This window comes from Lysinibacillus sp. NPDC097287 (assembly GCF_044761695.1).
Lineage (GTDB): Bacteria > Bacillota > Bacilli > Bacillales_A > Planococcaceae > Lysinibacillus.
Genome location: NZ_JBIWCX010000009.1, coordinates 57672 through 115342, shown reverse-complemented (window position 1 = coordinate 115342; position 57671 = coordinate 57672). Strand labels below are relative to the sequence as shown.

Genomic DNA, 57671 nt, shown 5'->3' with positions numbered 1-57671 from the left:
TTCATCGCATCCATTATTCGCCTGAAATGCAAACTATTTTCCATTCGCAATTGTTTTATGAGCACTATTTACCGTATATAAAGAAAACAAGTTTTACGTATATGACAGATCACCAGCTAGATGAGGTCTATCATGCGATTGGCCATGCGGAAAATCCAGTCCTTTTTTCGCTCAATTTAATGCAGTATTTATATTCAACTTTTGAGTATGATCCAGGTGCAACGGACATAACGACGACAGCAAGCCAGGCTTTCGCATTGAAACGTGGCGTCTGCCAGGATTTTTCACATGTTATGCTTGCTGTATTACGAGCTAAAGGCATCCCTGCTCGTTATGTAAGTGGCTATTTATATGTTGATGAAAACTCAGCATTGATTGGCGATATTGCAACACATGCTTGGGTAGAAGTGATGATCCCTGGTATCGGTTGGGTTGGCTTAGATCCAACGAATAATGTTGAAGTGTTAGAAAATCACATTATCCTATGCATTGGGCGCGATTACGCTGACGTAAGTCCCGTAGAGGGCGTCTATACAGGTGGTAAGCATGATCTAACAGTTAAAGTAAGTGTCAAAGCTTTGAATTATCTTTAAAAAAAGTGCAGGTGTTGGCGAAATGAAGCCATACCTGCACTTTTTTAATCAAACCGATCACCTCTCTCGGTAAGTACCCATTTACGTACATAACCCATTTGCTGCAAGGTGTTTTCGATTGAATTCTCGTTTTGTAATGCTTTTTGCATGACCGTGTAACGTATATCCGTCGCACGAACTGCCACTCCAATATCCTTAGAAATCGTTTGGAAAATACGTTCAATAGTCTTCGTCGTGATTGGTTTCATTTGACTTGCCTCGCTCACCCAGATCCACTCCCCTATTGGTTCTTGATGTATTACCTCCGTTGCTTCCTTATAATAATGCAACATTTCCAATAAAATAGTCGATATTTTCAACGCACGGCGACCATTATGATTGGAGAGATAAATATGGCTCTCCTGTTCTTTAATATCCGACCATTTCATGTGAACAAGCTCAGAGGGTTTACATCCAGTTTCCAATAGCATCTGTACGATACAGCCGTTACGTCTTGCAAGCCATGCATGTTCATTCGTTTTTGCATATTGAAAATATGTTGGCCACACAGCCGAAATTTTGACTAATTGCTCTTTTGTCAGGACTTTTAAAGACTCTTTCCCTCTTTTTTTAGGTTGCAAAATCACCTCATAATCAAACCGTTCCAACCACTCTCGTAAGAAAACGAAGTCCACAAAACTTCGAAGTGTAGCAATTTTATGATTATATGTATTTACATTTGCGTACGTCCCTTGCAAATATTTATTATAGGTAAATAACAATTCCTTAAATTGATCGTCTAACTGGTAGATGTTTCTCTCGCTAGCAAAAACCAAAAACTGTTGACCGACTAAATTGTATTGTTTTTTAGTAGCCGCACTTTTTTTCAAAGAAGTTAGCAACAACAAATAACTATCCCAAGCATTCTGTAGCGTTACCATTATGAATCCTCCTTGTTTACCGAGCGTGATATATTTTCATTTTATAATAGTTTTGATGCGTATGGAGTAAATATTTTTTTAATAAGTTTATTGTCGGATAATCTGTTATTTATTTACATCAACCGCTTCTAGCATCAAAAATGCCCTTTTTAAGTACAAAGAACAAATGTTCTGTATGTAGTTTCTCATACATTTTCCTTTATTACAATAGTATTTTACAGAGTAACTGTACTAATACAATTTCTTAAAACAACCATTTTTCTGTATACCAAGCCCAATTTACTTGAAGATTCGTATAATTTAGTGTTTATTTACGTTTGTGTTATATAATATAACTATCATTTTAATGTGGGAGGCATTTCAAATATGCAAGTAAGAACGACGAGACTTGAAGCAGAAGATGCAAAGATTATTTATCAAGAAACAGCAGGGCTAGCGATTATTACAATTCACCGTCCACAGGCAAAAAACGCTTTAACAGCGAATATGTGGGATCAATTAGCAAAAATAGCGCTGCAAGTCTTAGATAATCCGAAAAACAAAGTGCTAATTTTACGAGGTTCAGGAGAAAACTTTACAGCAGGATCAGACATTAAAGAGTTTAACTCGATTTCATTGGAAAAAGCTGAAGAAGCCTTTGTACATATGGAAAAAACGATTTCGACAATAGAACGCCTACCTATTCCTACAATTGGCGTCATTAATGGACCTGCGATGGGCGCTGGCTTAGAACTTGCGTTAGCTTGTGATATCCGTATAGGCTCTGAAAAAGCAAAATTAGGTATTCCAGTTGGTAAATTAGGCATTACGTTAAACAATAAATTTGCTCAGCGTTTAGTACAGCTTGTTGGCCCTTCTACAACAAAGGATTTAGTGTTTACTGGTCGTATGTTTAAAGCTGAAGAAGCTTTTAAATTAGGTATGTTAAATTATCTAGTCGCTGAAAAAGACTTAAATAAATACATGATTCGTATGGGCAAGCTTGTAGCTGGTATGTCTCCGGACTCTCTACTCGCAGTAAAACAATCTGTTCAAGAATGTGTAGATAGCGTGCCAAAGCTGTGGGAAGGCTCTTCACCATTTGTTGGTAGCGATTTTACAGAGGGTTGCCGTGCCTTCGTTGAAAAGCGCCAACCTACATTTACGCGTAAACCACAATAAAAAAACATGTACTCTCTTCGTTTCTTAGCGAATTGAGTACATGTTTTTTCTATTTTCGTTTCTTTGCAACTGCTTTTATGGAAATATTAATCGAATCTAACTCAAAACCAAAATGTAGATAAAACGATTGTTGTACCGCTTCTTGCATGCTTCTAATTTTATCTAGTAGTAGAAAATCTATAGGCGCTATTAGCTGCACGGTAATATTTGTCTGTACATGTTCCTCCATTAAAAACTGAACATGCTCTACCTTATTGACGATGGCATCTTGCGCACAGCAAAACGTAATTAGCTGTACATACACTTGTTTTTCAATATCAATATATTCTTGCTGAAAATCTGGTCTTACAATGGTTGTTTCCCCAATTTTCTCGCGTTTTGGTGAAAAGATTTCTTTCCCTCGTTGAACAAGTCGTTTAAAAAAGTTTTGCTCCACTTGTCGATATGGTACTGGCATGACATGCTTCCCTTGCGTCCCTCGTACAAATCGTGCCTTTTGAATTTCTTTCTGTGTCCGTATATCCTCTACATAGTAAAAAGTATCAATGGGTCCGAGGTCTAAACGCTGGGCAATCTTTTTAGTCATTTTATCTGACGTACCGATTAGTAAAATGGATTGGACCTTATATGTATCAAGTGCCTTTTTGACATCCTCACAATGTTTATCTTCTGAAAAAATAGCACGACGTACAGCCGTAATCGTGTTTTTCTCAAACTTTGCTGAAATACCAGCGACCTTTACGCCATTTACAATCAATAAACCATCGTCAATAATGGCTTCTAGCCCTACCTTATGTGCAAACATCAATGCACTCGTACTCTTCCCTGTACCACTTGGACCACTTAATGAACAAACCTTCATATACCCCTTCTCCCTTCTAATAGGTTTATGATAGCAGAATTTCTAGCGATTTTTACGATAATAAAAGAGTTTCGTCATTTTTTAGTATTTCATTTTATTCAAAAATTGCCCGTGCCTCTATGCACACACCTTCTCTATAATATAAATATATTATTTTTTCAGTATAACTTACCCTTTTTTCGCTTTAGTGTGATAAAATGTTTACTACGATTCTGTTATGTATTTATAAGGAGTGTACTATTTTGAATATCGTACCATCGAAAAAAATGTCTTTATTTGCACCAGCAATTTTTGGTGATTTAAAAAATTATGCGAAACAACAACAAGAAAAAGGCATGTCTATGATTGATTTAAGCTTAGGCAGCCCTGACCTTCCACCTCATGACAAAATTCGCGAGCATTTATCTCATAGAGCAAGTCTTGCTGAATCATATGGTTATACATTAACGGGCACACAACGTTTTTATGAAGCCGTTAGCCGCTACTATAAACGCCGAAGTAATGTCGATTTAGAACCCGCTTCTGAAATTATCCAAACAATGGGCTCACAAGAAGGCTTAGTACATTTACCAATGGCTTTTTGTGACCCAGGAGATATCGTCCTTTCGACAAACCCAGCATACGTTGCCTATGATGCTGGTATCCATCTAGCTGGTGCAACGCCTTACTATATGCCGCAAACAGCTGATAATAACTACTTACCAGATTTAGATGCTGTCCCAGAGGAGATTGCACATAAAGCAAAGCTACTGATTTTAAACTTACCTGGGAATCCAGTACCTGCGATGCCTTCATTAGACTATTTTGCAAAAGTAATCGACTTTGCGAAAAAATACAATGTAATCGTACTACATGATGCGGCATACTCAGAGTTTTACTTTACAGGTGATGGTCCAATTAGCTTCTTAGCCACTCCAGGTGCAAAAGAAGTCGGTATGGAGATTAACTCACTATCAAAAAGCTTTAGCTTAGCTGGCACACGAATCGCCTATATTGCCGGAAATGCTGAAATGATTGCTATTTTGAAGCAATTAAAATCAAATCTAGATTTCGGGATATTTGAACCGATTCAAGACGCAGCTGTCATGGCTTTAGATAACGCTGAAGAAATTACAGCAAGCTTACGTACAACATTCTCTGAGCGCCATAAAACCCTTATGAGCGGCTTAAGTAATATTGGATGGGAAGTAGCTCCATCTGATGGTGGAATGTTTGTATGGGCAAAATATCCGTATGATATGGACTGCACAGATTTTGCTTTTAAACTGATTGAACAAGTCGGTATCGTAACTGTTCCGGGAACGGCTTTTGGCACAGCAGGACAAGGCTACCTTCGATTAGCACTTGTACAACCTAAAGAAGCGTTACAAGAGGCTGTAGATCGCTTAAAAAACATTTCTCTCTAATATAAATATATATAAAGAAAACAGCTACCGCACGAAGCAGTAGCTGTTTTCTTTATATATCGTATTTTTGTACCTGCTCGTCCTCGTAGCGGTTATAACGCTGTTTAAAGAGCTTAAATAGATGTGTAACAAGAACTTTCAAAATTGCATAGCCTGGTATCCCTAGAATTACACCCGGTACACCAAATAGTGAACCCGAAGTTAAAAGTACAAAGATAATTGAAATCGGGTGAATGCTGAGTGATTTCCCCATAATTTGTGGAGAAATAAATTTCCCTTCAATAAGTTGCACAACAGTCCAGACAATCGCTAGTTTGACCAACATAAACGGCGATGTTACGAGTGCAATAACGGCAGCTGGTGTAATCGCAATTACCGGTCCTAAGTACGGTACTACGCTTGTAATCATCGCAAGAAAACCTAACAATAACGCATATTCCATACCAATAATTAAGAAACCAATTGTCACCATTGCACCAATACACATTGACACTAGAATTTGTCCTTGAATATATGAACTAATTTGTTTATCCATATCGTGCATTACTTCATGTAAGCCCCCACGCATACGTGGTGGACAAATCTTCAATACAAACTTCGGTAATTTTTCGCCATCTTTTAATAAATAGAATAAAATAAATGGCACAGTAACAAGTGATAACACAATACCTGTTAACGTTGAAACAAGGCCCGTAATGCCCGTAGCAACACCTTGGGCTAAACTCGCCACTGTATCCCTCACCGTGTCCACCATATCTTCGGTGAAATCTGTGACTACTTTATTGTAATCGAAGTCATATTTATCTAGATACTCCGTGATACGAGAACTATTAATAAAGTCGACCGTATTCTGTGATAATGCCTTAAAATAAACAGGGAATTCTTGTACTAAGTTCGTAAATTGATCCCGTAAAAATGGATAAACGAGTAACACTAATAATGTCACTAATCCAATAACGCCTATAAACAATATGAGAATGCCCCAAATTCTCGGGATTCGCCAGTTTTCAAATGCACCTAATATCGGACGTAGTAAGTAATACGCTATTACCGCCAGCACCCCTGGTAAAATCACAACCTCAAATAATACTTGAAGCGGGGTGAATATGAAGGACACCTTATCATACATGTAAATAACACATGCAAGTAATACTAAAACAATAAGTGTAAATAATAAATTTTTCCCGCCTAGAAAACGGATAAATTTAGTTGAGAAAAGTTTCGTCTCTTCTCTCGGTCTTTTTTCTTGCTCCATACTCTCACCCCAATACAATTGCTCGTAACAATACTACCTTTATATTACAGGATAATCATGCCTTTTGCGAAGCATCACTCTAAAGAAATACCTAAAAATTCACGTAAGAAGTCTTTGTTCATCTCTTTGTCAATAACTATAGATGAACCTGCATGGCTAAAGTTCTTGAAAGAATAGCTACCCTCTATTGGCACAGTCGCTTTCTCAATCGTTACTTTACCTTTCGACAACATCTTTAACACTTGCAGCATTTCGCCAGCAGATGAATAATCGGTCGTTACATAGCCTTGTGCAGCGCCGACAAACTTCGGTAAGTTAAGTATATTTCGCGGTGCTAATATTTCATCCTTTAACGCTTCAATTACTTTTTGCTGACGGGCTACTCGTCCGAAGTCACCTTCTGCATCTTGACGGAAACGCGCATAGCCAAGCAATTCCTGGCCGTTTAAATTATGCACACCTTGAGTCAAGGTCACGCCAATTTTCTCAGACATATCTTTCTCTACCTCAATTTCGACACCATTCGGCGCTAAAATATCAACGAGGGACTCAAAGTTTTTAAAGTCAATTAGTGCGTAATGATGAATTGGTAATCCGAACATATTAGTTAACGTATCCTTAAGTAATTGAACGCCACCTAAATAGTAAGCAGTATTTAGTTTATATGATTGGTAGCCTGGAATATCTGCATAAATATCACGCATAAATGATACAAGCTTTATATCATTCGTATCCTTATTCCAGGAAAGAAGCATCATCGTATCCGTTCGAGATTTATCTTCACCTCTTGTATCAATACCAAGTAATAAGTAGTTTTCAATATTGCCTACAACTTTATCACCGGTGAAGTCCTCTTGCGCTACTTTCGTGCCACTAGCAAGCTCTAAACCGCTTCGATACTGCATGACCGAATATACAGCCACCATGATGACACATAGTAGTAAAAATGTGAACAACGCTCGTCCTTTTCGAAATCGTCTTTTTCTTGGACCTTGTGAACGTTGTGAACGTCGAGTATATTCTTGCTGTTCCATAACTTTAACTCCTCTATATTTTTTATAGTTATATAACGATTGATAGCAAGTTAAGTTTCATTATTCTTAACAAAGTTAGACTTTTGACATTCTACTTCAACGTAATTATATATCTATCCGTTATTCTACACCTAAATTACTTAAATAGAGAAAATAATGATATAATTTTTTTCACGATAGAGAGGATGGTAGTTATGATTGAAAAAGCTGCATTTGCAGGTGGATGTTTTTGGTGTATGGTGAAGCCATTTGTTGAATGGGACGGAATACATAAGGTGACATCTGGCTATATGGGCGGACATGTAATAAACCCTACATATGAAGATGTAAAACAAGGTACTTCTGGACATTTAGAAGTTGTCGAAATTGAATTTGATTCTACAATTTTTAGTTATGAAAAATTAATTGATATTTACTGGATGCAAATAGATCCAACAGACGTGTTTGGACAGTTTCATGACCGCGGTGCTTCTTATACAACTGCAATTTTCACATACAATGAAGAGCAAAAACGTTTGGCAGAGGCATCGAAAGACAAACTTGCGACAAGCGGTCGTTTCGATAAGCCTATTGTAACCATAATTCGCGATGCTCAAAACTTTTACCCTGCAGAAAATTATCATCAAGACTACTATAAAAAAGAGTCAGAAGCTTATCAAGAAGATCGCGCCAAATCTGGTCGAGATGAATTCATAGTTAAGCACTGGAAAAAGTAGCATAAGAAAAAACCTTCGTAAAATGTAAGGCTAATTTTACGAAGGTTTGATTTTTATTGAATTAACTATTATTCAATTGACTATTGTAAACAATTTTACAATCATTTATTCCGAAAAAGCATGCATGGCATCAAAGAAACGTTTGCCGTACTTCTCGAATTTCACTTCCCCAATACCACTTACAAAACGCATACCCTCAAGCTCAGCTGGTTTTTTATCACATAATTCGCGTAATGTCTTATCCGAGAAAATAACAAATGGAGGCACTTTTTCTTCATCGGCAATTTCTTTACGTAGTTGTCTTAAATGCTCAAACAGTGGATCATTTTCTGCAAGTTTCCGCACAGTAACTGCTTGCTTACGCATTACTGACTGTTTGCCCATCAGCACTGCTTTCCCTTGCTCTGACACATAAATAGTTGGGAACGTACCATGTTTAACAGCTAGTAAGCCCTCAGCAATTAAAAATTCGATAAAATTCGATACATCCTTCACTGATTGGCCCTTCAGAATGCCGTATGTCGATAACCTTGTAAAGCCAAAATCGAGCACCTTTTGATTTTTCGAGCCGACTAACACCTGTGCAATCATCGTTTTACCGAATTTTTGACCCATACGAACGACGCACGCTAATACCTTTTGGGTATCAGTCGTTACATCCTTCACTTCACGACCATCATTACAATTACTACAACGACCACATGGCTCACCCGGAACTTCACCAAAATACGTTAAAATAGCATTTTGTAGACATCCTTCAGTATGGCAGTAATCAGTCATCGTTTGTAACTTCGCTAACTCTTGTGAAATCCGTGTTTCATCCTGTGTTTGCTCGATTAAAAATCGTTGTGTCTGCACATCTCCAGATGCATACAGCAATAGACAAGCACTTGGTAAGCCATCTCGACCAGCACGCCCCGCTTCCTGATAATAGCTCTCCATGTTACGCGGCATTTGATAATGAATAATAAAACGCACGTTGCTGGCATCAATACCCATTCCAAACGCATTTGTAGCAACCATAATACGTGCTTCGTTCTTTAAAAAGCGGTCTTGCTCAGACATTCGTAATTCCTCTGGTAACCCAGCATGATATTTAGCTACAGATACCCCAAAACGAGACAAGAGCTCATAAAGCCCGTCCACCGCTTTTCGAGTCGCTGCGTAAATAATCCCGACCTCATTTTTATTTTTTTCTACATAGTTTTTAATAAAACGCTCTTTATTTTCACCAATCAATACTGAAAAAGCTAAATTTTCACGTGCAAAGCCAGTTATAACTGCCGAATCTTCGTCAATACTTAGCAACTGGCGAATGTCATCACAGACAGCCGGCGTTGCTGTAGCTGTCAGGGCAAGGACAGTTGGCTTTTGTGGCCATAGCGTAAAAAGCTTTTGAATCGAACGATAGCTAGGTCGAAAATCATGACCCCACTGTGAAATACAATGTGCCTCGTCTACAGCTATAAGTGGTACATGTAAGTAAGAGAGTGCCTGTAAGAATTGTGTACTCTCTAATCTCTCTGGCGCAATATATAAAAGCTTAAGATAACCAGCACTCGCTAATTGCATCGTTTCGTTCACTTCTTGTACCGACAAAGTACTATTAATGTAAGCTGCTGGTATATTAGCCGCACGTAAAGACTCGACCTGATCCTGCATGAGTGAAATTAGCGGTGATATGACAATTGTTAAGCCATCTAGCATAAGTGCAGGAATTTGATAGCAAATAGATTTCCCTCCACCAGTTGGCATTACACAAAGGCTTGACTCACCGTTTAGCGTTTGCTCAATAATTTGCGCTTGTCCTGTACGAAAAGCATCATAACCGAAATGATGCTGTAACATTTGTCTTGCTTGTTCCATCATTTCTCTCACTCCTCAGCCATTAAACGAATCATTTTGTATTCGCCATCAGCATTTTTGAAGATTTCATAAACAATTGTTGTATTCGCTAGCGCTTCTTGACCAGCAGCATTTGTTAAAACATACTCGGTTTTTGCTCGCGCTACTATATTTTGACCCTTCATATCAATACTTTTCACCTTGGTGTTCGAAAAATGTATTTTTGCATTTTTCGATTTATAATAAGCCACCATACTATCAAGTGTGCCTTGTAAATCTTCTGCCCCTGTAATACTCTCCATAACGGAAGCATCATTTTCAATTACTGCAGCTTTTAAATGCTCTTGAAATAGGTCAATGAATATTTTCACTTCATCTGCATTATATGCAAATATATCTTTTCCGAATTTTTCTACCGACTGTTTAACTGCTTCCTTGTCTCCTTCTTCAATATATGGATACAAGTTTTTCGATTGTGCTAGACGATTTGTTGGACTCATCCCCTCAGCAATCCATTCATCAAGTGATGTCACAATATCCTGAAGTGGCAATATGTATGGTTCCGCTACACCTTGCTGTTTACGATTGAAATAAATTCCGACAACTTCTCCATTTGCTTCATTCATTACTGGACTACCAAGAGGTAACTCTTCCTCCGCCTCAACATAATATGCGGCTACTTTATCTTCATATTTTTCAATTGTATACGGTTGTCCATCCACATAAACCCCTAAATTGTGCAGCTCACCATTATATACATTTGGTACTTTGACTTCCGTTTTGTATTTCACCTGCAAAATCGCAATATTATGAGCTGTAGACATATAATGTACATCTGCTTGTACAAATTTATCATTACTTAATTGAACAAGAGCTGTCGGTTTTGATGCGACGAGCGCACCATTTGTCACAATATAAAGTGTTGAATCTTCTTTTTTTACAATAATCCCTGCACCTACACCGTTTTCTCCAATAATTTTTACTTCAGGTACAATTTTTTCTTCTTGTTTAGCTACCTGCTCTGTTGTTACGTCCTTTTTTTGATTCTTTAGCATTTCAGCAACTGTTTGATCGCCACAACCCGCTAAAATAATCGCTGTTGCACCAAGCACTAAAAATTTCTTTCGCATTCGTTCACCAAAACTTTCTTATAAACTTCTTTTCTTACTCTCTATAATATACAAGGAGTTCAACCGTTTCAAGTTTACATAATATTATTATATTGATACTAGAAATTACTTTTCTTTTCTTACGAATCTTTCCACCCATATTTTCGTTCTAATCTTGCTTTTTCACAGTACAAATTGCTCAAAAAGATGACTTGGAGCATAATTTTCCGTTTAAAAAAGACATGCTACTATTTTGTAGCATGTCTCTTACTTTTCTTTAGAACTAAGACTGAACCAATGACACCTAGCATTAAGATGATATAAATGGCATAAGTGATATTGTGACTTGCTGTTTTATCATAAAAATAGCCAACCACCAGTGGGAGCAATGCGCTCATCATAAAGCCACCTGACAATACCATCGAAGACCAACTATTCGCCTCCTCTGTATTTGTCGCTTCATCAAGTGGTAGTAATAAAGCAATCGGAAACAACCCACTTAGTACAACACCAATAATAAAAACAGCAATCCATAACATGAATCCTGTACCTACCCATAATAATGCAAAACCTATTACACCAAGTATACCTAAGCCGAGTGCCCATGCAATACGATTTGGCCATTTCTCCATCAGCAATGTGATACTAATATTACCTGCCATTTGCACAAGCGCCATGAATGTTAGAACCGAGCTTGCCAACATAAGTGAAAATCCTTTGTCTTGTAACATTGCTGGTAGCCATGACATCATGGCAAAAAACAAAGATGTTTGTAATCCTAAGAATAGTAGAATTATCCATGCACGACCGTTTTTCCATGGATTTCGAACCGTTCCATGCACCGTAGCTGATGCATTTGGCATCTCAACCTGTTCTTTAGGTATTGCCAATTGCCAAATAACTACCGCAGCAATTGCGAGCACTGTCCAACTACCAATTGCGATCGTCAAACTTTTATCAAAAGCATTATAAATGGGAACCGTCAACCCAGCACTTAGCATTGCTCCAGTACCAATCCCAAATGAATACACACCCACAACTGTCGTAAATCGACTTGGAAACTTTTCTTTAATATAAGCATTTATTATTGGACCAATTACCCCTATCGCAAAACCAGCTGCAAAACTTGTCACAACAAGTAATAAATAGCTTTCTGTTATAAAACGTAATCCATTTGCTATTACGATAATGATAAGAAGCAAAAGAATTGACGACTTTGGACTTAGCCTTTTTTGTAAAGGCACAGCTAACGGAGCAAATAACCCCATACAAAATACTGGAATGGATGTGAGTAGGCTCATTTGTGTATTGGACACTTGGAGTGCATCCATTAATACATTAAAAAGCGGCCCAATTGCTGTCACAGCCGGTCGTGTATTTAGAGCAACGAAGAATATACTCACCGCAACGAATATCGTCGACGCTGTCCATGGTTTATTATTCATAATATCTAAAACCTTTCCTTGTCTTAATTTCTTCTTAGTAAATAACATTTTAGATATGAAAACTATCGTTAGTCATTAAATTCTTTTAATTAGCTTCCACATTATTGTCTGCTCAAGCCTTAATTCCTATGCACCTCGAACAAAACTCCTGCTTAATTGTATTTCAAAGCTATTTCAAGTTTTCACGTCATATTTTCCAAGTTTACATTTAAGTAGTTGGCAGTTACAACTATTAAAATAATTATATCTGCGTGGTTGTACTAAACTTACTAACTAATTCTAAAAAAGGACTCACCTTTTTTGGCGATCATTAAAATATCATATATGTTATCGATTTTCAACACACATATTTTAGTAAAAAAATAATTAAGAAGCAGATTTTTACACTTTCTATAAATGGTTAATTTTCCCGAAACTATTTAAGCGTTCATCCGTATATAAGACAACCTGAAGAACAGAAAGGAGATGCAAAATGAATCAGCAAGAAATTTTGACGATTACAAATTTGACGAAGAGCTATGGTAGCAAGGAAATATTGAGAGGAATCGACTTGCACGTCTCAAGAGGAGAAATTATTGGCTATATTGGTCCGAACGGAGCAGGTAAAAGTACAACTGTTAAAATCATCTTGGGGATTGAAGGCGAATATGGTGGAGAAATTAAGCTTTTCGGTGAGAATATCGAACAAGATCGAATTGAATATAAACGAAGAATTGGCTATGTCCCAGAAATAGCTGATGTTTATGATAATTTAACTGGTTATGAGTATTTGACCTTCATCGGTCAGCTTTATGGTCTAGAATTAGAAATTGCTGCTGAAAAATCAAAATCCTTAATGGAATTGTTTGGCGTCGGAGAAGCCTATCATGCAAGAATTTCTTCCTATTCAAAAGGAATGCGACAAAAGTTATTAATAATCGCTAGCCTTTTACATAATCCAGATATATTGTTCTTGGATGAACCCATTAATGGATTGGATGCGAACAGTGTAATGATTTTCAAAGAGATTTTGATTCAATTGGCTGCCCAAGGTAAAACAATATTCTATTCCTCTCACATCATGGATGTTGTCGAAAAAATAAGTAGTCGAATCATCCTTCTCAACGATGGGAAAATCGCCGCTGACGGAACATTTGCCCAGCTGCAAGCAGATAATACTGAAGGGACTCTGGAAAAGATTTTCAACCAATTAACAGGCTTTCATAATCATAAGGAAATTGGTGAACAATTCGTTTCTATTGTACATGAGGTAATGTAATGAAAGATTTCATAACATTACAATTACTCGATAAAGTTAAGTTTATCTTTGTGAAAATGGGCATCAATTATGAGCTCATGAGAAAAATCCTCCATATAAAACTAACAATGGATGAACGTAGAGTTCCAACTTTCTTTAACCAGGCAACAAATAAAAAAAAGGAAGAACAAAAATACGGTTACATTAAGTCTTTGTGGATTTATGTTTTAATAGGTCTTGTGCTTATTCCATTAATCGGATTCGGTGATAACTTCCTTTTCCAGATGAGTATTACCTATGCGATTATTATCTTTATGGTTATGACATCGATGATTTCTGATTTTTCTTCAGTGCTATTGGATGTACGTGACAGAAGCATACTCTCAACTAAGCCGATTACTGCTAAAACGGTTAATGCAGCTAAAGTAATGCATATATTCATCTATTTGACGTATTTATCCATTGCAGTGACGATGATTCCGCTTTTGTTCGGCTTGTTTAAACAAGGTATTTTATTCTTTATTTTAACTGTGTTCGAGTTAGTTTTAATAAATATTTTTATCGTCGTACTTACCGCAATTTTATATATGTTTATATTGAGATTTTTTGATGGAGAAAAGCTGAAGGATATCATCAATTATGTACAAATCGGATTGTCATTGGTGCTGATGATTGGCTATCAAGTCCTTATTAGATCCTTTGAATTTGTTAATCTGGATATCGTCGTAGAGTTCCATTGGTGGAGCATTTTTCTAATTCCAATGTGGTTTGCCGCTCCTTATGAGCTACTGCTTAATGGTGACACCTCATTATTCACAGTTGTATGCAGTATTTTCTCTATCGTCATACCAATCATATCGTTATATCTTTATGTAAAGCTGATTCCGACCTTTGAAAGAAATCTGCAAAAACTATTAAACACCAGCAAATCAAAAAAGGAAAAGAAAAACCGTCTAAAAGAGTTTTTCTTAAAACTCATCTGTCGAACAAATGAAGAAAGAGCTTTCTACCGTTTTGCCTCCCTTATGATGAAACAAGAGCGAGAGTTTAAGTTGAAAGTATACCCCTCTTTAGGCTTTTCTTTTGTCATTCCATTTATTTTTATGTTTAATGTGATAAGAACAGATAATGTGGATTATTCCGTCAGCATGAGCTATTTAAATATTTATTTCAGCATGCTGATTATTCCGACTGCTGTGATCATGCTTGGACATTCAGGAAAGTATAAAGCAGCTTGGATTTATAAAATTTTCCCACTTAGAGACTATAAGTACTTGAAAAAAGGTAGCTTAAAAGCTTTTTTGATTAAGCTGTATATTCCTCTATATCTTATCCTAAGCGTGGTCTTCTGCTACATTTATGGTACGAGAATTATCCTGGATTTGTTGACGGTTTTAGTAGCAAGTTGTTTGTACACTGTGATTTGTTACATTGGTTCTGGAAGCAAGATTCCTTTCGCAAAACCTTTTGATGAAGTCGGCAATGCACAGGGCTGGCAATCTTTAATATTATTCATTCCATTAGGCATATTGGCGGGACTGCACTATTTCATGGCAACCCGTATTTCTAATGGTACAATAATTTACTTGGTTGTGATTGTAATCATTAATCTTGCTCTATGGAAACTCGTGTTTAAACGTGTAAAGTAATAATAATGCGGTTTTCGAACGGCTTGAGCCTTGTATCCTAATGGGCTTAAGCCGTTTAAATTTTTTGAGGGAATCACACCTGATAAAGTTGAAAAGCTCCATATCAGAAGTATATTTGACTATAAACGTTGGTTTAATAATGTTTATAGACTATACATCATAGTTCGTGCTATACTAGAAGCATTGTGAAAAAAAGGAGGAACTTACATGATCCAAGTAAGTAATGTAGGTCTTCGCTATGGCGACCGTAAATTATTTGATGACGTAAATATTAAATTCACACCAGGGAACTGTTACGGCCTTATCGGGGCAAACGGTGCTGGTAAATCAACATTTTTAAAAATTTTAGCTGGTGATATCGAGGCACAAGAAGGCCACGTATCAATGGGCAAAGACGAGCGCCTTTCTGTATTAAGACAAAATCACTTCGAATACGATGAATTCAACGTATTAGATACAGTAGTTATGGGTAACAAACGTCTTTGGGAAGTAAAAGCAGAAAAAGACGCTATCTACGCTAAAGAAGAATTTTCTGACGAAGACGGCATGCGTGCTGCTGAATTAGAAGGTGAATTCGCTGACCTAAATGGTTGGGAAGCTGAATCTGAAGCGGCAACATTATTAAACGGTTTAGGAATTGGCGACGAGCTTCACTACATGCTAATGGCTGACTTAGAAGGTTCTGACAAAGTCAAAGTCTTATTAGCACAAGCTCTATTTGGTAAGCCAGATGTTCTATTACTGGATGAGCCTACCAACCACCTTGACTTAAAAGCAATTCAATGGTTAGAAGAGTTCTTAATTAACTTTGAAAATACAGTCATCGTTGTATCGCATGACCGTCACTTCTTAAACAAAGTATGTACACATATCGCTGACCTTGATTTCGGTAAAATTCAACTATACGTTGGTAACTATGATTTCTGGTATGAGTCTAGCCAATTAGCACAAAAAATGATGGCAGACCAAAACAAGAAGAAAGAAGAGAAAATTAAAGAGCTACAAGCATTCGTTGCTCGTTTCTCTGCGAACGCTTCTAAATCAAGCCAAGCTACTTCTCGTAAAAAAATGCTGGATAAAATCGAACTTGATGACATTAAACCATCTAGCCGTAAATATCCATTCATCAACTTCCAAACAGGCCGTGAAATCGGTAATGACGTGTTAACGGTTGAAGGCCTTACAGCAAGTAACGAAGGCGAAACATTATTTAAAGATATTCGCTTCTCAATGAACAAAGAAGACAAAATCATTTTACTTGGTAGCCCACTAGCAAAAACTGCCCTTCTAGATATCCTTATGGAAAAAAGAACAGCAGATGCTGGTACATTCAAATGGGGTGTAACAACGTCTCAAAGCTACTTCGAGAATGATCATGATAAATACTTCGAAGGTTCAGAAAAATCATTAGTAGAATGGTTACGCCAATACTCACCTGATGATGAAACTGAAAGCTTCTTACGTGGTTTCTTAGGTCGTATGTTATTCTCTGGTGAAGAAGTGAAAAAATCTCCTTCTGTGTTATCAGGGGGCGAAAAAGTTCGTTGTATGCTTTCAAAAATGATGCTTGCAACTGCAAACGTTATTTTACTAGATGAGCCTACTAACCACCTTGACCTTGAGTCAATCCAAGCACTAAACGAAGGCTTAATCCGCTTCAAAGGTGCAATGATCTTTACATCTCATGACCACCAGTTCATCCAAACAATTGCAAACCGTGTCATCGAAATCCGTGAAGACGGTTCAATTTTAGATAAGCAATTAACTTACGATGAGTTCCTTGAGTGGAAAGATAAACAAGGTTTAAAATAAGTCGTTCTTTCAATGAAACGAAATGTAAACATTGATAAATCAACATTTAAAGAAGCTACTCATCTCGAGTAGCTTCTTATTTTAGTTTATTAAATTCTCGACTACTGAAATTTTTCGTTTTCCTAAACCTCACAATTATATACAGCCCTCCACTGAAGTAATCGATACATATAATGCCTTTCATCATTGAGTAACTTTTTGAAATTGTAAAGGCTGTTTTCTAAAAGTTTATATAGATATCTCGCAATTCGAATATATAACAAAAGCTATCCATTAGTTGAATAGAATCATACATTCTCATATAGAAAAAATTATTCTTTTGTAAAAAATTTCGGATCTATTTGATCAATAACTGAAGTAGCAGTAAAAAAGGATCCCATTTTTATTTTGTCTTCATATGTTAGTCCCGTTTGACTATTTTTAATAAAAACTACCCAATCATTTTCTATCTCACTAATATTTCCCCCGTATATTTCCTCAATTTTTTTTGCCAAGTCATCTTCGTTGTAAATCTGTTCAAACATTTCTAATCCATAAGTGTCTATTAAATAAGTAATTAAAGAAGCTGAATGAATATAGCTCATCCATTGAAGGGTGTACTCTTCTTGGTTTGTAAGGGCTGGGCGAAAATAGGCATCGTCTTGATTCAAATCAATCAACTTGCTAATTGGTATTAATTTGTTTGAATCGATAAAATACTTCATAAGCTTATGGGCATTTGATTTTGATTTTCCATACTTATCTTCCATATAAGTAGCAAAACCCTCTTGCGTTAAATAGCCCCTGCTTGAATCAAAATTGTTGCCATAACCAAGTAAAGAATGTGTCAGTTCATGAACAAGTGGATATTGATTTTCCTTAATGCCATATAGAATGATTTTTGATTTCAATCCCCATGATACTTGATTTCCCTCATTGAGAAATACATCTATTGTCTCAGATGGAACATATGCAGTATGAATTGAATTTTGAATTTCATCATAGGCATTTAGAAGTTCGTCTTTTATTGATTCTACTTTTTCTTGTGGAACCTTTATTGTATTAATAATCTTAAAGGCTATTTTCCCATCCGCTGTAACAACAATATTTTCATCAATTTTTTCTTTTTGTATTTTTTCTTTAGGAACAACTGTATCCGGAGTACAAGCTGATAATAAGAATATAAATATCAGGAAGAAGCCTCTAAACTTAAACATATTACCTCCTGAAAAATAAGTATGTTCCAATCAATACGAACTTTAAATGCAAAAGTTTCATTATTTATGTCTTTAAAGAAATAGAACTTAAATGAACTCCTGATAATTAGGAGTTCATTTATTTATTAGTGATACACCCATTATCTTTTAACATAACTTATTAAAAAGGATACTGTTTGTAGTTGAATTATCTTTATTCGATAATCAACATATCATTTTCATCAAAGTTCCAGTCCTCTGAGTATGCGACTTCCCAATAGTAGCCATCTGGATCCGAAAAATACCCACTGTACCCTCCCCAGAAAACTTTTTGAGGTGCTTTAACAATTGTGCCTCCAGCTTTTTCAGCCTTCTCCATGATTTCATCTACTTCTTCCGCGGACTTAGCATTGTACGCTATAGTAATACCTGAAAATCCTTGTTTGCTTGGTGATTCTTTTTCATTAATATCTTTTGTTAACGCCTCTAAAGGATACAAGGAGAGTTTTGTACCTGCATTATTAAAGAAAACAATTCCTGGACTTTCCTCAGTCATTGATGTTTGAAACCCTAAGCCATCTCTATAAAAAGTTAAAGATAAGCTAATATCCCTTACACCTAGCGTAATTAGATTTATTCTATTCAATTTTATACCACCTTTTCATTATTATTGCTGAAATTCTATATTTATTATATTATCAAAATCCTCTATTTTGTATATGTTTCGTCATTTAATTTCCAACTATTAACTGATACCATTTGAATATATGAGATAATAATTTATGAAATGCTGGTTGGGATATATCAGGAGGGTTAGGATGACCATAAAGCAAGTAAATCATTTGGTTTTGACTGTTAAAAATATTGATCAAACCTGTAAATTTTTCAAGGACGTATTAGGAATGGATCTCATTACGTTAGGAGAAGGTAGAAAAGCTTTAGGTTTTGGGCAACAAAAAATAAATTTATATGAGGTAGGAAAAGAGTTCGAACCGAATGCTGCAAATGTAACGTCAGGAAGTGCTGATTTGTGATTGAAAACAGAGGACTTATTATTAGATGTAGTAGAGCATTTTAATCAATTGGATGTTTCGATTGAAGAAAGTCCGATTCAAAGAACAGGGGCAATGGAGCCAATTATGTCGGTTTTCATTCGAGACCCCGATGGAAATTTTGATTGAGATTTCGAATTATTAATGTACTTTAATTTTAATATTACATGAAATCTCTTTCTTTGCTGATGATTGGAGATATGGCTAGAACATTATCGATAATAAAAGTACGTTTGGCACGCCTTGTAAAGCAGTACGCTTGAAATGAATCACTGCCAATCTTGATAATTTTCACACGCCTTTTTGATATTGCTCCCTGCTTAGACACATAAATCATGTTTATTGGCTGATTACGTTGTATTGCTTTTATTAACTGTTCTTTCAGCAACGATCCCCCTTTTTGTACAATTATAGAACAAACGTTCTCGTCCGAGCAATTGAAAAGTTTTACGAGGAAAACTCACGAACATTTCAGTGGAGCGGAAGGCGGGTACTCCAGCGGGATAAGCAAGTGAACCGAGACCCTGGACTGAGCGTAGCGAGGGTAGCGGCTCGGTGCTTGCCCGCGGAAAGCGTCCGCCTGTAGCGTAACGATGCGAACGATCGTATTTATTGATGAAAAGATGAATTATGAAATTGATTCATTTACTAAAGAATAAATATTCGTGTCATATGGTACACCATCTTGATACATAAATTTTTTTAAAACGCCCTCTTTTTCAAAGTCCAATTTTGTTAACAATTTAATAGATGATTCATTTTCAGTAAAAACCATTGCACCAATACGAGTTAAGTTAAGCTCTTGAAAACCATATGAGATCACTTTTTTGACCGCTTCAATTGCATATCCCTTCCCCCACTTTTCAGGGATAAGTGCATAGCTAATGTCAACCCTTTTATGCTCTTGAGACCACTCTTGAAAACCAATTGTTCCAATAATACCCGCTTCTCCTTTTACTGCAATTCCCCATTTAATGCCTCGCTTATCTTCATAGTTCATAGAAAAGTTTCTTATAACTTGTTTCACTTGATTTTGATTAGACAATGGACTTTGCCCGTAAAATCGCAGAACATCAGGATTAGAAAAACAAATTAAAATATCTAAAGCATCATCTTCAGTAAGTTCTCTTAACATCAAACGATCTGTATTTAAAGTTGGAAACATACTGCCTACACCCCTGTCTAAAAGTAATATTCACTTTCAAAATGTACGTTTAAATCTTTGGAGATGATGACTATTTATGGAACTTAGTAAAATACCGCACCTCTCCGGGCACTAAAATTTATTCATCCAAAATAGTTTTTAATGACATCTGCAGCAGTAGCAAAGACGATATTTGATTTATTTTCATATACAACATTAAGCGTTGAGTAACTATACAAAAGCCCTTTATAATTCTCAATTTCTTTTTCAAATTCATCTGGATTAATAGATACTTTCGGTCATTGACATCTTTCAGGGATAACCGTAGTATCAATTCGGTCAATTTTTTGAGAGTTTACGCTAATTTTTAATGAAAGCAATATTCCTATTAGACTAACTCTAATTGTTCCTTTTTTATAACTTGCGACAAAACTATTTCCGTTATCTAGTACTTCTAAACCGTTAGTTTCCAAATACTTCATCATTTCTTTGTGTAATAATTTTATAGCATATTCCATTGCTGGATGTACTTCTTCTTCTACGATAAGATTTGTCTGCATTATTAAAGACTCTTATCATTCTTTCGAGTCAGCTAACTGTATAAAACTCTGAATGCTATACATAATCTACACTCCTAGCATAATCATATGACAATAAGGTAGTGATATGTAACAAAAATCTGATACAAGAAGAATTTATTTACCTTGGACTGTTTTGTTACGATAAGACTTCACTCAGACATTCCTTCTATATACTTCAATTTCTTAATTAGCCCCTTCATTCTTACTCTTACCAACAATTTTAAAAGTCCTTGAAGTGCATGCTGTTTGTTTTCATCATATGTAGTAAAGGCTTTCACTCACTCTGGGCAATTATAGTAAAACAAGGTCAATTAAAAGGCAAAAGTCTACCATTTCACTTTTTTAAAATCCCCATCCGCCTAGCATATATTTCTTCATGGGTATAGATACAAGGTCAGTTTTTTTAAATAAAAATAGATTTTTAATCTTTTTGACGGACAAATTACCAAGCAGCTTTCTTTTTTCAAACATAGATTATTAGTGTAAGGCGCGCATTACATTACTAATTACGAAAGGGGGTCTAGAAGATGAATGATAAAAGATATGTGAAGCATATGAATTGGGATAATAAATGTTGCCAACATACAGACAAATACGAGAAAAAAGATGACAAAGTTTGCAAAATGGTTGAAGTATGTTGGGAAAAAGAAGACAAAGGATGTAATAAAGAGGAAAAATGTCACTGTAGAAAAGAAAACAAATGTGAGAAAAAACACAATAACGACTGTGATGGTTGCATTTGTAATCAATTAAGAAAATTAGAAGCTGGAACTTTAGTTGATATCTTCTTATCAAGCGGTGTTAGTTTCATTGGTTTAGTATTTATTAGCCTAGATGAATGCAATTGCTGTGCTCACTTCCTTGAAGTTGATGCAGCAGGTAATGTACCTCTTGTTGTAGATTGTAGAAAGATTGACGCAATCCGTAGAAGTGTTAGCTAACTAATTAAGAGCCTCGTTCCATATGAAAGAGACCTTTACATTTCTAATACTTTAAATTGACCTCTCTTAAAATTAGAAATGTCACAAAACCACAACCCAAATTAAAGCGGCAGATACGTTATGTATCCGCCGCTTTTTCATGATTATTGCATTTCTTTTGTAGGACCCATAATACCTGGTACTGTTAAGCCTGCCTGACGTAGTAATACAGTCATTTGACCACGGTGATGTGTCTGATGATCAATAAGTGTACGTAATAGTTCACCTCTGGCAATTGGTCCAGTAAAGCCTTTTACTTCTACTACAAGATCTTCATCTGAAAGCTTAGCCGCTTCCTCTTTCACACTTTTAACTACTTTCTCATATGCAGCAACAATTTCAGCAACATTTGAAGGGATTGGTGCATCCTGACTAATCATTGGTACTTGTAGGCCCGCTAAATAACTAAAATAGCCAGTAGACCCTACTAAATGCCAGCTTAACCAACCTAGTGAACTATGTCCCTCCACAATACTTTGGTCTAGCTTATCATCTGTCATTGCTTGCATTACTTGAGCTGTGCCCATTGCAGCCGCAGACCAATCTTTTAGAAAATCATTTACTTGACGATACATTAAATTGCCTCCTTGTTTGCTACTTCGTTTCTATCATATAAAATCCCAGTATATCAATCAAGTTATTAGCCTTAGTTTACATAATATAATTATTTAAAAACACCATCTTCTACTATAGTTCCGAGTTTCAGTCAATTTCTGCACCTCTTCGATGAACTCTGTATGTGGGCACATATCGCTACTTAATCATGTATAATGGCATAAGCTTACACAATTAGAAAGAAGGATTCTATGTTACCCCCATTAAAACAAGGCGATACAATCGGTATTTATTCACCGTCTAAACCCGCTTCCGTCACCGCTAGAGTACGTTATGAAAGAGGAAAAGCCCGCCTTCAAGCACTCGGCTTTATCATAAAAGAAGGTATTTTAACTGGAAAGGCCGATTTTTATCGTTCAGGGACGCCAAAAGAACGTGCTAAAGAGTTGAACTTACTACTGCGTGATCCGAAAGTAAAAATGATACTGCCTTCAATGGGCGGTACAAATGCCAACAGTATGTTACCCTATCTGGATTATGATGCATTAAAAGAAAATCCTAAAATACTCATGGGTCTATCCGATGTTACAGCCATTTTACTGGCTATGTATGCCAAAACGGGTATACCGGTCTTTTACGGTGCATCGGTAGCCTCGACATTTGGTGAATTCCCTCCGTTTGTTGATTTTACAGAGCAGTATTTCAAGCAACTTTTCATGCAACAGCTTGAAATCCCATATTACATGCCCATTCCTCCTATTTGGACAGATGACCGTATAAATTGGCTCGAAAAAACTACTGAAAAAACACAACACAAGAATGAATGGATTACAGCCCAAGAAGGCGTAGCTGAAGGTCGATTAGTCGGAGGAAATATCAATACTATGTACGGTTTTATCGGCACACCTTATTTTCCAACCATTAAAAAAGGTGATATTTTACTTTTAGAAGACACATCGAAAACAATTGATGTTGTTGAAAAAAATTTTGCTATGCTAAAGCTTCACGGTTTCTTTGATATTACTTCAGGTATTATTTTAGGCAAGCATGAGCAATACGACGATTTAGGGACAGGTCGCAAACCCTATGATGTTTTAATCGAGCAATTAGAAGGCCGTCAAATCCCTATATTGGCTGATGTAGATTGCAGCCATACACATCCATTACACGCAATGCCACTTGGCTTACGCGTAAAGATTGATGCCACGCTAAAACAAATACACTTTACTGAAACCTGGCTATCTTAATATTCGTGTAACCTGGAAAATTTCCGTATAATAAAACTACTATTACATTTAGATGTCGAACCACCATATTACATATGCGCCCATCAGCAATTTATCTTTGGGCGCCTTTACTAAGTTATAGTAAGGAGGCCATGATGACTGAAATACATAAGCCGTCAAACGAAGATGAGTTAACTGAAGAAGAGTTTATAGAACTTGTCCTTGCTGAGCAGCAAAAGGCATTGGCAGAAGATCGCGAACAGCGACTACAAGGCAAAAAGCCGAAGAAGCAAAAACCTATTGTAAAATGGATTGTTTGGAGTATGGCTCTCGTCTTGTTTTTCAACACTTTTGCCCTACTGTTCCAAATCTACTCGATTCCAGCGATTGAATTTTTAAAAGTATCTACTAGACTATCTGCACAAGAAGATATTCAGCTATATAAACAAGCAGTAGTTGAAGTGTCTACTGGCTCTAGTAAAGGGACAGGTTTTACGATTTCTGAAGATGGACTTGTTGTGACAAATGAACATGTCGTAGATAATGCACAAACTTTGTCCGTTGTGTTCCCTGATGATGGTATTTATGAAGCAGAGCTAATAGAAAGCTACCCCGATGTAGATTTAGCCATTCTTCAAGTACAAGGTGAAGACTTCCCAGCGCTTGAACTGGCTCAAAATCCTATCTTTACAAAGGATGAGGAAGTGAATTTTATTGGGAACCCACTTGCTTTTACTGGCATTGCGAATGAAGGAACGATACTTGAACCTATACTACTAGATGATTGGACAGAACCAGTGATAATGATACAAGCACCCGTTTATAAAGGAAACAGTGGTAGCCCTGTCCTTAATAAGGACGGACAAGTAATTGGTGTAATATTTGCCACAATGAAGCAAGAGCCATATGGTCGTGTTGGTTTAATTGTTCCAATACAAGTTCTTCATAGTTTACGCCAATAATGTTGTATTTGAGTACGAAACATAAAAACAAACGTGCTTAAGCCTAGTTGAAAACCATTCCCCTTTTATTCACAAAAACTATTATTTCCTTAACGAAAAAAGACGCCAACTTCAAATTGAATTGGCGTTCATCTCAACGGGTTTACATAATATGATTATTTAGTTTTACTTTCTCGCACCATTACATTTGCAATAGCTGATTTAATTGGAATTTTACTGATAACTTGGTCACTCGTTTCCGAAACTTTTTGTAGTACATTCAGAAGCTGGTCATCACCAGACCAATGCTTTTCGATTACTTCTGGTCCTAATTTATTAATAAGCGTGTTAATGATAATTGTAGCAATCACAATATCATCCATAAAGCCACCAAATCCAATTAATCCTTCTGGTAAAAAGTCCACTGGCAACATGAAATAGGCAATACCCCCTCCTATTAATGCTTTACTTTTTGTATCTACATTAGAATCCATCATCGTTTTAACCATCAAATGAAAAAGATCTGGCGCAAACAATAAATATTTTGTAAATTTATTGTTCTTCCCCTTTTTTGAGTCAAGAAATTGTACTAATTTTGCTCGTAGCTTGTCATAAAAATCGAGTTGCTCTTGTTCACTCGGTATTTCTTGGTATTCACTCATTGTACATTTCCTCCTTTAATATTTCTTCTCTATACCTATTATCATCATCGACAATCATTAATCCTCTTATTCATTCAGGTCGTTCATGATGATAAAGTATATACTGGAAACGATAATCTGTATTAGTCTAATCTGAAGTGATACCAAACTTTGAACATAGTAAAATGAACCATCATTATGCCTTAATACCCTTTTTAAATAGGTAGTGTGAATTCATAGTTCGAAAATGTATCTTTATATATAAAAAAGACATCCTATAAATAGGATGTCTTAAGTTAACGAATTTAATTTTAATTGCTTAGAATTAAAGTTTAGTTACGTTAGCAGCTTGTGGTCCACGGTTGCCATCAACAACGTCGAATTCCACTTTTTGACCTTCGTCAAGTGTTTTGAAACCTTCGCCTTGGATTGCAGAGAAGTGTACGAATACATCGTTTTCGCCTTCAACTTCGATAAATCCAAAACCTTTTTCTGAGTTAAACCATTTTACTGTACCTTGTTTCATTTAAGAAAACCTCCAAAAAAATAAAAGTGAACAATATGTAATTTCTTCAACGAATGAAAAATTCACATATTACAAAGAGTACCGAACGAACGCGATCACTTTTTGTAATATGTGAATCCATGTTGTTTCCGGTGAAGCAATTTAATTGTTAAGCTTAGTATAATCATTATCCATATAAATGTCAAATGATGAATACGATTTTTTAGTGATTTTGGAGAAAAATTTCTTATTTGGCTGCCTAGTTTTAAGGTCCTATACCTACAAAATTGCAAAAAAGTATCAAAAAATCCATAATTATCAATCGTTTTTATGAAAGATTATATAAGAACATTTTGTTATTTTTTACAAATTTCCATTTCCTTCGTTTCAATCGCAATAATTCCATGATATAGCTGAGCATCATCATCGCAAGCTTCACAGTAAAAGCTCTCTTCATCTGACCAAAAAGCCCAATACTTCCCTTCTTTACTTTCCTCATGTTCATAAGCATATCGAAATTCATTCAATTTCTTTTGGAGTGCTTGTTCAAATAGAATTTTCGTCTCAAATGACTCTTTTGTAATGATAAAATTTTGCCAGCCATCAAATTTCCACCAAGGTTCATAATCCGCTTTCATGTAAAGTATTGTATACATAATTCGCCACTTTCCTTGTTGTTATAGAGTACTTTCCATTTTAGCAAAGACACGTGAAATGTCTATTAAAACACTTTGTAATATGCTACTATGAAATTAATATGCAATAATTATTTTGGGAGGTTTTTCTATGTTTTCGAGCATTAGACCTAAGGCAGAGCTTGAAGAATTATTAAAGCGCGGAACTGATTTAGGTGCAACAGGTCGTTTCAAAAAAACACTAGCTTTTAATAATTTTAATGCAAAAGATGAACAAAATTTAAAAAAACTTTTTTATAAATTACAAGATACTACTCCTTCCATGGCTGGTATTTTTAAAAACTACTTGAGTGAAATCTCACCCTCCTCTCAACAAATAATCAGTGATGAAAATATAAATCGATACTTGTCTCAGTTTTTCCTTGCCACACGAGATGACAATTATGTCGATGAAACGGTGAAATTTTTCAACCTATTTAGAAAAAATCAATATGAACCAGGGAAACTAATTGTCGTATTCAATCAATTCGCCTTTTACATTACGACATATATTTTACATAACTTTGGGCTTAAGCCCTATAAAGCTTTTGAATACATGAAATCCTTCCAATCGGCTGTCAATGTTGACCAAGAAATGTTAGTAGAAGTACTAACAGAGCGAATTATTGAAAATGTGGTGTCTGAAGTTTCTTCGCTAATGGACGTCAATGCAAAAATTATGTATATGAAGGATTTAGTATTTAGCTTAGATCAGCAGAGTGAGGAAATTCAATCCTCTACAGCAGCAACTGAACAAATTGCAGCATCTATTAACGATGTGGCACGTATGTCTTCTCAAATCTCTGAAAAAACGACTGAATCTGTCGACCATGCTATAAACGGAAAAAATGCGATTGAACATGCATTAGCCGAAATCTTTAAAACTGAGGAGACATTTACGACAATTGTTCACTCATTTGCAGAATTACAAAAACGCGTTAATGATATCGAAAACGTAGTTACTCTTATTAACCAAATCGCCGATCAAACAAACTTACTTGCGTTAAATGCTTCCATTGAGGCTGCTCGTGCTGGTGAGCATGGTAAAGGCTTTGCAGTTGTAGCGCAAGAAGTACGGAAACTTGCTGAGGGAACAGTTTCAGCGTTAAGTGAAGTTTCTTCGAATGTCCATCATTTAAAAAGCTATTCAAACGATGTATCAAAATCAATAACAGAAACAACAGCTATTATCAAAGAAGCTACGATTGAAGCAAAGGATTCTTTACCATTACTAAATGCAATTGTAAGTGCTATTGAAGGCATTAACCTGGATGTAACAAATACTGCGGCAATTTCACAGGAACAAGCAGCTGCAATCGATGAAGTATCTGCTCGTATGATTCAAATTTCAAACCTACAAGATGATATTCGTGAATATAGCCATAATACATCTAGTGATATTCATTTGCTTGGGCAAGAAATCAATCGATTCCGAAATGATATCATTTCGAATAATAACGTACAGCTTTCTTCTATCGCTTTATTACAACTATCAAAGGCCGACCATATTTTATGGAAATGGCGCGTCTACAATATGTTCTTAGGACTGGAAAATGTTAAATCAAGTGATGTTTCATCTCATAAAGATTGTCGACTTGGGAAATGGTATACAAATAGTAGAACAATTGAACGTTTCGGACATTTACAAGATTACCGCGATTTAGATCAGTACCATGCTCGTGTTCATGAATCGGCTAAGTTGGCTGCTGAAGCTCATGCTGTTGGTGATATTCAACAAGCAGAAATTCACTTAAAAGAAGTCGATCAAGCGTCTGAGCGTGTACTTTACTTCATAAATAACTTAATTGGTTTGTTAGAAAAAGAACGTGTGATGGAGTAAATAAAGAGGGTAATCCCCTCTTCTTATAGTAGGAGGTTTTAGCGTGAATAAACGTGCATTGATTAGGTTCTTTGGAGATGTATATGGCACTGGCTACCGCTTTTTTATTAAACAGAAAGCGATTGAACTTGGCTTAAAGGGCTACTGTCTTTTAAATGATAAAGATCAAATTGAGGTAGAAGTAGAAGGCTCAAAAAAAGCTCTTGATGAATTTCTTCAATTTGTCCAAAAAGGCGTAAGCCCTCAAGCAGATTCAAATTCTTTCACTTTAGAAGTTTTCGATGATTTAAAAGGTTATGTACGTATGGAGTCGGATATTGTATAATCCGACTTCTTTTTTTATAAAGCGTTGTAATATCAATGTTTACAAGGCACTGGTAACGTTCTTCCCTCCTCTGACTACGGTTTACCTAAAATAACGTCGTCGGGGTAAATTTTTAATTTCAATTTCTCCATAATTATCGCCCTCTATTTATTCAGGAATATTTATATTCTAAACTTTATTAATTATTTCTAAATAACTCTAATTAACCTTTTGAACATTGTAAATACCTTTTTTCTGAAGCTCCTCCGATCTGTTCATCCACAATGAAAAAACACCTGCCGTAGCAAGTGCAATTTATTTCGGTTCATTCCCTTTTAGTATTAAATCTTCTTTACGTTTAGCTCCTACCTTCGCTAGTATTTTAGGTACACTAGTTTGCATAACCAGCTTTCATAGTGCTTAAATTTACTAGTGTTTTTCTTCTCCTGTCAATCATTCTGACTTTATATCGTAATGATGAAAATGATACCGGCTTTAGTAGTTATCATTTCTGTAAGTGGTGTCTCAATACACTTAAATCCTTTCGTACATTTAGCTCATTAAATAAACCATTTCAATTTATAATAAATTTCTTCAAAAGTTGTCGCCAACTCAACCAAAAGATAATTATCAAAACAGCCAATCCTACGGAGTCTGTCATTTTCCATAATATAGTTAAGATAATTAAGATTGCTAGCGGAAGAATCGTCAATTTTAATTCACCTAAATCTTTCATGCCAACACTCTTCTTTCCCAAAGGATATTTTGTTTCCTTAATGAAAATATATGCAAACGAGAAACAATATTCTACAGTTTTCAATAAAAAATTTTCCGTTTATTTATAAGAATTATGGGATATAAATCATTGATGTGTTATATCCATAAAAATACACCACTACCTTTCTAGATTTTTTGTAGCTTGCAGCTATTTATTATTCAGGCAATAATTCGATTGGGTGTGCTTTTTATTACTCTGCTAGTTTCATAAACTTGATAACAACTACCTTAAAGTCTTTAATTGTAGCCTTTAGTGTAGAATGACTCATGTGAATGGTAAGGATAAATATCAGAGTTTTTCTAAATCTGATATTTATCCTTACTTTCTAGTAAATTCCAAATTAATCACTACCAAGCATTAGTAGTGTTTGAGATGAATTTAAAGGAAAACTAATCAATTCTACCTTTATATCGAAAAACATATAATATACAAACTATCCCCTATTTTAATTTGAAATCCTTAACAATATCTGACAAACTAATAATAGTAAGAACTAGAAAGGAAGAATGTTAATGAAAAAATTAGTGAGCATTTTCTTGCTTACAGTATTAGTTGTGGCGGGTAGCCACAAGGTAGAGGCGGCTGGTTTTAAAGACGTGACAAAAGATCACTTTGCCTATGATGCGGTGATGTGGGCGGCAGAATACGAAATAATTGATGGCTATTCAAATGGTACCTTCAAGCCAAATGCAACGATTACTGAGCAACAATTTGCTAAGCTACTTGCCAATTATTATGAACTAGAGGAAACCTATGATGAGCTAAAAAAACAAACACCTGCTGCCAACTGGTCAGATGACTTTTACAATCGCCTCGCTAGCTATGGTGTACCACTTAACGGCTATTTTGATAACAACATTCGCGGAACTGCCGTGAAGCGTGGTGTTGTGGCACAAGCAATTGCACACTTAGCTGAGGGTAAACGCGGGTTGGATGAATCGATCCAGTTTTTACTCGACTACTACATTTCAACAGGTCAAAATCCTAAATACGAAAATCGTGACTTGCAGAAATTTTTCGGTATTTCGAATAATATGACTCGTGCGCAAGTTGTAACATTACTTCATCGAATGGATTCAAGTAATTTTTATGATATATCTGAAGATGCAGATGAGATTTTCCAAAATGCAAGTAATACATCTATAAATACACGTGCAATAAATGCGCAAAATCAGCTTGATAAAAAAATGCAACTAACTACTGTAGGAAAAAGTCCATGGGCTGGTTCGTATAGCTTTTACTATAAATGGGGCAAAGGTTCGACCGATTATAATCGCCGGGATGCCATTATTTCAAATGCTTCAAGCAAAAGTTTTGACATCTCTATGACAACAAATGACGGTCTTGAGTTTGGTAGTGTGGAAGGTACGGCTACGATTACGGCTAGTAAAAAGGCTGTTATGAACAAGTCATCCAACGGCAACCGCTGCGTAATGGAATTCGACCTTCTAAATAATGCACTTAAAGTAACAGAGGTAGATTGTAGTGCAGAGCGTGGTGAGGGCACGAATTTTTCAGGGACATTGAAAAAGCAATGACTATGGCAGATTATACACAAGAGCTCTTTCACATGTAATAGAACAATGATAAAGCCAAGCCTCCAAGTGATTTTGGGGCTTGGCTTTATTATTGAAGTAAAATATTTAGGTTTTAAATAATCCCATCTTGTTTCTTTACCTGTTGCCAATGAAACAAATGCTGTCCTTTAATATTCGATCTTAGCCTATAACTCTATAAAAGTACTTTTTAGATTTCCAGTGTACACCCCTAAGAAAACAGAAAAACCTAGAGAAAATAAAGTAAACGCCAACCCAAACCCATTGTTTTGCAAGCTCGGCACGAACAACTATATTGCAATAAAAATAAGAGCAGTGCGAACCCTAAGGAATTACGAATCGGTGCAATCTCCGTTACCCCTGTATACACACCATTTAAAATCAATCCCAAATGCCCACTAACGGTTAAATGGCAATCTAAATATCGAATTATATTTCTCAGAGCAGCTACCGTTAGAACGTTATCAATATCATGTGTGATTGGTAGAGTGAATGACATTCCTGACATACCGAAAATTCAAAAAAGGCAACCTCATAACAAACTGAGATTGCCTTTTAGGATTTCATTTTTTTAGTGATCTCTAGCTTATTCAGTGAGATTAAATCTCCCAGTAAATTAGCCTTTCAATCCATCAATAAATGCTTCGATTTCTTGCTGTGTTTTACGGTCCTTACTAACAAATCGGCCAACTTCATTCCCTTTATTAAAGGCAATAAAGCTTGGAATACCATATACATCTAATTCAATACATTGATCAATGAATTTATCACGATCAATCTTAACAAAATGATAATCGGCATAATTTTCTTCTATTGTAGGTAATATAGGGTCAATTACACGACAATCTACACACCAATCTGCTGAAAAAACAAATATAGTATGTTCAGCATTTTTTAGTTCTTCAAATTGCTCAATCGATTGTAAATTTTCCATAAAAAAACTCCTTAATAACTGTTATTTATTCTAATAGTACCATATTCAAACAATGTTGTTCTTTAATTCACGCTAGTATTTAATCCCGATACTGAGGAATTGTAATTTAGAATAGCAGATTTGACTCGTTAAATCTGCTAATACGATAGGATTTGTTAAATATTCTTCTATATAATCGATTACCCGTCGAGCTGATAGGTTGGAGATTTTGTATCTGGTAATTTAAAATCTGGGTTCGTATAGCGCATTAAGTATGTCCCTGACACTAGCACGCAAAATGAAACAACAAATAACATACTTGCATAAAAAGCTACATATGGATATAAGTGCCAAACTACCTAACGTAATATTAGGCGAATACAGAATGGCTGTATTCTTACTTAAAATTGATACTTGACCTTATAACTTTTTATAAGTCTCCCGAGCAATCTCAATAAAATCTTCGAGATATGGCTGAATATGCTTATCTTTGTGCCAAGCAATATCAGTAAAAATCGGAGGTAATTGCATGACTGTTGGAATCTCTTTTAAGCGATAGTTTTCCAGTTCCTGCGCCACCACCATTTTCGGTAAAAATGTGATACCTAACCCCGCCATAACACATTGCTTTATAGCTTCGATACTCGCAAATTCGATCATTTGTGTTGGGTAGACACCTTCATGTTGTAACTGAACTTCCAATTGATTGCGGTAAGAACAGCCATTTTCCGTTAACAGTATCGTTTCCTTTTCTAGATGTTGTGCAGATAATGCATTATTTTGCGTAATGACCGCAGATGGCGCACTGATAAATATTAATTGCTCTTGAGTGAGCCGTTCTCGGTGTAACATAGGAGTAACCTTGTGCGTATCAGTAATGAATGCGATATCTAAGCTACCCGTCTGCAATAAATTTCTCGCAATTTCCGTCGTGTGTACGGGCTTAAAAATAATTTTAATTTGTGGATAACGTTGCTGAAATTGTTGTAAAATGCTTGGAAGACGGTAAACACATTGGCTTTCCTGCGCACCAATCGTTAACACCACATGCCCTAGCTCATTTGACAACGTTTGTTTCACTTCTGCATCTAACTCCAGCATTTTTTTGGCGTACTGCTGTAGGTGTTTCCCCTCCTCTGTTAATGTAATTCTTTTACCCAGTCGCTCAAATAACTTTACATCTAACTCTTCCTCTAAAGACTTTATTTGTGCTGTAATACTCGACTGTGCATAGCCTAATAGCTGCGCAGTTTGCGTGAAGCTTAACGTTTCGGCGGCTGTTGAAAACGTTTGTAAATGCTTTGTATCCATAGCTCCCACCCCTAAATCGTTTTTTTCGATACATTCTATCTAATAATTCATCTTTATCGATAATAAAAGGAAGTATACACTATTGATAATGCGAAATATAGAGGAGGATAAATTTGAACATCACAGCTTTTATTGGTAGCTCTAGAGAACACAGCAATAGTGAAATGCTTGCTGACCATGTATTAAATGGCATCCCACATCAAAATTTATTTTTAAAAGATTTAAATATTCAACCGATTCATGATTTACGCCATTCAAAGGAAGGGTTTCAATTCGTCGATGACGATTACGATCAAATAATTCAAGCACTTTTAACAAGTGATATTGTAATTTTCACTACGCCTATATACTGGTACAGTATGTCTAGTATTATGAAAACCATGGTTGATCGTCTGAGTCATGCAATTCGTGATGAACGCTTTCCGCAGCTAAAGGAAAAATTGCAGACAACAGAAGCTATCATACTCGCTGTTGGCGGAGATGAACCAAAAATCAAGGGATTGCCTATGATTCAGCAATTCCAATACATCTTTGACTTTTTAAAAATGCCCTTCCTTTCGTATATTATCGGCGAAGCCAACAAGCCTGGAGAAATTACCAAAGATGAACAGGCATTAACGCAAGCAACATTATTAAATAACCAGCTTAAAGCTCGAATAAATGTTTAATAAAAAACGACCTAAAAGCCGCATAGCTTTTAGGTCGTTTTCATCATCATGCTTCCACCGAAATATGCTGGAATGTTGTCACATCAAATAATCCTGTATCTGTTAGTTTTAAGGCTGGGATCACAGGTAACGCAACGAACGAAAACGTTAGTAATAGATGGAAGTCTAGGTTTGGATTTAGCTGATGCAATGCCTGATGTAGACCTGACAATTGTTCCTTTGCAATATCAGCTGTTGCATCAGTCATTAAGCCACCGATCGTTAACGGCATTTCTGCTATAATTTCACCTTCTGCAACGATGACAAAGCCACCTTGAATTTCTTGAATGCGCTCAAGTGCGAGAATCATATCATCATCATTTGCGCCAACAACTAATGCATTATGTGAATCGTGTGCAACTGTGGTAGCAACAGCACCTTTTTGTAAGCCGAAGCCTTTAACAATGCCAAGACCAGTTGTATGAAGCCCATGGTGTCGCTCAATAACAGCAAGCTTAAGTAAATCCTGTTCCACTGACGGCACAAAGACGCCATCTTTCACGGGTACATCTAACACTAAATGATTCGTAATGAGCTGATTTGGCACTATTTCCATGACATTGGCCTTTGTACCATTTGTAAACGGAATCGCTAACATTTCCTTTGTAATAGTCGGTAAATGTACTGATTCGCGAATGTGCGCAGGTACTACTGTTTTTTCACGAGTTGTTAGTATTTCACCGTTTTCAGCTACCTTGACCCCATTTTTCCAAACTGCTTTAGCACGCATTTCTTTGATATCCTCTACTAATACAAAATCCGCCTTATAGCCAGGTGCTAAAACACCACGGTCATATAATCGATAACATTCTGCTGCATTAATTGTCGCTAATTGTATGGCTTGAAGAGGTTCCATCCCTGCTTCAATTGCCATTGCAATATCAAAGTTAATGCTACCCTCATCTATTAGTTCATCAACGTATTTATCATCCGTGCAAAAGCCGAAGCGGCGTGCATTTGTAGCATTAACAGCTGGTAAAATATCACGCAAATTTTTCGCAGCAGAACCTTCTCGAATTAAAACGTACATCCCTTGCTTTACACGATCTAATGCTTCTACTGCAGTCACACACTCGTGATCTGTGTGAATTCCAGCAACACGATATCCTGTTATTTGGTCACTCGTTAAGCCTGCACAATGTCCATCTACCACCAAGTTTGCCTGTTGTGCTAGTGAGATTTTCTCAAGCATCCCCTTTTCCCCGTTTAACACTGCTGGAAAATCCATGACCTCAGCTAATCCACGTACATCTTCATGTGCAAAAAATGGTGCTAAATCTTGTGAGGCTAGCTTTGCCCCTGCATTTTCAAAACTTGTCCCTGGTACACTCGAAGGCAGCATCACAAAAATATCCAAGTCTGCTTTTTTGGCATCATCGAGCATAAATTGAATACCCTCTGCCCCTGCGACATTGGCAATTTCATGAGGATCTGTAATTACTGTCGTTACGCCATGAGGCACGAGCACGCGACTAAATTCAGCCGGTGTCAGCATCGACGATTCAATATGTATATGCCCATCAATGAGCCCTGGCACAACAAAATGGCCTTTCGCATCTTCTTCTTGCGCTGATTGGAAACGATGTTCTGAATCAAGTGCTACAATTTGTCCATTTTTCACGACAATATCTGCCTGTTTCCACGTCAATGTAATAACATCTGCTACCTGTGCATTACGCAAAATAAAGTCTGCTTCTATCTTTCCTTGAGATGTCAGTATATTTTGTGCAAGTTTTTGTTTTTCTATCATTCTGAGCACTCCCTTTTCCTCTTTATGAATTATCATGCAGGAATTAGGAGGTAGATTCAAGCATTGTGGACGATTCACGCTGTATTTGAATGTTTATCGGAATCGTTTTGTACTTTATCGGACATGTTTTTAAATTTATCGATCACAATCATTTGTATATCGCCCTTCATAAAAAACGACCACATCCCATGGTCGTTTTTACATTTTTATTCCGGTGTAAAAAGTAATTCTTTTGGTGGCTCACCTTTTTTGTTCATCAGGCGCATACGAATCGGCTCAATTTTTAACGTCAACATTTCATCTTTGTTGCCAAAGAAAATACCTGTGAAAAATTCAGCCAATTTGTTTTTTATGCCTTCATCCTCGAACGCTGTCACTTTCCCTTCAATCTCTACATATGCGTCACCAAATCCTTTATTTTCGTAGCCGTATAATATATGGGTATACGGATTTTTCATTAGTTCTTCAACTTTTTCAGCGTGTTTATTTGTGACCGTATATAACACAAAATCTTCATGCTGAAATGTCATGTAGCGGGAATATGGTTTTCCATTCTCAACCGTAGCCATCGTACCTACTTTTTCACGATTTAATACTTCTAATATCTCATCACGTACAGACGTCATTTCAACCCAACCTTTCACAATTATATTGCCCTACCTTCTTTATACTTAACATATTTTTTCGGAAAAATACGAATTAATAGTCTTCACCATTTTTCTTAATATGTTGCTATAATAATTCGTTGGACAACATGAATTTACAGAATGAAGGTATTTAATATGAAACAAGCATTTTTAATGAGATGCCTCTTTTTCTTTAGCGGCATCCTTCTTTTATCCTTTGGGATTACATTAACGATTAAAGGGCAAATGTTTGGCGTTGGCTCTTGGGATGTTTTACATATCGGGCTTGCCAAATCAATTGGTTTAACGATCGGTACTTGGTCAATTCTTATCGGCTTAGCGATTTTAGCATTTGATATGATCTTTACGAAGAAGTTACCGCTTCCTGGGACATTTATTGATATGTTTTTAACCGGAATTTTCATCGATATTTTCAACTACTTGCTCCCAGACATTGAAGGTGTTTGGATGCAGCTAATTGTTTATATTATTGGCTTGATTTTACTTGGCTGGGGTTGCGGTATGTATATGGTTGCCAATTTAGGAATTGGACCACGTGATACTTTAATGCTGTTTTTTGTCCATAAGCTTGGTTGGAGTGTTACCCGCTCTCGTACAACGATGGAAGTAACAGTTGCTATCCTTGGCTTTTTCCTTGGTGGACCAGTTGGTTTGGGCACAGTTCTGATGGCATTCGGACTTGGACCAATCGTTCAATATGCCCTTACTGTCAACGATCGCTTATTTACAAAATGGACTGGCGTGAAAAGCGCTGTCATATAAGAAAAAGACAATGCACTCAGCATTGTCTTTTTTACTTCATAACAACTAGAGTGTCAGACGTTCGTAGAATAATATGCATACCAAAAACGAAAAAAGAGGCACTCATATGGAGTGCCTCTTAAAGTAACTAGACGTGCTAGTACATTAGAAACGATTAAAGTTTGATAATGTTTTTAGCTTGTGGTCCGCGGTTACCGTCTTCAACTTCAAATTCAACTTTTTGACCTTCGTCAAGAGATTTGAAACCTTCGCTTTGGATCGCTGAGAAGTGAGCGAATACGTCTGCTTCACCTTCTACTTCGATAAAACCAAAACCTTTTTCTGCGTTAAACCATTTTACTGTACCTTGTTTCATTTAAGAAAACCTCCAAAAAATCTATTTAATATATAATTTCTTCATAAAAAAAATTCACATATTACAAAAAGTACCGAATAAACACGATTACTCTTTGTAATAGGCGAATTCAATGTTTCCAATGAAGAAACTAACTTATTAACCCTAGTATACATTAACCAAATTCTTTTGTACAGTAAAAATATTCAAACAAATCATTAGAACATCTTTATGTAAAGAGCACTACTGCACAAAGGCTACGTTATAATTGTTCAATTAAAGTGGTAAGATTTTTTGTTAAATAACTAAGATTATCTATATCTCTTTTTGAAAACTGACCATTCACACATTTCAGTTAATTCCGAACAAACCTTGAATACTCACTTAAAAATCTTCCTCAGTTGTCTTTTCACACACTTTACCAATTTCTAAAATCATACCATTAACTTTTGCCTTCTGAAATTTTTTTATGTATTCTTTTTTTCTATCATTGAGTCGTACATTTTCGTGCTTTAAGTACAAATTATCTGGAAAATCAATACAAAAACCTTTCGCCATCAAATCACTCCATAAATCGTTATCTATTAACACTATTATAAACATGTTTATATTATTTGACAATTATGTTTTTAGCTCACAAGAATAAATGTCTTTCGTACTGATGTAAAAGTAGGATATCGATTCGAATTCAAAGTCGATCGTATTTCACCAACCTTATATATTTTTAGGCTACAATCTGTTTATTCATCTAGTTATACGGCTATAAATAAGGAAAAATAGTTTTGTAAATGATGAAAGGTGTGACACTATGAAGGTTTTAATAGTCATTTCTAGCATTGCAGTACCTATTGTTATGTTTTATCTACAGAATCGATGGAAAAAATCCCGAATGATTTTTAATAGTATTGCCGTTATATCAATCATGATTTTTGGCAACATCGCAGCCACTTCAATATACCAAATCATAGTTGATGATGCAGTATTCATGACTACCATTCACGCTGTTTTCCTAAATCCTTTTTTCTTAATAACTGGAGCATATATTGGATTATTTATCATATACAGATTATTAATACTCACAGCTAAAGAAAAACCCCGAAAAACCAATTTTACTTTTTTAGGAAAAAATGAATAAATTTATTTCAATTGCACATCCTACTCTCTAATAAAAGAAATATTAATTTGAGATAGGAAGTGCAAGTATGAGATTACAAAATGAACTTTCACAAAGCGGTGAAGTTTTTACAATATGGAGTCATCTTGCTTCAAATAATGGATTTATAGTAGAGAACCAATCATTTTTCAATCAAACAACAGATAGTGATATGAAAAGAATAATCGTTGACTTTACTCACTGTTTAAAAGAGGAAAATAGACATTTAAAAAGGCAATTAATAAATATAGGCATCAAACCTACTCCCGCACTTACTGCACATTCAAAGGTGAAAATAAAGCCAGTCCGAGCAAAAACACGCTTGAGTAACACGGACATTAGCGCTGCACTTTCGATGAACATCTCTACTAGCTTAATAACAACGAGCACAGCTCTTGGAGAGGCCATTAGCGAAGATAACGTTAAGAGGTACGCCCAGTTCCACATGAAAAAAGCGGTACTTGGGGCTAAGTTGATTGAACTAAGTAATATTAAGAAATGGTTTCCTGCTCCTACTACTCGGTCAATTAAATCTAGATAAATACTCTATTGGCAGATAATCTTTTGAAGATTATCTGTCTTTTTTAATTTTTCTAGTAAAAGCGATACTTCCTTACAATCTGTATTAGATAAAAATCACCAATTAAAGGGCAATTTATAAAGAATAGAGAATTATATAGTAGATATAGAATTCTCTACTCCAACATTGTTAAAGCATGATCCAAATCCTTAAAAAGTCTAACTGAAATGAGGAAAAGTATGCCTAAAATAAAAGTTAACGACATTGAAATGTACTATGAAGAAAGAGGTAAAGGTTATCCAATCATTTTCATTCATGGTAGTGGTGCATCATGGAAGATGTGGAAACCACAAATTGAGCAATTTTCAAAAAAGTACAAGATGATTATGATTGATATGAGGGGTCATGGTGAATCATCAAAACACTTTCCAAATGATGAGTACTCGATGAAAGTAATTTCTCAGGATTTAAAGGCATTTTTAGATGTGATGAATATTGACAAAACGCATATCATTGGCCTTTCGCAAGGTTCTGTGGTCGCTCAACTATTTGCAATCCAGAATAGCAGTTATATTAATAGACTTGTTTTATCCAATGGTTACAGTGAAATTCCTACAAAAGCGTCTAAATGGGTATTAAATATTAGTAATGCAATTTTTAAATTACTACCGTATGACACAATCATCAATTTAATGTTGAAAGTTTATAAAGATGATGAATTGACCAAGAATGTTTTAAGAGATTCATTTTCAATTGATAAAGAAATGTTGCTAAAAATGAAAACCAGTGAATTCCCTACACATACAAATGAACTGCATCATATTACTTGTCCTACTTTAGTTATGTGCGGAGACATGAAGTTAATGGGAGTAGATGAAAAAAAGGCATCACTGGCTATTTATAAACATATTCCTAACTCAACACTTGCTGTATTCGAAAATGCATTTGACCCCTTAAGTACAATGAGATGCGAAATTTTCAATGAGATGATTTTAGACTTTCTAGAAGATAAACCATTAAATGAATATGAGAGTGTTAGCAATCATTAATCTACCTAATTCCTGTAATACATAGCCATCCTTTTTTTGTATCTTCTATTATATTCACTGTCTGGAATCCGATGTTTTCAAATAACTGTTGTATTTCTATTTTGGTTTTATAGGATTTCATATGATAATTGATTTTGTAAATCTCAGAAATAATTATAAATTGTCCGCCTTGTTTTAATACCCGAAATACTTCTTTAACATCAGATGCTAGATTTGGCCAAAAGTAATGTGTTTGGAAAGCAGTTATTTTATCAAAGAACTGATCAGGATAAGGAATGCTTGAAACGCTCGCTTTCCTTACAATTACTTTGCCTTTAGCTACATCTTCTTTATTAGCTTTTATGGAATTTTTCACAGCTTGTTTCGAAAAATCTATCCCATAAATTTTTCCGGCCCTATTGATTTTAGATAAAGACTGTATGGTTTTTCCACCACCACAGCCTATATCCAATACCACGTCTCCATCTTTTATAGCTCCACTTTGGATCACCCATTTAGTCATGCCACTATGTGCTGCATTCATAATACGTAACATGGTAGAACCTACAAAACCTTTTGGATTTTTGGCTTGTTCAATTAACCTTTGTAATAATGACATTTACTTATCCCTCCCCCTTTCCTGAGGTAACTACTTACTACTATTTAACTTGTCGAACTAATCCGTAGCCGCGATAAATTTCTTCCCAATCTAACGGACGTGTCATTAGTCTTTCAACATTTTCTAAAGCCTTAAAGCCAAATTGAGCATACAATGTATGTGCATCTTGTGTCCCTAAGTTAAAGTTTGTTCCCTTTAATTTTGGATCAGCTATAATAACACTCATTAACCACTTGCTAAGACCTCGACCTCGATATTCAGGTAATACAAATACATCCGAAAGCCATGCAAAACGCACAAAATCAGTTATTACTCTAGCAAATCCAATTTGGCGGTAATGATCGCTATTGATGTCCCCAACATAAATTCCGTAGCAAATACTAGAGTTTTCAACTGCCGCTTCCACCAATGCATAGTCAATGTCCTTCGCCCAATAGGATTCTTTACTTAAAAAGTGATGAATCACATCAATTTGCAATAAAGATTTATCTGTACATATTGAAAATCCTTCTGCATTTGTAATACATGTTGTACCTTCTTTCATTCTTATTACCTCTCTCTATTTTTAATTCTGTTAATATACCAAAATACATTTACAACAGTCAAACTTTTCTGATATTTCAGGCGGTTTATGTACATAGGAGAGAAATGATTTTTAATTACTTCAAAATACCTTATCTACATTCTTTCGAATCACTCAATCCCGCTTTTCGAAAGAAATAAAGCTATAATAAGGATACGTTTACAGGAAGCAATTAGTTTCAATAAAAAGATGTAAACAACTTTTGATACGCTCGCATTTGGCATGTCGTGTTATAAAGATATGAAAGAGGTCGTTTTGATGATTAAACAAGCTGTACAAGAAGATACACAAATAGCGGCACAATTAGCACTACTACTTTGGCCAAACCATACACTATCTGAATTTGCTGAGGAAATGGCTGAGTTTATCGCATCGGAAAGTGCAGCTATTTTCCTTGCGTTTCAAGGCACTGAGGCAGTCGGTTTTGCACAATGTCAGCTACGAACAGATTATGTAGAGGGAACAAATTCAAGCCCCGTCGGTTATTTAGAAGGACTTTTTGTCAAAGAAGGTTATCGGCAACACGGCTTTGCCAAACAACTTGTAACAAGTTGCGAACAATGGGCTAAAACAAAGGGCTGCAAGGAGTTTGCTAGCGACTGTGAACTAGATAACACTGAAAGCCTAGCAGTGCATTTAAAACTGGGCTTTTCTGAGGCAAACCGTATTATTTGCTTTACGAAGTCATTGTAATTGCAAATTGGAAAATTAGAAATAGCCTGTTAGCTTGAATCGCTAGCAGGCAACTCTATTATCATAGAAATTGTCTAAAGTAGGCTTGCCCGTGTCTCCATACTACCTGTAACAACAGCTTCGTAAATGACAATGTCGTTTAGTGGGAGCCCATCCTATCCTCCAATTTCCTCATCTAATCGCTTATACTCTTCTTTCAAGCTCGTTTTTTTGTCGCTTACCACTTCCGATAGCACGAAGAAATTGCAATGCAGACGCTTCTATCAGATCAGTTCCCATTCCTTTTTCATACTTCATCAACTTTAGGATATCCGCTTCGTAGTTAAGTCACTTATTTAACTATTCAAATTCAAAAAGTATACAAGTAACTGTAGAATTTTGTGCAAAAAGAAAAGAAATCACATTCTTATGTGATTAAAACACACAAGGACGCGATTTCTATTTTTTGTGGTGACCTATGAATACGGAAGTTTTAGAACAAATAGCAAAAAACTTAAGGTTATGTAGTACACTAAACTAAATATTCACTAATGTTTAATGAAAATAATTGTTGATTAAATCACGTTCTCTTTCAACCAATAATTGGTCTATGATATTGACTAACTCTTGTTCAATGCGCTGATTATTACCGTAAATAATATCAGCAATTGCATTTTTTTGACTTTCTCCGATTTGCACTCTTTCCAGTAGCGCCATGATTTCTTTTTTCGTAAATCCTAGCATTTATTTACACCTCTAATCTATTTCAAAATAAATAAAATCCCCCTGATGTTAGAACTAATAATTCAAATTTAAAAATAATACCTTTTTACTAATTATAGGATAAAATAGAACTATTAATCAATAGATTTTATATGTTCTTTTTTCCTATATATACATTGCACTTTATTTTGTTGTATAGTGTAAATCTACAACAAAGACTTCTAGTTCGAATATCATTTAGATTTTATTTTTCTTTTAACAAATCCGTTATACAACATTCCGCTTTACCAACTCAAAAAATAAAGAATTTTAAGTATAAAAACCGCAGTCTTCAAAAATAGCTTCTCCTCGATTAATTGGCACTATTGCAAGAAGCGGTTATTCATTGACCTAAAGTATTGAATCATGTATATATAAGGACAATTAATGATGATTAGGTTTTCACTTGAACATTTTTGCGCTACAATTCATACATTGTCAAAAAAGGTGTGAAAGAATGAATTACGCACTTCCCTCTTTTGATGTAAATTTTACAAGTAATCTTATGAAGGCTATTAATGGTGAATATCATGCGATTTGCTTTTACGAACAGTTAGCAAAGCAAGCCCCAAACGAAACCGTACAAAAACAAATTCTTGAGATTCGCCAAGATGAGATACGTCACTTCCAAGAGTTTTCTCATCTCTATATATGCCTAACAGGGCAACAACCTTCCACACACCTTACAGAACCATTGCCCTCTGACTTTCGTAGTGGTGTAGTAGCAGCTTTCAAAGATGAACAAGAAACCGTTGACTTTTATCATACAGTTGCCCGAAATATTCGGGACCCCTTCATACAAAATACTTTTGAGCATGCCGCTGCAGATGAGCAAAATCATGCGGTGTGGTTTTTGTATTTCATGACCCCTGTGTTGTAAATTATTTTAAACTTGTTACGATTTTTTGCTAAAATCTTCAGACGTTCAACTTCAAAATCATAGGCCTCTCATTCCTGCATTACCCGTAATATCATAATTCAAAACCAATTTCATTAAACATTTTTTGAATCGCTTAATAGCAGTTTAACGAGCCGAACGTCTTTCTTTCAAAAATAAATAAAGGATATTTTATATTATTTTTACATAAACATTCATATAGCGGGACCAAAAAACGAGTCGCTCCCAACTATTTGTTGAAACAACTCGACCCTTACTTATAATTTAACGGAAAGCTACATGGATTTTTTTATATTTTCATTTCGAATTATTGTATGGACTTCTTCTATTACAACATCTGGGATTTGAAATTGTTTTGATAATTCCTCTATATCGACGGCTTCTGGTCCACTAATAATGTTCACGATTCGATCTACCTTCTCCTTTGATACAGATGGCATCGAGGCAGTATTGACAATTCTTGAGGAGGCGTCACGTTGCCAGTTTGCCTCATTATGATGTCCTCGAACGTATACATTGCTATTTTCTTGTACAACTGCACCTAATTTAACATTAGCTAAATTTGTATTGATAATCTCAATAAGCGATCCATTAGTGACTGCAAAAAAAGTACGTTCTGTTTCATCGACTAAGCCATTTTCTACACGTCCAATCGATTTATCCGACCACAGAATAGAATACGGTCCTTGAAAACAATCGTTAAATTGACTGTTTGAAATTTCAAAAATAGAGTCAATGCAAGAAATCCCGTTGCCTTGTATATGTGAAAAAGTACAATTATCTGTGAATAATCGACAATTATTTAAATACACCAAATGACTTTTAAGTTCACGAATTGTCGTATCCTTAAGCGTAATTTTCGCATGTTCATTACCAAAAATACCACCAGACTGACCTTGATGAATCACTGTATTATCCATTTGTAAGCCACTCGAATCTACAATCACATGAAACAGTTTATGATGTGTGACTTCACTTTCTGTCACAAGAACATCAGCTTCATTGACAAGATGAATACCAGTTGCACTTCCGTTCCTCACATTGCATTTACGTATTTCAGCTCTGCTATTTTCGATAAATATTTGAGGCTTCACATGACCATAGACCTCACAGTCATATATGATAGCCTTGGACAGTTCCCCTACATAGATTCCCTTACCAGGACCATCTGCAAAGACAGAGTTCACAGCCCGCAACTCACTTTGATAAACAATGACATCCGTACTTCTATGTTGTTTTACCTCGCAATTATCCATGACTACCTTAGAGTCTTCCAATGCTTGAATTCCAGTGTCCTGCCCTTGATGAATCAGCGTGCTTTTTACCGATAATGAACTGTTGGCTAATAGAATTTGTGCCTTGTCATGCCCGTGTATCTCACAATCAACCAAATCCATTTGTACATTTTTTAGCGCAAAAATCCCGTTCGCTTTCCCTTCTAATAACTTACTACGCGACATCGTGAGTTCACTATTCTGCACAATGATTTGCGCTTTAGAATGATGTTGAATCGTAGAGGTTTCCAGCATAACACTTGATCCATTATCAATACGTAATCCGTATTGAGTGGCCGAGTTACCTAGTATATCTACATTCTTCATCGCCAAGCTACCATAGTTAACGGTTACTTGCGCATTTCCAGTTTGCTGTTCCACGACACAGTTCTCTAAATGGAGATTTCCTTTAACATACATGCCTCGCCCCTGGCTAAAGCGGATATTACACATTTCAGCGTTCACATTGTAACGAATGAATACACTGCCCTTAATCGTGACATCCCCTTTTCCGTAAAGCTTTAGGCGTTTCGAAACGTCAACGATCTCCTCATAAATACCACCGTTAATTTCTATCTGATCACCGGCTTCAGCATCTTGAATCGCTTGCCCAATCGTCTGATAGCGATATAAAAGACTTTTCTTCACAATAATTGTCTTCATAAACACGTCCTTCCTGTCTAAAAAGCATTGTATTCCATCCACATTTCCACCAATATCCTAATAAACAGTATATACACTATGGACTATATGTTATTCAACGAATGAAATGCTTATTCTCGATTAGAGTTAAAGTTCAGTACATAAAAGAAATGAGCGCTAAGGAATTTACTCCTTGCGCTCTTTAATTTGGAATTATAACATTTGAGAATTGGTCATTATTTGTGTGAATATATCATCATTCCAATCTCCACTTTATTTTTCCTTCCAAAGAAACGTCGTTAATTATTGCATTCTCGGGTAATTTCTATATAATGAGCAATGAAGAAGAGACAAATTCCACAGACATTTCGTCGAAGTAATCATCTCCATCGCAACTAAGGAGTGTTCATATGAAATTTAAAACTGAGTTACCAGAAAACTATGCAGACTTAAAAAAAGCTGCCAATTACACATCTAGCTGGCGTGATCGTTTAGATGCTGTACAAGCGCTAAGCAGCTACAAGCATGAAAAAGTAATTGATTTACTACAAAATCGCGTTAAAGCAGATACTGTCTTCACTGTACAACAAGCTGCTTTCGAAGCACTAAATGCATTTGGCGAAGATGTTAAACCACCTGTTCGTCGTAAATTCGAACTAATTAAAGGTGCTGATAAAGTGTTTATCCGCGTCAAGAAAAGCTTACCTGCTGATCACACAATCTCAGATTTCGCTGAAAAGCTTAAACGTATGCGTCTTGATGTGTATGATGCCTATGAAGGCCACCATGGCGAGAACTTCCTTTCTTGGCTAGAAACAAAATGGCAATCAATTTAATTTCCAACACAAAAAACGCGTTACGAAAAATACTCATTTTTCGTAACGCGTTTTTAGTTTTCTATTAATAATTATTTTTTCCGTTCTCATATCATAATCCCAAGGAGAGCGCTGAGGAAAATGATACAACCTATTAGTAAGTAAGGATTGATTAGCGTAGTTTTTTCTGCACCTGCTGATGAATGCTCATCTTTAGATGTAGGATTTTTTCTTTCCCTAGGTACTTCGGCTGTATCTTGTTTTTCATGTATTTGTAAGTATATCTCAATTTTCCATTAGGCTAAAGAACAAATTACAGTTCGTCTACTTACCTTTATAAAAGACTACAAAGCAATTAACGCATTGTAGTCTTCAATCTTTTACAATTTAAATTTACGCACAGTCTCGTTTAAGCCCTCAGCCATTACTGCTAAATTAACGGCACTACTTGTAATTTCATCCATTGAGCTGGACGCTTGCTGTACCGTAGCAGAAGTTTCCTGAATACCTGAGGCTGACTGCTCTGTAACAGCTGCGATTTCATCAACTGATTTGTTAATTGTCATTGTATTTTGCACAACATCCTCTAACTTTTCTGACATATCTACGATACGACTTGACATAGAGTAAACTGCTTCGGCAATATGTGTAAATGTCTTACTTGTAGAAGCAATTTGTGTTGTACCTTTCTCCACTTCTCCGTATCCATTTTCTAAAGATGTTGTCACAATTACAGAGTCTTTTTGGATTTTTTGTACAATGCTCGTAATATCACCAACAGATACAGAAACTTGCTCAGCTAATTTACGCACCTCATCTGCAACGACTGCAAATCCTTTGCCATGTTCACCCGCACGCGCCGCTTCAATGGCTGCATTGAGAGCCAACAAATTCGTTTGATCAGCAATATTATGAATGACTGACACCAAAGTTGAAATTTCTTGTGTTTGTTTACTCAACTCGTCTACTTTTACTACCGCATCTTTGACAATCGTATCAATGATCATCATTTGCTTTGTCGACGCTTCCATTAGACCTCTGCCTTCTTCGGTTAAATTCATCACTTCATGTGAATATTGATTGACATCTTTACTACTAGTATTTACGTCTGTTACTTTTGTTGTGAAATCGGTCACCGTAGTCGCAACATCCGATGCATTACTTGCTTGTATCTCTGTACCATTCGCAATTTCTGTTACTGTAACCACAATTTGGTCAGTACCGGCTTTCACTTCTGTTGCAGACTGCATAAGTTCCTCACTATGTGAAGCAACATCATTGGACACCGTTTGAATATGCTTTAACAAGTGGTGCATGGTTTCAGACATGCTGTTTGTGGCTTCTGTCAGTTGTCCGATTTCATCTCTACCCTTTGTTGCCAAAGTAGGCTCGCTTAAGTCACCTTTAGCAATATGTTGCATACGATTGGTAACAGCTATAATTGGTTTTGAAATAACTTTAGCACTCGTTAATGCGATAATTATAGAGAAAAGGACAATAGCAACGCCAACTGCTATCCCCGTAATTTGCGTACTCTTTCCAGTAGCTATTAAAGCATCTCCAGCCACATCAATGGATTGTTTTTGCTGTTTTACTAAGCCTTCATAGCCTTCCCTAACTTCAGTTGCTTTTGCATCCATCGCAGCTAAATTTTGGACAGCTAATAATTTATTTCCTTGATCGTATACCTCAAATACTTCTTTTTTTACGTAGTTACTCCAATCTGTGGCCATTTTGGAATACCTGTTGAACTCTTCTGATTCAGTAATTGATAAACGTATTTTTTCACTATCTAGCGCACGTTCTACATTTTGGGAATAGATCTCTTTATACTTTGCATCGCCAGATAAAACATAGCCCCTTGCTGCAGCAATGCGTAACGCAATTGTTGATGCTAGCTCGTTATCGGCCATAAGTAACTGTAATTCTTCATTAATCATTTGATCAGTTTTTTTGTTACTTTGAGTCGTAGCATACATGTTATACCCAAGATATAGGATAATCACGGCAACAATAATACTAAAAGCAAAAAAAATTCTTGCACTAATTGACTTAAAATTAAACACTTCATCTCTCCTCACTTTTTCTAGAGTGCATGCAAATACTAAAATAAATGTTTGAAATTTCTATTCTTTTTTACTTGTTATCATTTTGACGTTTCTCAATATAGCACCAAATAAAACCTGGGTTAATTTTCACAACATTTGTAATTTACCATTTCCATCTTAATTTTAGGGGAAATTAAAAGTTTAACTTCATATAAGTAAATAAATACAAGACTTCATTGTTTTTTACAGCAAATATTTGATTTTCACGCTTTTATAGTACTCGTGTATAAATAACTTACCTTTAATGAGTATAGGTCTTTTATCATTCAAGAAATTCGATCCATCTCATATACCCCATTTGTTGTGAACGCAAAAGAATCACTAGCTCATGAGCTAGTGATTCTTTTATTGATGCCATTTTACAATTCAAATTTACAATAAGATCGCGAAAAATACGATAATAAGTCTTTTTAAAGCTAATCCCAACAATTAAACATTACATCGCCAATCTTCTCACTGCGAAAATGGGACACAAATTCCCATTCTCTATCGGATAAGTTATGGAACTGCTTATCCTTCTCAAGTGATGTATTTAATACGTCCGCTTCTAAACATTTACGCATTGGAAAATATTTATGCAAATATGTTTTGGTTGTAAATACAAATGCCAAGTTATCCTCACCTGTGGCAAATGCAATATAAGGCGTTAGTCGATGATGAAGAATGATTAACTGCTCATCTTCAAGTTGAATAGTTGCACTCATATAGACATTATTAGGGTCATCAACGAATTCTAAAGCCTTTGCACGTGGCTCACTCGTCACAAGATGATAAACCATTGACTGAAATGACCGCAAGTCCTGTTGTAGTAAATGCTGCGCATCCAATCCAGTTATCCCTTTCGTTAATCGCATCTAATCACTCCTTTATCTATTCGCTATTACTTCTTTTCGTTACCAAACAATTATATCTCTGCCAAATCAGCTATTTCATTGAAATGCAAAAATAACTTATCGAGATATAGTGATGATCTATGAGGGTGGGTACATTACACAACTCGCTTAATATTATAGTCAATTCGTAGAAATGGCAGTCCAAAAATACGCATTTTGTGAATTGCTGATAATGATGTCTCACTTTTGACGGTAAGCGTAAAATGCTCATGCAATGGCAGTTTGAATACAAAATGACGAGTTGCTAAATAAGTACCAGTATCTCCTTCGTGCGCACTCGTCAAATGCAACTTGCCATCTTCTTCATATAAATACAAAATTCCTATCATCGTTGAAAAAGGAAGTGGTAGTGCAATATTCATATACGTCGTTTGTGCGGTTGTATGTTGCGAATAAATTGCCACGAAGGTCGTTTGCTGACCAATTTTTCGAATCCATGCACGCGGAGCCTTTCGTCCATCTAATTGTTCATCTACCTTCACAATATTACCTACCATCTCTATTAGCTTTCTCGAAAGTGGTAAATTCAATTGCTGCATCCAGCGACTTAGTCCTTGGTATATAAAAGCAAAGGGCTTAAACCAGGTGTGCCATTGCACTGAAGCAGAAAGTGAATACTCATTTGTATTTTCATAGAAATGCGATATCACCTGTGGCAGTTTCACTGTATCTAAATAATCACTTAATTCATCAACCAGACCAGAATGTTCTACTCTGGTTTCAGCTAATTTCCCACGGATTTTACTTACCGGAAATGTATAAGGCTGTTGCGTAGACTTTGGAACCGCTATCGCCCAAGCCATAACACCAAAACCCCCAAATAATACACAGTTAAAGAAGCCATGGAATTTCAACATATCAGGAATACCAACGATTGATGTTCCTATAAAGTTACCAAATGCATATAATAGTGACCATAAAATTGTTACACAAACTGCACCATAAGAAATGCGTAATAGTAACCCCTGCATGCGAGGTAATTTAGTTTTTATCGACAAAATAAACAAACTATAAATTGCAAAAATGTATAGCACAACCGATACGACTTCTATGATCGTTGAAAAAGTAATACCAATTGCTACGAGCATAGGCCCTACCAATAAAATAACGACCGAAGCAGTGTACCACTTGCTTTGATGAACTCGTCCAAATAGTCCGCTTGATACGGCTAACAAAAATGCAGAATAATGAAAGTGGATGCCGGTTAACCACGTAATAATTGGTGTGAAACCGGTATCAATATTCGCTATAGACGCGAAAAACCACAATCCCCCAACAAATATATAAATAAGACCGACATCAATGGCAATTTCAGCGATATTCGTAAAGCCTCGGTGTAAAAACCGCTTCACTCCTAGTAGCGCAACAAATGCTGTGTAGAGTACATACACAAACGCTAGCGTAATGGCTATTCCGCCATCCGGCCACCAATGTAACACCGAAACAGCTAGCATCATGATTACTAGGATGGCATCCCCTACCTTATTTAAGGAAACAACCATCTTCAACATTGCTGGCACGAAGACAAGCTGAGCAACTGTAAGTATTAACAGATAGTCCGGTTGTGTGCTAAGGAAGTAACAAATCACTGTGAGCATCATGCCTAAAAGCAACACAGGACTACATAGATTGTTGCGTAAATTCGCCAGCATACATCATCAACCTCCCTAACAATGGATTATGGATTGACACATGAATGGTAAATACTTGTCGTACATCATCAAAACCTTCTTCTACTATGACACGCCCTTCTAAAACTTTAGGTATAGGTAACTCCATTTTCGATAATACAAAACGCTGTACACCAGAACGAATAAGCAATTTCCCCTCTTTCGTCACAGTGAAATGCAAATCCGAATAGAAAAGAGACGGTGCGCCTAAATAATCCTTAACTACCTTTTGCACAGGATCAATCGTCATTCTCGCATCAAAATGCCTTGTTTTCTGCGTAAAGTGAAAGCTTCGTTCCCATAACACTTCAAGCTCTCCATTCGGCAAAACTTTGCATGTATTGCGAATCGTAAATGGTACATTTTCACCTGATTCAGGGAATAAAAAATTCGTCCGTGCCGCTACCGTATAAAATGGACGCAACCACGTAGCACCTGATTCAATCTTTTGCATCACACCCGTTGCGTAAAATGGCTTTTCTATGGGTAAGGCGTAACGTTGCTGTAACATGGGATGAAGTCGCTTAAAATCCTCGCCTAATAGTGTTTGATAAATTGTCAACGTCGCTCACCTTTCTTTCGAATACAACTTTTTGCACTCGGTAAGTCTTTACTTAGGACGAAACCAACAATCGCAAGTACCCATAAGGCAGCATTGAATGTTACTGGATTGAACGGCGCTGTAGATATACTCGTATCAATAAATACTGTACTAATTGTCAGCATCGGAAACAGCAATATTTGTAAACCAAAAAGCAGCCGTTTTCCACGAGGGTACAACCAACATAGGGCAAAGGTTATTTCGAGCACCCCTACCCAGAACACCGCCTTTGTTGCGGTACTCGTATGAAGCCCACTCAACTCCGCTAACATCGACACCTCAACTGGATGCTGCAGTAAAACTTTCGGTACAAGCCCTTGATAAAACCAAGTAAAGCAGAATAGTACACGGATAAACATTGTTAAAAAGAAGCGGCGATATTGAGACAGTGGGTTTTCTCCTTTTTCAAGCCATCTCTTTAATACATCAAAACTAAGAGCAGTTGCCCACCCCATCGCCGGTTGAAATACAATATCAAGTAAAGCTCCTAGTTTTCCATAACGCACCTCATAGTCATACTGCGTTAAAAACGTCAGCCCTTTATCATGTGGAATGTACTGCCAAAATCCTTTCCCTTCCGCAATAGGTGATATTTTTTGTGCGGTCCCGAAATGAAGCGAAGACGTTTTCGTGCCATTTTCTTTATGATGCGTGCCCTTACTTTCACCCCAGCCACTCACCTTTAGGCCAGGCATTACCTTTGTTTCATATGTAAATTGTTGCGGGTCTTCGAGCGACTTCTTTTCAATATATGTAATTGATGTAAAACGCAAATCCCACTGCTCATGCAACTTTGGATTTTGCGTATACGCCCAAGCATCATCGATCGGTGCTTGTATATCAATTTCTACATAAATGGGTTTCTTCTTCAAAAAATCCCCTCCTAACTGATGAACGATTTCCCTCTTCCATCACTTACTTCCCTATTTTATTCACCACTAACACACTATTGTGAAATACCTTTCAATTCTATATTACATGACATATTAAATTACACCATCACTAGTTATTTTATAACCTTGCTAACCACACGGAATCATTCATTAGATATTATTTAATTGGATAATTTTAATGTGGTTGGGAAAAATACTTCCAAATATATTTGGAGGTATTCAATATGAACAAAACGATTTCTCTTTTCTTGGTTATTTTTTGCTTGTTGTTCTTGACGGTCTATGCAATGGCTAACGATGAGCCGCGCCCTTTTGAAGAAATATACACTAAAATTGGCTATAAAACCGTGGAAGCAGCAGCGGATGATTTTGAACAACACTTTCAACAAAAACTAATACTCCCACTTCGTGTACCACCAATAAGCTTTACACATCATTTTGGTAGGTTAAATGATTTGGATGGAGAAAACAACGACTCATTTGAAGTGAAGTTCATTAGTGATCAATTTTCCGAACATCATTATAAAATTGATATTCGACCTATTAAATATAAAGTTTCTATAAAGAAGGAAGATATCTTAGGCACATTTACATTAAAAAATGGTACTACATCTACCTATATGACGTTTTCCGATTTTAATGCACTTGCATTTGAGAATGATGATTGGCAATATATGTTATGTATTAATAAACAGGTTTCAGATAAGGTATCCCCTGAAATCTTGGTCGACATCGCTAACTCTATGGATTATTCAACTGAACAAAAAAAATAGGATACAGATGGTTTGGATCTAATTAGTCATCCAAACCTCTTTTTCTATTAAAATAAAAAAATTAAAAAACTTGAATCGAAATGGTCGATTGCAGAGTCTAATGGTCGGATGGGAGGCGTTTTTCATTACAACTAAACAAATCACTCTTGTTGAGTTAGCTAAAAATGGGGATGAAGATGCATTTTATCAGCTCATCGAACAAGAGCAGCATAAATTGTATCGCATGGCTTATGTCTATGTGCAAAACGAAAATGATGCAGTTGAAGTGTTTCAGCAGACGATCATACGCGCGTATGAAGGTTTACCTCAATTAAAAGAGCCACACTTTTTCTCTACCTGGCTTACTCGAATTATTATTAACTGCTGTAAAACATACATAGCGAAAAGAAAAGTTGTCCATCTTGTAGAACCCCACACGCTCGAAGATGTCAACAGTACATCACCTTCTTATATCGAAGAAGAACTAGATTTATGGCAGGCACTTTGCCAGTTAGAAGAAAAATACAAGACCGTGCTATTATTACGTTTTTATCAAGATTACTCCGTCAAGCAAATTTCTACAATTTTGCAATGTCCAGAAGGTACGGTAAAGACACATATTCGCAGGGGCTTACAAACGTTACGACAACAATTAAAGGGGGCATATGTAGATGAATGGGTTCAATCCGCTGAAAGAAGTCATTGACGCGATTCCAATTCCAGAAAGGCGACTTACAGAAGTACTGCGTGTGGAGGGTATGTCAAAAGTATTCCAGCAAAAAAATCATACAGTGAATGCTTTGAAAAATATTCACTGTACAATTTATCAAGGTGAAATGGTTGCTATTATGGGAACGAGTGGTTCTGGGAAGAGTACCCTACTTAATATGATTAGTGCCATTGATGAGCCAACGGAAGGCGCACTATTTTTATTTGGAAAAAGAGCGCATGACGTTTATAAGGAACCGAATGCTTCGAAATTCAGAAAAGAAAATATCGGCTTTGTGTTTCAATCATTCCATCTGCTAAAAGATCTTTCCGTTGAAGACAATATTGCTCTACCGCTAATTTTAAATGATTTGCCAAGTAAAGAGATTAAAGTACGTGTACAGCAAATTATGGAGCAATTAAACATTGCTGCTTGGCGTAAGCATCGGCCAAATGAACTCTCTGGTGGACAACAACAACGTGTTGCTATTGCTCGAGCCATCATTGCCAATCCCCCTATTTTACTGGCAGATGAGCCAACTGGCGCACTCGACGTCAATACAACGGATGATATTTTGCAATTATTAGTCCAGTTACAAAAAAATATGAATCAAACGATATTACTCGTAACCCACGACCCATATGTTGCTACCTATGCAAATCGTGTATTGTTCTTCCATGATGGAGCGATTGTCGACTCCTATCAAAATAATCATACAGCCGAGGATTTAGATTGTATATTAACCAAGTTCAAGTTAATTACTAGGGGTGATTACTAATGTTTTCAATGCGTACCATTGCACTCAAGCTCTTTCGTGCAGCATGGACAAATGTCCTCACCAGTATTAGCATTATTACCATTTCGATTTGCTTAGTGATGACTATGAGTGTATACATTTGGAATGCTAATACGCAAATGAAGGAAGAGATTCAAGCGCTATTTGGGGAAATGGATTTAATGGTCGGCTACAATCCAGAGCAAAACAAGCTACTGACGAATGAGCAAATCGAGAATTTCAAGTCTTTAGCAGGTGTTACCCAAGTTTCAAGTGTCTCACTTACGCATACAATTGTTGAAAATGAGGTAAACACTACATTTTATACAGCCGGTGTAGAAAACGATGACCTTGTGAAAAGCCGCTATCATTTTTCCGTTAATCTAGCACCAACCGACGTCGTGATCACTGAAAATGTCGCACGCCTATTCAATAAAGAAGTCGGAGATACACTGCAAATAACGTTCAATAAATCCCTCGGCGATTCGATTGAAGCGGATATAGGTGAATTTATCATACAGGAAATTCTCCCACCTATTAAAGGCACCGAAAGCCCAAATTTCATTCTTCTGCAAAATGATGTGTTGAAAACGTGGATGGATTATAGTAATGAGCAAACAGCAGGTATGTATACGCTTATTACAACAGAGAAGAATGTCGCGACTTCTGTTGGCATGGAAATTAAACAATTAGATGAAACAATACGTGTGGATGTGGCGAGTGAATATGATTTCTATAAAAGAAATTTACAAGCATTAATGATTTTTATGATTGTCCTTTCTGTGTTCATTTTACTGATTTCAAGTGTCTTATTGATGTCAACATTCCAGTTATTATTCTACAAGATTAAAGAACAACTTATGGTGTTGCGAGCACTTGGCGCCACAAATAAACAAGTAAGTCGTATCGTACAATTACAATTATCACTCATTGTTAGTTTTGGCGTGCTACTTGGTACGTCAGTCAGTTTAGTGGTCATTAAATTATGGCTGCCACACCTTATTAGCATGATGAAATTGCCTAGTGCTAAAACTGAACTTCCATTTGTATTCGTTATCATCATTGCGGCTGTCAGTTTTATACTGCTACAACTCATTACCCAATGGCAAGTACAAAAAAGCTCTCGACTTTTGCCATTACAAATCGCAAGCGATAATGAAAACTTAAGCCTACAATGGGCTAAATGGAAAACTGTTGCTGTGAGTGGCGTCTCTGTTATAGCTCTATTAATATTTTTGAATGCCCTAGCAGTGGATGATGGAAGTGGACAAAATGCACTGATGATTCTCATCGGTACACTCCTTACTTGCGGCGTGTTACTTTACCTGATGCCGTATCTGTTTTCTACAATACTAAATATTTCACTAAAACCAATTCGTAAAGCTTTCGGTAAAGAGGCATTTCTTTCATGCCAGCAACTGATGCCACAAGTACGTAAAAATATGCCGATTGTGCTTAGTATTATTGGGTTAATGATTATTTTAATATTCGGTAGTTCTTTATTTAAAACTGGACAACATGGCCAAAATGATTATTTAAATGCTCAATATGAAACATCTATTAAAATTACAAATGAATTAAATGACCCTACAATTACACTACAATTAATAGAAGAAATTGAAACTTTACCAAGCGTTTCCTATGCGTACGCAAAAAGCAACTACCCTATGTTAGAACTGGACATTAACAATAGTTGGTACGGCAATAATTATGAAGCTATAGATGTCGAAAAATACGTAGAGTTAGGTAAGATAGATACTGTTAACGGTAGTTTAGAAAATGGGCTAATCATCACTGAACGCTTTGCAAAGGAACATCACTTATCTATTGGGGATACGTTAAAGGCTGGTACATATGATGTACCCCTTCAACAAACGCTACCAATTGGTGAAGTACAAATTATTGGCATCTCTCCTAATCATTATTTTAATATTGATTTTTATGTAGATTGGTCGTCTTTCCTAGTAACTTTAGATTCACCTTTTATATCTGATATTATGGTTGAAGCTGAGGATACAGAGCTGGCTTTGGCGGAGCTTGCTTACTTAGAAGAACGATGGCCTGCGCTAAAAATTAGCGATAAAGCGACAATTATTGAACAGAATAATGAAGCGACCTTCCAACGTTGGAGTCTATTTGTTGGTGTATTTGTCATTTTAATTGCTGCTACTTGTCTAGGCGTTTTACAAACACTACTTCACTCGGTTTACGCAAAACGAGGTGATTATGCGATTCAACGATTGATTGGGCTTTCGCCAAATGGTTTAATGAAACTCATTTTGACGCAAGTATTATCATTTGTACTTTATGGACTGACTGTAGGTACTTTCCTTGGGCTCCTTTTAACAAGAATGCTTGGCTTTATTGACGATGGTGCAACAATATTCTATGATTTCTTCACCTTAGGCATCACTAGTATGATCTTTTTAATCGCAACACTCGTTGTTTTCGCATTACAAGGTTACTGGATTAGCCGTAAAAACCTAGCAAATGAAATCGTCGATATGTAATATTCACTTAGACCCTCGAATGTTGAGGGTCTATTTTTGTTATCGGTCATGTTTTGAGATTTATCGCCTATCTCGCAGGGTTTATCGCCCAACTTTTTATATTTATTGCCCACATTTCCGAATTTATCGACATCCAACAAAAAAAGCATCCCCTAATAGAGAGATGCTCTGATTTTATGCCCCTACAAATAACACGGCTTGTCCAATCGCAATGAAAAATGATTCCTGTTGAATGGGACTTGTGTCCTCAATTTGTAGTTCAATGTCAAAATGGGACTCACGGAAAACCGCCTTCCAGCGGGCAATTGGCTGCTCATCTATTTTAAAAACTGACCAATCTTCCATTTCCTTATTCAACATAATTTTACGCTCAC

Annotated in this window: 59 protein-coding genes (2 of these 59 cut by a window edge); 27 read left to right on the top strand and 32 right to left on the bottom strand. The window is 36.1% G+C overall.

Going from position 1 to position 57671, the window contains the following annotated elements; genetic code table 11:
- A protein-coding gene (locus ACIQ2D_RS14100) for a transglutaminase family protein (RefSeq protein WP_402865033.1) crosses the window boundary here: on the top strand, nt 1-593 show its 3' portion. 262 nt of this gene lie to the left of the window's left edge; only the last 593 of its 855 coding nucleotides appear in the window; its start codon lies beyond the left edge, outside the window; it ends in the stop codon at nt 591-593.
- 44 nt (nt 594-637) lie between these two features.
- Here ACIQ2D_RS14100 and ACIQ2D_RS14095 read toward each other — a convergent pair whose 3' ends face one another.
- On the bottom strand, nt 638-1513 hold the full coding sequence (locus tag ACIQ2D_RS14095) for a tyrosine-type recombinase/integrase (protein ID WP_402865031.1): 876 nt from the start codon (nt 1511-1513) through the stop codon (nt 638-640).
- Nucleotides 1514-1879: 366 nt separating this feature from the next.
- On the opposite strand from ACIQ2D_RS14095, the gene ACIQ2D_RS14090 reads away from it, so the two are divergent.
- Nucleotides 1880-2674, top strand: a complete 795-nt coding sequence (locus ACIQ2D_RS14090) for an enoyl-CoA hydratase/isomerase family protein (protein WP_402865029.1) — start codon at nt 1880-1882, stop codon at nt 2672-2674.
- A 49-nt stretch (nt 2675-2723) separates the two neighbouring features.
- Here ACIQ2D_RS14090 and ACIQ2D_RS14085 read toward each other — a convergent pair whose 3' ends face one another.
- The gene (locus ACIQ2D_RS14085; protein ID WP_402865027.1) at nt 2724-3536 is read right to left on the bottom strand and encodes a hypothetical protein; all 813 of its coding nucleotides are present in this window, start codon (nt 3534-3536) and stop codon (nt 2724-2726) included.
- A gap of 242 nt (nt 3537-3778) precedes the next feature.
- Between ACIQ2D_RS14085 and ACIQ2D_RS14080 the strand changes: the two genes are divergently transcribed.
- On the top strand, nt 3779-4942 hold the full coding sequence (locus ACIQ2D_RS14080) for an aminotransferase class I/II-fold pyridoxal phosphate-dependent enzyme (RefSeq protein ID WP_402865025.1): 1164 nt from the start codon (nt 3779-3781) through the stop codon (nt 4940-4942).
- A gap of 52 nt (nt 4943-4994) precedes the next feature.
- Here ACIQ2D_RS14080 and ACIQ2D_RS14075 read toward each other — a convergent pair whose 3' ends face one another.
- The gene (locus ACIQ2D_RS14075) at nt 4995-6197 is read right to left on the bottom strand and encodes an AI-2E family transporter (RefSeq protein ID WP_402865023.1); all 1203 of its coding nucleotides are present in this window, start codon (nt 6195-6197) and stop codon (nt 4995-4997) included.
- Nucleotides 6198-6271: 74 nt separating this feature from the next.
- Nucleotides 6272-7231, bottom strand: coding sequence for an LCP family protein (locus tag ACIQ2D_RS14070; RefSeq protein WP_402865021.1), 960 nt, complete (start codon nt 7229-7231; stop codon nt 6272-6274).
- Between the two features lie 194 nt (nt 7232-7425).
- Between ACIQ2D_RS14070 and msrA the strand changes: the two genes are divergently transcribed.
- On the top strand, nt 7426-7947 hold the full coding sequence (gene msrA, locus ACIQ2D_RS14065; protein WP_402865019.1) for a peptide-methionine (S)-S-oxide reductase MsrA: 522 nt from the start codon (nt 7426-7428) through the stop codon (nt 7945-7947).
- Between the two features lie 105 nt (nt 7948-8052).
- Here msrA and recQ read toward each other — a convergent pair whose 3' ends face one another.
- The 3 genes from recQ to ACIQ2D_RS14050 all read right to left on the bottom strand — a co-directional run bounded on the left by recQ (nt 8053) and on the right by ACIQ2D_RS14050 (nt 12346).
- On the bottom strand, nt 8053-9813 hold the full coding sequence (recQ, locus tag ACIQ2D_RS14060) for a DNA helicase RecQ (RefSeq protein ID WP_402865115.1): 1761 nt from the start codon (nt 9811-9813) through the stop codon (nt 8053-8055).
- An 8-nt stretch (nt 9814-9821) separates the two neighbouring features.
- A complete protein-coding gene (locus tag ACIQ2D_RS14055) occupies nt 9822-10922 on the bottom strand; it encodes a TcaA NTF2-like domain-containing protein (RefSeq protein WP_402865017.1) in 1101 nt (366 codons plus the stop codon).
- Between the two features lie 227 nt (nt 10923-11149).
- The gene (locus ACIQ2D_RS14050; protein WP_402865015.1) at nt 11150-12346 is read right to left on the bottom strand and encodes an MFS transporter; all 1197 of its coding nucleotides are present in this window, start codon (nt 12344-12346) and stop codon (nt 11150-11152) included.
- Between the two features lie 472 nt (nt 12347-12818).
- Between ACIQ2D_RS14050 and ACIQ2D_RS14045 the strand changes: the two genes are divergently transcribed.
- The 3 genes from ACIQ2D_RS14045 (at nt 12819) to ACIQ2D_RS14035 (ending at nt 17044) form a co-directional block, all read left to right on the top strand.
- Nucleotides 12819-13604 (top strand): ABC transporter ATP-binding protein, encoded by a 786-nt coding sequence (locus ACIQ2D_RS14045; RefSeq protein ID WP_402865013.1) that lies wholly within the window; start codon nt 12819-12821, stop codon nt 13602-13604.
- Nucleotides 13604-15232, top strand: coding sequence for a hypothetical protein (locus tag ACIQ2D_RS14040; RefSeq protein WP_402865011.1), 1629 nt, complete (start codon nt 13604-13606; stop codon nt 15230-15232). The genes ACIQ2D_RS14045 and ACIQ2D_RS14040 overlap by 1 nt, the downstream gene beginning before the upstream one ends.
- A gap of 207 nt (nt 15233-15439) precedes the next feature.
- Nucleotides 15440-17044 (top strand): ABC-F family ATP-binding cassette domain-containing protein, encoded by a 1605-nt coding sequence (locus tag ACIQ2D_RS14035; protein WP_402865010.1) that lies wholly within the window; start codon nt 15440-15442, stop codon nt 17042-17044.
- A gap of 311 nt (nt 17045-17355) precedes the next feature.
- Here ACIQ2D_RS14035 and ACIQ2D_RS14030 read toward each other — a convergent pair whose 3' ends face one another.
- Both ACIQ2D_RS14030 and ACIQ2D_RS14025 read right to left on the bottom strand, forming a co-directional pair.
- Entirely contained in the window at nt 17356-18240 is an 885-nt protein-coding gene (locus ACIQ2D_RS14030) for a gluzincin family metallopeptidase (RefSeq protein ID WP_402865008.1), read from the bottom strand.
- A gap of 193 nt (nt 18241-18433) precedes the next feature.
- The gene (locus ACIQ2D_RS14025) at nt 18434-18865 is read right to left on the bottom strand and encodes a VOC family protein (RefSeq protein WP_402865006.1); all 432 of its coding nucleotides are present in this window, start codon (nt 18863-18865) and stop codon (nt 18434-18436) included.
- Between the two features lie 172 nt (nt 18866-19037).
- On the opposite strand from ACIQ2D_RS14025, the gene ACIQ2D_RS14020 reads away from it, so the two are divergent.
- Both ACIQ2D_RS14020 and ACIQ2D_RS14015 read left to right on the top strand, forming a co-directional pair.
- Nucleotides 19038-19253 carry a VOC family protein gene (locus ACIQ2D_RS14020; protein ID WP_402865004.1) on the top strand — a complete coding sequence of 72 codons (216 nt, stop codon included), beginning with the start codon at nt 19038-19040 and terminating at the stop codon, nt 19251-19253.
- Nucleotides 19254-19400, top strand: a complete 147-nt coding sequence (locus ACIQ2D_RS14015) for a VOC family protein (RefSeq protein ID WP_402865003.1) — start codon at nt 19254-19256, stop codon at nt 19398-19400.
- A 34-nt stretch (nt 19401-19434) separates the two neighbouring features.
- Here the strand turns inward: ACIQ2D_RS14015 and ACIQ2D_RS14010 are convergent, their stop codons facing one another.
- From ACIQ2D_RS14010 to ACIQ2D_RS14000, 3 genes are all read right to left on the bottom strand, one after another.
- The gene (locus ACIQ2D_RS14010) at nt 19435-19656 is read right to left on the bottom strand and encodes a transcriptional regulator (protein ID WP_402865113.1); all 222 of its coding nucleotides are present in this window, start codon (nt 19654-19656) and stop codon (nt 19435-19437) included.
- A gap of 243 nt (nt 19657-19899) precedes the next feature.
- Nucleotides 19900-20436, bottom strand: a complete 537-nt coding sequence (locus ACIQ2D_RS14005; protein WP_402865001.1) for a GNAT family N-acetyltransferase — start codon at nt 20434-20436, stop codon at nt 19900-19902.
- A gap of 278 nt (nt 20437-20714) precedes the next feature.
- Entirely contained in the window at nt 20715-20975 is a 261-nt protein-coding gene (locus ACIQ2D_RS14000; protein ID WP_402864999.1) for a hypothetical protein, read from the bottom strand.
- A 548-nt stretch (nt 20976-21523) separates the two neighbouring features.
- On the opposite strand from ACIQ2D_RS14000, the gene ACIQ2D_RS13995 reads away from it, so the two are divergent.
- Nucleotides 21524-21937 carry a hypothetical protein gene (locus ACIQ2D_RS13995; RefSeq protein WP_402864997.1) on the top strand — a complete coding sequence of 138 codons (414 nt, stop codon included), beginning with the start codon at nt 21524-21526 and terminating at the stop codon, nt 21935-21937.
- A gap of 143 nt (nt 21938-22080) precedes the next feature.
- Here ACIQ2D_RS13995 and ACIQ2D_RS13990 read toward each other — a convergent pair whose 3' ends face one another.
- Nucleotides 22081-22551 carry a DinB family protein gene (locus tag ACIQ2D_RS13990; protein ID WP_402864995.1) on the bottom strand — a complete coding sequence of 157 codons (471 nt, stop codon included), beginning with the start codon at nt 22549-22551 and terminating at the stop codon, nt 22081-22083.
- A 231-nt stretch (nt 22552-22782) separates the two neighbouring features.
- On the opposite strand from ACIQ2D_RS13990, the gene ACIQ2D_RS13985 reads away from it, so the two are divergent.
- On the top strand, nt 22783-23778 hold the full coding sequence (locus tag ACIQ2D_RS13985) for a S66 family peptidase (protein WP_402864993.1): 996 nt from the start codon (nt 22783-22785) through the stop codon (nt 23776-23778).
- Between the two features lie 134 nt (nt 23779-23912).
- On the top strand, nt 23913-24719 hold the full coding sequence (locus ACIQ2D_RS13980; protein ID WP_402864991.1) for a S1C family serine protease: 807 nt from the start codon (nt 23913-23915) through the stop codon (nt 24717-24719).
- A gap of 155 nt (nt 24720-24874) precedes the next feature.
- Here ACIQ2D_RS13980 and ACIQ2D_RS13975 read toward each other — a convergent pair whose 3' ends face one another.
- The 3 genes from ACIQ2D_RS13975 to ACIQ2D_RS13965 form a co-directional block, all read right to left on the bottom strand.
- Nucleotides 24875-25360 carry a YkvA family protein gene (locus ACIQ2D_RS13975; protein WP_402864989.1) on the bottom strand — a complete coding sequence of 162 codons (486 nt, stop codon included), beginning with the start codon at nt 25358-25360 and terminating at the stop codon, nt 24875-24877.
- 304 nt (nt 25361-25664) lie between these two features.
- Nucleotides 25665-25865 (bottom strand): cold-shock protein, encoded by a 201-nt coding sequence (locus ACIQ2D_RS13970; RefSeq protein WP_402756314.1) that lies wholly within the window; start codon nt 25863-25865, stop codon nt 25665-25667.
- A gap of 335 nt (nt 25866-26200) precedes the next feature.
- Nucleotides 26201-26500 carry a DUF1033 family protein gene (locus ACIQ2D_RS13965; protein ID WP_402864987.1) on the bottom strand — a complete coding sequence of 100 codons (300 nt, stop codon included), beginning with the start codon at nt 26498-26500 and terminating at the stop codon, nt 26201-26203.
- A gap of 130 nt (nt 26501-26630) precedes the next feature.
- Here ACIQ2D_RS13965 and ACIQ2D_RS13960 point away from each other — a divergent pair, with 130 nt between their 5' ends.
- The 3 genes from ACIQ2D_RS13960 to ACIQ2D_RS13950 all read left to right on the top strand — a co-directional run bounded on the left by ACIQ2D_RS13960 (nt 26631) and on the right by ACIQ2D_RS13950 (nt 30978).
- Nucleotides 26631-28358: a methyl-accepting chemotaxis protein gene (locus ACIQ2D_RS13960; RefSeq protein WP_402864985.1), complete on the top strand. Its 1728-nt coding sequence runs from the start codon at nt 26631-26633 to the stop codon at nt 28356-28358.
- A gap of 43 nt (nt 28359-28401) precedes the next feature.
- A complete protein-coding gene (locus tag ACIQ2D_RS13955) occupies nt 28402-28683 on the top strand; it encodes an acylphosphatase (protein ID WP_402864983.1) in 282 nt (93 codons plus the stop codon).
- A 1269-nt stretch (nt 28684-29952) separates the two neighbouring features.
- Nucleotides 29953-30978, top strand: coding sequence for an S-layer homology domain-containing protein (locus ACIQ2D_RS13950; protein ID WP_402864981.1), 1026 nt, complete (start codon nt 29953-29955; stop codon nt 30976-30978).
- Between the two features lie 634 nt (nt 30979-31612).
- Here the strand turns inward: ACIQ2D_RS13950 and ACIQ2D_RS13945 are convergent.
- Both ACIQ2D_RS13945 and ACIQ2D_RS13940 read right to left on the bottom strand, forming a co-directional pair.
- Nucleotides 31613-31930 (bottom strand): thioredoxin family protein, encoded by a 318-nt coding sequence (locus ACIQ2D_RS13945; protein WP_402864979.1) that lies wholly within the window; start codon nt 31928-31930, stop codon nt 31613-31615.
- A gap of 399 nt (nt 31931-32329) precedes the next feature.
- On the bottom strand, nt 32330-33220 hold the full coding sequence (locus ACIQ2D_RS13940) for a LysR family transcriptional regulator (protein WP_402864977.1): 891 nt from the start codon (nt 33218-33220) through the stop codon (nt 32330-32332).
- 113 nt (nt 33221-33333) lie between these two features.
- On the opposite strand from ACIQ2D_RS13940, the gene ACIQ2D_RS13935 reads away from it, so the two are divergent.
- Complete coding sequence (locus tag ACIQ2D_RS13935) at nt 33334-33888, top strand: flavodoxin family protein (protein WP_402864975.1); 555 nt, start codon at nt 33334-33336, stop codon at nt 33886-33888.
- A 46-nt stretch (nt 33889-33934) separates the two neighbouring features.
- Here the strand turns inward: ACIQ2D_RS13935 and ade are convergent, their stop codons facing one another.
- Both ade and ACIQ2D_RS13925 read right to left on the bottom strand, forming a co-directional pair.
- The gene (gene ade, locus ACIQ2D_RS13930; protein ID WP_402864973.1) at nt 33935-35677 is read right to left on the bottom strand and encodes an adenine deaminase; all 1743 of its coding nucleotides are present in this window, start codon (nt 35675-35677) and stop codon (nt 33935-33937) included.
- 206 nt (nt 35678-35883) lie between these two features.
- Complete coding sequence (locus tag ACIQ2D_RS13925; RefSeq protein WP_402864971.1) at nt 35884-36303, bottom strand: pyridoxamine 5'-phosphate oxidase family protein; 420 nt, start codon at nt 36301-36303, stop codon at nt 35884-35886.
- Between the two features lie 156 nt (nt 36304-36459).
- Here ACIQ2D_RS13925 and ACIQ2D_RS13920 point away from each other — a divergent pair, with 156 nt between their 5' ends.
- On the top strand, nt 36460-37086 hold the full coding sequence (locus ACIQ2D_RS13920; RefSeq protein ID WP_402864969.1) for a YczE/YyaS/YitT family protein: 627 nt from the start codon (nt 36460-36462) through the stop codon (nt 37084-37086).
- Nucleotides 37087-37240: 154 nt separating this feature from the next.
- Here ACIQ2D_RS13920 and ACIQ2D_RS13915 read toward each other — a convergent pair whose 3' ends face one another.
- Nucleotides 37241-37441, bottom strand: a complete 201-nt coding sequence (locus ACIQ2D_RS13915) for a cold-shock protein (RefSeq protein WP_053583403.1) — start codon at nt 37439-37441, stop codon at nt 37241-37243.
- A 363-nt stretch (nt 37442-37804) separates the two neighbouring features.
- A complete protein-coding gene (locus ACIQ2D_RS13910) occupies nt 37805-37978 on the bottom strand; it encodes a hypothetical protein (RefSeq protein ID WP_402864967.1) in 174 nt (57 codons plus the stop codon).
- Between the two features lie 250 nt (nt 37979-38228).
- Here ACIQ2D_RS13910 and ACIQ2D_RS13905 point away from each other — a divergent pair, with 250 nt between their 5' ends.
- From ACIQ2D_RS13905 to ACIQ2D_RS13895, 3 genes are all read left to right on the top strand, one after another.
- Nucleotides 38229-38555 (top strand): transposase, encoded by a 327-nt coding sequence (locus ACIQ2D_RS13905; RefSeq protein WP_402864965.1) that lies wholly within the window; start codon nt 38229-38231, stop codon nt 38553-38555.
- A 67-nt stretch (nt 38556-38622) separates the two neighbouring features.
- The gene (locus tag ACIQ2D_RS13900; protein WP_402864963.1) at nt 38623-39114 is read left to right on the top strand and encodes a DUF3231 family protein; all 492 of its coding nucleotides are present in this window, start codon (nt 38623-38625) and stop codon (nt 39112-39114) included.
- Between the two features lie 218 nt (nt 39115-39332).
- Complete coding sequence (locus tag ACIQ2D_RS13895) at nt 39333-40142, top strand: alpha/beta fold hydrolase (protein WP_402864962.1); 810 nt, start codon at nt 39333-39335, stop codon at nt 40140-40142.
- 1 nt (nt 40143) lies between these two features.
- Here the strand turns inward: ACIQ2D_RS13895 and ACIQ2D_RS13890 are convergent, their stop codons facing one another.
- Nucleotides 40144-40740: a class I SAM-dependent methyltransferase gene (locus ACIQ2D_RS13890; RefSeq protein ID WP_402864960.1), complete on the bottom strand. Its 597-nt coding sequence runs from the start codon at nt 40738-40740 to the stop codon at nt 40144-40146.
- A 40-nt stretch (nt 40741-40780) separates the two neighbouring features.
- The gene (locus ACIQ2D_RS13885) at nt 40781-41284 is read right to left on the bottom strand and encodes a GNAT family N-acetyltransferase (RefSeq protein WP_402864958.1); all 504 of its coding nucleotides are present in this window, start codon (nt 41282-41284) and stop codon (nt 40781-40783) included.
- A gap of 297 nt (nt 41285-41581) precedes the next feature.
- Here ACIQ2D_RS13885 and aac(6') point away from each other — a divergent pair, with 297 nt between their 5' ends.
- A complete protein-coding gene (gene aac(6'), locus ACIQ2D_RS13880) occupies nt 41582-42016 on the top strand; it encodes an aminoglycoside 6'-N-acetyltransferase (protein WP_402864956.1) in 435 nt (144 codons plus the stop codon).
- A gap of 534 nt (nt 42017-42550) precedes the next feature.
- Here aac(6') and ACIQ2D_RS13875 read toward each other — a convergent pair.
- Nucleotides 42551-42739 (bottom strand): hypothetical protein, encoded by a 189-nt coding sequence (locus tag ACIQ2D_RS13875; protein ID WP_402864954.1) that lies wholly within the window; start codon nt 42737-42739, stop codon nt 42551-42553.
- Between the two features lie 475 nt (nt 42740-43214).
- Here ACIQ2D_RS13875 and ACIQ2D_RS13870 point away from each other — a divergent pair, with 475 nt between their 5' ends.
- Nucleotides 43215-43637, top strand: coding sequence for a ferritin family protein (locus ACIQ2D_RS13870; protein ID WP_402864952.1), 423 nt, complete (start codon nt 43215-43217; stop codon nt 43635-43637).
- Between the two features lie 293 nt (nt 43638-43930).
- Here ACIQ2D_RS13870 and ACIQ2D_RS13865 read toward each other — a convergent pair whose 3' ends face one another.
- Entirely contained in the window at nt 43931-45592 is a 1662-nt protein-coding gene (locus ACIQ2D_RS13865; protein WP_402864950.1) for a right-handed parallel beta-helix repeat-containing protein, read from the bottom strand.
- A gap of 389 nt (nt 45593-45981) precedes the next feature.
- Here ACIQ2D_RS13865 and ACIQ2D_RS13860 point away from each other — a divergent pair, with 389 nt between their 5' ends.
- Nucleotides 45982-46407 carry a HEAT repeat domain-containing protein gene (locus ACIQ2D_RS13860; protein WP_402864948.1) on the top strand — a complete coding sequence of 142 codons (426 nt, stop codon included), beginning with the start codon at nt 45982-45984 and terminating at the stop codon, nt 46405-46407.
- A gap of 359 nt (nt 46408-46766) precedes the next feature.
- On the opposite strand, the gene ACIQ2D_RS13855 is transcribed toward ACIQ2D_RS13860, so the two are convergent.
- From ACIQ2D_RS13855 to ACIQ2D_RS13835, 5 genes are all read right to left on the bottom strand, one after another.
- Entirely contained in the window at nt 46767-48452 is a 1686-nt protein-coding gene (locus ACIQ2D_RS13855; RefSeq protein WP_402864946.1) for a methyl-accepting chemotaxis protein, read from the bottom strand.
- 458 nt (nt 48453-48910) lie between these two features.
- Complete coding sequence (locus tag ACIQ2D_RS13850; protein ID WP_402864944.1) at nt 48911-49348, bottom strand: hypothetical protein; 438 nt, start codon at nt 49346-49348, stop codon at nt 48911-48913.
- Nucleotides 49349-49482: 134 nt separating this feature from the next.
- Nucleotides 49483-51039: a YndJ family protein gene (locus ACIQ2D_RS13845; RefSeq protein WP_402864943.1), complete on the bottom strand. Its 1557-nt coding sequence runs from the start codon at nt 51037-51039 to the stop codon at nt 49483-49485.
- The gene (locus ACIQ2D_RS13840; protein ID WP_402864941.1) at nt 51008-51619 is read right to left on the bottom strand and encodes a DUF4166 domain-containing protein; all 612 of its coding nucleotides are present in this window, start codon (nt 51617-51619) and stop codon (nt 51008-51010) included. The genes ACIQ2D_RS13845 and ACIQ2D_RS13840 overlap by 32 nt, the downstream gene beginning before the upstream one ends.
- On the bottom strand, nt 51616-52530 hold the full coding sequence (locus tag ACIQ2D_RS13835; protein WP_402864939.1) for a DoxX-like family protein: 915 nt from the start codon (nt 52528-52530) through the stop codon (nt 51616-51618). The genes ACIQ2D_RS13840 and ACIQ2D_RS13835 overlap by 4 nt, the downstream gene beginning before the upstream one ends.
- A 245-nt stretch (nt 52531-52775) precedes the next feature.
- Between ACIQ2D_RS13835 and ACIQ2D_RS13830 the strand changes: the two genes are divergently transcribed.
- From ACIQ2D_RS13830 to ACIQ2D_RS13815, 4 genes are all read left to right on the top strand, one after another.
- Nucleotides 52776-53324 (top strand): hypothetical protein, encoded by a 549-nt coding sequence (locus tag ACIQ2D_RS13830; RefSeq protein ID WP_402864937.1) that lies wholly within the window; start codon nt 52776-52778, stop codon nt 53322-53324.
- A 100-nt stretch (nt 53325-53424) separates the two neighbouring features.
- Nucleotides 53425-54009, top strand: coding sequence for a sigma-70 family RNA polymerase sigma factor (locus tag ACIQ2D_RS13825; protein WP_402864935.1), 585 nt, complete (start codon nt 53425-53427; stop codon nt 54007-54009).
- Between the two features lie 52 nt (nt 54010-54061).
- The gene (locus ACIQ2D_RS13820) at nt 54062-54790 is read left to right on the top strand and encodes an ABC transporter ATP-binding protein (RefSeq protein WP_402865112.1); all 729 of its coding nucleotides are present in this window, start codon (nt 54062-54064) and stop codon (nt 54788-54790) included.
- Nucleotides 54790-57297, top strand: a complete 2508-nt coding sequence (locus ACIQ2D_RS13815) for an ABC transporter permease (protein WP_402864933.1) — start codon at nt 54790-54792, stop codon at nt 57295-57297. The genes ACIQ2D_RS13820 and ACIQ2D_RS13815 overlap by 1 nt, the downstream gene beginning before the upstream one ends.
- Nucleotides 57298-57471: 174 nt before the next feature.
- Here ACIQ2D_RS13815 and ACIQ2D_RS13810 read toward each other — a convergent pair whose 3' ends face one another.
- Nucleotides 57472-57671: the final stretch of a tubby C-terminal domain-like protein gene (locus ACIQ2D_RS13810; RefSeq protein WP_402864931.1), read on the bottom strand. It continues 325 nt past the right edge of the window; only the last 200 of its 525 coding nucleotides appear in the window; its start codon lies off the right edge, out of view; the stop codon is at nt 57472-57474.

What these genes read in the sequence shown, in the direction of transcription:
- ACIQ2D_RS14095 (WP_402865031.1), bottom strand. Translation starts at nt 1,513, where the DNA reads ATGGTAACGCTACAGAATGCTTGGGATAGTTATTTGTTGTTGCTAACT.
- ACIQ2D_RS14090 (WP_402865029.1), top strand. Translation starts at nt 1,880, where the DNA reads ATGCAAGTAAGAACGACGAGACTTGAAGCAGAAGATGCAAAGATTATT.
- ACIQ2D_RS14085 (WP_402865027.1), bottom strand. Translation starts at nt 3,536, where the DNA reads ATGAAGGTTTGTTCATTAAGTGGTCCAAGTGGTACAGGGAAGAGTACG.
- ACIQ2D_RS14075 (WP_402865023.1), bottom strand. Translation starts at nt 6,197, where the DNA reads ATGGAGCAAGAAAAAAGACCGAGAGAAGAGACGAAACTTTTCTCAACT.
- ACIQ2D_RS14070 (WP_402865021.1), bottom strand. Translation starts at nt 7,231, where the DNA reads ATGGAACAGCAAGAATATACTCGACGTTCACAACGTTCACAAGGTCCA.
- msrA (WP_402865019.1), top strand. Translation starts at nt 7,426, where the DNA reads ATGATTGAAAAAGCTGCATTTGCAGGTGGATGTTTTTGGTGTATGGTG.
- recQ (WP_402865115.1), bottom strand. Translation starts at nt 9,813, where the DNA reads ATGGAACAAGCAAGACAAATGTTACAGCATCATTTCGGTTATGATGCT.
- ACIQ2D_RS14055 (WP_402865017.1), bottom strand. Translation starts at nt 10,922, where the DNA reads ATGCGAAAGAAATTTTTAGTGCTTGGTGCAACAGCGATTATTTTAGCG.
- ACIQ2D_RS14050 (WP_402865015.1), bottom strand. Translation starts at nt 12,346, where the DNA reads ATGAATAATAAACCATGGACAGCGTCGACGATATTCGTTGCGGTGAGT.
- ACIQ2D_RS14045 (WP_402865013.1), top strand. Translation starts at nt 12,819, where the DNA reads ATGAATCAGCAAGAAATTTTGACGATTACAAATTTGACGAAGAGCTAT.
- ACIQ2D_RS14040 (WP_402865011.1), top strand. Translation starts at nt 13,604, where the DNA reads ATGAAAGATTTCATAACATTACAATTACTCGATAAAGTTAAGTTTATC.
- ACIQ2D_RS14035 (WP_402865010.1), top strand. Translation starts at nt 15,440, where the DNA reads ATGATCCAAGTAAGTAATGTAGGTCTTCGCTATGGCGACCGTAAATTA.
- ACIQ2D_RS14030 (WP_402865008.1), bottom strand. Translation starts at nt 18,240, where the DNA reads ATGTTTAAGTTTAGAGGCTTCTTCCTGATATTTATATTCTTATTATCA.
- ACIQ2D_RS14020 (WP_402865004.1), top strand. Translation starts at nt 19,038, where the DNA reads ATGACCATAAAGCAAGTAAATCATTTGGTTTTGACTGTTAAAAATATT.
- ACIQ2D_RS14005 (WP_402865001.1), bottom strand. Translation starts at nt 20,436, where the DNA reads ATGTTTCCAACTTTAAATACAGATCGTTTGATGTTAAGAGAACTTACT.
- ACIQ2D_RS14000 (WP_402864999.1), bottom strand. Translation starts at nt 20,975, where the DNA reads ATGCAGACAAATCTTATCGTAGAAGAAGAAGTACATCCAGCAATGGAA.
- ACIQ2D_RS13995 (WP_402864997.1), top strand. Translation starts at nt 21,524, where the DNA reads ATGAATGATAAAAGATATGTGAAGCATATGAATTGGGATAATAAATGT.
- ACIQ2D_RS13990 (WP_402864995.1), bottom strand. Translation starts at nt 22,551, where the DNA reads ATGTATCGTCAAGTAAATGATTTTCTAAAAGATTGGTCTGCGGCTGCA.
- ACIQ2D_RS13985 (WP_402864993.1), top strand. Translation starts at nt 22,783, where the DNA reads ATGTTACCCCCATTAAAACAAGGCGATACAATCGGTATTTATTCACCG.
- ACIQ2D_RS13980 (WP_402864991.1), top strand. Translation starts at nt 23,913, where the DNA reads ATGACTGAAATACATAAGCCGTCAAACGAAGATGAGTTAACTGAAGAA.
- ACIQ2D_RS13975 (WP_402864989.1), bottom strand. Translation starts at nt 25,360, where the DNA reads ATGAGTGAATACCAAGAAATACCGAGTGAACAAGAGCAACTCGATTTT.
- ACIQ2D_RS13970 (WP_402756314.1), bottom strand. Translation starts at nt 25,865, where the DNA reads ATGAAACAAGGTACAGTAAAATGGTTTAACTCAGAAAAAGGTTTTGGA.
- ACIQ2D_RS13965 (WP_402864987.1), bottom strand. Translation starts at nt 26,500, where the DNA reads ATGTATACAATACTTTACATGAAAGCGGATTATGAACCTTGGTGGAAA.
- ACIQ2D_RS13960 (WP_402864985.1), top strand. Translation starts at nt 26,631, where the DNA reads ATGTTTTCGAGCATTAGACCTAAGGCAGAGCTTGAAGAATTATTAAAG.
- ACIQ2D_RS13950 (WP_402864981.1), top strand. Translation starts at nt 29,953, where the DNA reads ATGAAAAAATTAGTGAGCATTTTCTTGCTTACAGTATTAGTTGTGGCG.
- ACIQ2D_RS13945 (WP_402864979.1), bottom strand. Translation starts at nt 31,930, where the DNA reads ATGGAAAATTTACAATCGATTGAGCAATTTGAAGAACTAAAAAATGCT.
- ACIQ2D_RS13940 (WP_402864977.1), bottom strand. Translation starts at nt 33,220, where the DNA reads ATGGATACAAAGCATTTACAAACGTTTTCAACAGCCGCCGAAACGTTA.
- ade (WP_402864973.1), bottom strand. Translation starts at nt 35,677, where the DNA reads ATGATAGAAAAACAAAAACTTGCACAAAATATACTGACATCTCAAGGA.
- ACIQ2D_RS13925 (WP_402864971.1), bottom strand. Translation starts at nt 36,303, where the DNA reads ATGACGTCTGTACGTGATGAGATATTAGAAGTATTAAATCGTGAAAAA.
- ACIQ2D_RS13920 (WP_402864969.1), top strand. Translation starts at nt 36,460, where the DNA reads ATGAAACAAGCATTTTTAATGAGATGCCTCTTTTTCTTTAGCGGCATC.
- ACIQ2D_RS13915 (WP_053583403.1), bottom strand. Translation starts at nt 37,441, where the DNA reads ATGAAACAAGGTACAGTAAAATGGTTTAACGCAGAAAAAGGTTTTGGT.
- ACIQ2D_RS13910 (WP_402864967.1), bottom strand. Translation starts at nt 37,978, where the DNA reads ATGGCGAAAGGTTTTTGTATTGATTTTCCAGATAATTTGTACTTAAAG.
- ACIQ2D_RS13905 (WP_402864965.1), top strand. Translation starts at nt 38,229, where the DNA reads ATGAAGGTTTTAATAGTCATTTCTAGCATTGCAGTACCTATTGTTATG.
- ACIQ2D_RS13900 (WP_402864963.1), top strand. Translation starts at nt 38,623, where the DNA reads ATGAGATTACAAAATGAACTTTCACAAAGCGGTGAAGTTTTTACAATA.
- ACIQ2D_RS13895 (WP_402864962.1), top strand. Translation starts at nt 39,333, where the DNA reads ATGCCTAAAATAAAAGTTAACGACATTGAAATGTACTATGAAGAAAGA.
- ACIQ2D_RS13890 (WP_402864960.1), bottom strand. Translation starts at nt 40,740, where the DNA reads ATGTCATTATTACAAAGGTTAATTGAACAAGCCAAAAATCCAAAAGGT.
- ACIQ2D_RS13885 (WP_402864958.1), bottom strand. Translation starts at nt 41,284, where the DNA reads ATGAAAGAAGGTACAACATGTATTACAAATGCAGAAGGATTTTCAATA.
- ACIQ2D_RS13875 (WP_402864954.1), bottom strand. Translation starts at nt 42,739, where the DNA reads ATGCTAGGATTTACGAAAAAAGAAATCATGGCGCTACTGGAAAGAGTG.
- ACIQ2D_RS13870 (WP_402864952.1), top strand. Translation starts at nt 43,215, where the DNA reads ATGAATTACGCACTTCCCTCTTTTGATGTAAATTTTACAAGTAATCTT.
- ACIQ2D_RS13865 (WP_402864950.1), bottom strand. Translation starts at nt 45,592, where the DNA reads ATGAAGACAATTATTGTGAAGAAAAGTCTTTTATATCGCTATCAGACG.
- ACIQ2D_RS13860 (WP_402864948.1), top strand. Translation starts at nt 45,982, where the DNA reads ATGAAATTTAAAACTGAGTTACCAGAAAACTATGCAGACTTAAAAAAA.
- ACIQ2D_RS13850 (WP_402864944.1), bottom strand. Translation starts at nt 49,348, where the DNA reads ATGCGATTAACGAAAGGGATAACTGGATTGGATGCGCAGCATTTACTA.
- ACIQ2D_RS13845 (WP_402864943.1), bottom strand. Translation starts at nt 51,039, where the DNA reads ATGCTGGCGAATTTACGCAACAATCTATGTAGTCCTGTGTTGCTTTTA.
- ACIQ2D_RS13830 (WP_402864937.1), top strand. Translation starts at nt 52,776, where the DNA reads ATGAACAAAACGATTTCTCTTTTCTTGGTTATTTTTTGCTTGTTGTTC.
- ACIQ2D_RS13825 (WP_402864935.1), top strand. Translation starts at nt 53,425, where the DNA reads ATGGTCGGATGGGAGGCGTTTTTCATTACAACTAAACAAATCACTCTT.
- ACIQ2D_RS13820 (WP_402865112.1), top strand. Translation starts at nt 54,062, where the DNA reads ATGTCAAAAGTATTCCAGCAAAAAAATCATACAGTGAATGCTTTGAAA.
- ACIQ2D_RS13815 (WP_402864933.1), top strand. Translation starts at nt 54,790, where the DNA reads ATGTTTTCAATGCGTACCATTGCACTCAAGCTCTTTCGTGCAGCATGG.